Raw genomic sequence first — 54,218 nt, forward strand, 5'->3', positions numbered from 1 at the left:
CATGACCGCCCCCGCCCGGATCGCCCCTCCCGCCCCCGCTGAGCAGTCGAACGTCAGCTACCTCGGGATCGGCGCGTACCGTCCGCGGCGCGTGGTGCCCAACTCCGAGATCGTCGACAAGATCGACTCGAGCGACGAGTGGATCAAGACCCGTTCGGGCATCGAGTCGCGGCACTTCGCCGAGGACGACGAGACGATCCTGTCGATGTCGGTCAAGGCCGCCGAGCGTGCGATCACGGCCGCGGGCATCGATCCCCAGCTGGTCGACTGCGTCATCTCCGCGACGAACACCCGCCTGGAGCTGGGCCCCTCGCTCGCCCCGCAGATCGCCAAGGAGCTGGGCCGCGTCGGCATCCCCGCGTTCGACATCACCGCCGGCTGCTCCGGCTTCACCACCGCCGCCGCCGTCGGCACCGACCTGATCCGCGCCGGCACCGCCAAGTACGTGGTGGTCGTGGGCGTCGAGCGCCTCTCCGACCTCATCTCGCCCGAGGACCGCACCTGCGCGTTCATCTTCGCCGACGGTGCCGGTGCGGCCGTGCTCGGACCGTCCGAGGAGGTGGGCGTCTCCCAGGTGTCGTGGGGCGCCGACGGCGACTTCACCACCGCGATCTTCCAGGACAAGGACTTCGGCACGTACTTCGACGAGGTCCACGCGTTCCGGGACGACACCACGACCGAGGCGCCCGTCCGCCCGTTCCTGCGCATGGAGGGCCGCAAGGTCTTCCGCTGGGCCGCGACCGCGCTGCTCCCCGCGTGCCAGGAGGCGCTCAAGCTCGCCGGCCTCACCTCGAAGGACATCGACGTCTTCGTGCCGCACCAGGCCAACCTGCGGATCACCCAGGTGCTCATCAAGGCGCTCGAGCTGCGCGACGACTGCGTGGTCGCCGAGGACATCGTGACCACCGGCAACACCTCCGCGGCGTCGATCCCGCTCGCCGTCGAGGAGCTCCTGCGCACCGGCAAGGCGAAGCCCGGCCAGACCGCGCTCGTCATGGCCTTCGGCTCCGGCCTGGCCTACGCCGGCCACGTCATCACCCTGCCGCCGGTCCACTTCGAGGACTGATCGCACTGCAGCCGAAGCAGCCCGACTCCTGCCCGGGTGTCCTGCGACCGCACGCCGCGGCCGACGGTGCCCTGGTTCGGGTCCGGCTGCCCGGCGGAGCGCTCGAACCCGAGCAGCTCGTCGCCCTCGCCGAGCTCTCCGGTGACGAGCCGCTCGAGCTGACGTCGCGCGGCAACGTCCAGCTGCGCGGCGTCGCCGACCTCGACGCCGCCCGCGCGCGCCTCGCCGACGCGGGGCTGCTGCCCTCGCCGACGCACGAGCGGGTGCGCAACATCGTCGCCTCGCCGCACTCCGGCGAGCTCCGGGAGACCGCCGCGGCGCTCGACCGAGCGCTCGTGGCGCGACCGGCCCTCGCTGAGCTGCCGGGGCGGTTCCTCTTCGCCCTCGACGACGGTGTCGGCGACGTCGCGGCGCTCGGCGCGGACGCCGAATCGCGCGGCGGCGTTCTCCATCTCGCCGGGTGCCCGACCGACCTGCCCGGCACCGTCGACGCGCTGCTCGATGCCGCGCAGGCGTTCCTGGACCTGCGCGGCGACGAATGGCGCGTGCAGGACCTGCCCGACGGTGCCGACCGCATCGTCGTGGCGCTCGGCGGGCAGATCACCGGGCCGCGTTCCGTACCCGCGCCCCCCACTCCGCCGCCCGTCGGCTGGTTCGAACGGTCCGACGGCTCGGTGGCGCTCGGGATGGGCGTTCCGCTCGGCCGGCTCGACCCGCGCACCGCGCAGTTCGTCGCCGCCGTGGACCACCCGATCACGATCACCCCGTGGCGGACGGTGCACCTGCACGGACTCGACGAGGGCGCCGCGGAGACCGTGGTGCGCTTCCTCGCGCCGATGGGCCTGATCTTCGACGCGAACGCGCCGCTCCTGCGGGTGAGCGCCTGCGTCGGCGACCACGGATGCGCCCGCGCGCACGGGGATTCGCTCGCGCACGCGGCAGACCTCGCCGACGGCATCGCCGACGACGAGCGGGTCCACGTGGTCGCGTGCGAGCGCGGCTGCGGCGCACCGTCGGGCGAACACCGACGGGTGGTCGTGACGGGCGAGCCCGGCGAATAGACTTCCCGGGTGCACGACTACCTCACCGACGGCGCCGAGATCTACCGGCGATCCTTCGCCACGATCCGCGCCGAGGCGGACCTCGCCGCCCTCGCCGCCGACGCGGAGACGGTGGCGGTCCGCATGATCCACGCCGCCGGCCAGGTCGATCTGGATCGCGACATCCGCATCTCCGCCGGCGCCGTCGCGGCCGGACGCGCCGCGCTGCGCGCCGGGGCGCCGATCCTCGCGGACGCGAACATGGTGGTGCACGGCGTCACCCGCGCCCGCCTGCCCGAGGACAACGAGGTGCTGTGCCTGCTGCGCGATCCGCGCGTGCCCGCGCTGGCCGCCGAGATCCGGAACACGCGCAGCGCCGCGGCCCTGCAGCTGTGGGGCGAACGGATGGCGGGCGCGGTCGTCGCGATCGGCAACGCGCCGACGGCTCTGTTCCACCTGCTCGACCTGCTCGCGGCGGGCGCGCCGAAACCCGCGGTCGTCGTGGGGATCCCGGTCGGCTTCATCGGCGCCGCGGAGTCGAAGGACGCGCTGGTCGCGGAGGCGGCGGGGCTGGGCGTCGAGTACATCACCGTGCTGGGCCGCCGCGGCGGCAGCGCGATCACGGCGGCGGCGCTCAACGCGCTGGCGCGGGAGGAGGAGCTGTGACGGGGATCCTGTACGGCGTGGGCGTGGGTCCGGGTGATCCGGAGTTGGTCACCGTCAAGGCCGCGCGCCTCATCGCCGAGGCGGACGTGGTGGCGTATCACAGTGCGCGGCACGGCCGCTCGAACGCGCGCGCGTGCGCGGCGCCGTACCTGCGCGAGGGCCAGACGGAGATCCGGTTGATGTACCCGGTGACCACCGAGACCACCGATCACCCCGGCGGCTACCGCGGCGCTCTCGACGACTTCTACGCCGGTGCCGCGGAGGAGCTCGCCGAGCACCTCACGGCGGGGCGCGACGTCGTGCTGCTCGCCGAGGGCGATCCGATGTTCTACAGCTCCTACATGCACATGCACAAACGGCTGCGCGATCGGTTCGAGTGCGTCGTGGTCCCGGGCGTCACGTCCGTGAGCGCCGCGGCCGCCGCCACCGGCGTCCCGCTGGTCGAGGCCGACGAGGTGCTCACCGTGCTCCCCGGCACGCTCCCCGAGCCCGAGCTGCGCCGCCGCCTCGCCGACACCGACGCCGCCGCGATCATGAAGCTGGGCAGGACCTTCCCGACCGTTCGCGGCGCCTTGCAGGACGCCGACCGGGACGGCGCGGCCTGGTACGTCGAGCGCGCCAGCCGCGCGGACGAGCGGGTGCTGTCGGTGGGCGACGTGAGCGCCGAGGACGTCCCGTACTTCGCGACGGTGCTGGTACCCGGCCGGATCAACGCGCCCACGGCACCGTCGGGCGGGGAGGTCGTGGTCGTCGGCCTCGGCCCCGGCGACGATGCGTGGACGACACCGGAGGTCCGGCACGAGCTTGCGGAGGCGACCGACATCGTCGGGTACCAGACCTACACCGACCGCGTGCGCCCCCGGCCCGGGCAGCGCGTGCACGCCTCGGACAACCGCGTGGAGGCCGACCGCGCCCGGCACGCCCTGGAGCTCGCGGCCGGCGGTGCCCGCGTCGCCGTGGTCAGTTCCGGCGATCCCGGCGTGTTCGCGATGGCCTCCGCCGTCGCCGAGGTGGCGGCCGACCCGGCCTTCCACGCCGTCCCCGTCCGCGTGCTTCCGGGTATGACCGCGGCGAACGCCGTCGCGAGCCGCGCGGGAGCGCCTCTCGGCCACGACTACGCGGTGCTTTCGCTCTCGGACTACCTCAAGCCCTGGGAGGTCATCGAGCAGCGGCTGCGCGCCGTCGCCGCGGCGGACCTCGCGCTGGCCGTGTACAACCCGGCGTCGAAGACGCGCCGCGAGCAGCTCGTGCGGATGCGCGAGGTGCTGCTCGACGTGCGCTCCCCCGAGACCGTCGTCATCGTCGGACGCGCCGTCGGCTCGCCCGAGGAAACGCTGACGGTGACGACCCTCGGCGCCTTCGATCCCGAGCAGGTGGACATGCGCTGCCTGCTCATCGTCGGGTCCTCGCGCACCGAGGTCACCGAACGCTCCGGCGGCCGCATCGTGCACACTCCCCGTAGGTACTGACAGAAGGAGAAGAATGATGGCGAAGGCGTACTGGATCGCGTTCTACCAGGAGATCAAGGACCCCGAGAAGATGGCGGCCTACGCGGCCATCGGCGGGCCGGCGATCACCGAGGGCGGCGGGCGCTTCATCGTCCGCGGCCAGGCCGCCGTCGCCTACGAAGCAGGGAAGGTCGAGCGCACCACGGTCATCGAGTTCGACAGCCTCGAGCAGGCCGTCGCGACGCACGACTCCCCCGCCTACCAGGCGGCCCTCGCCGCCCTCGGCGACGGTGCCGTCCGCGAGATCCGGATCTGCGAAGGCTCCTGAACTGCGCTGACCCGCCGCCGCGGAGCCTGCCCCTCGCAGGGGCAGGCAACCGCCCGCGCAGTGGACCAGACTCGGGGACATGATCGATGAGACCGCCCCGACCCTGGCGTCCTTCCTCCGCTCCCGGCGCGCCGCGGTGGACGCCGACGCCCTCGGCCTCCCCAGCTACGGCCGCCGGCGGGTCCCGGGCCTGCGCCGCGAGGAACTCGCCGAGCTCGCCGGGGTATCGGTCAACTACCTGACCCGCCTCGAACAGGGTGCCGCCGGAAATCCCTCCGACGAGGTCCTGAGCGCACTCGCCCGCGCCCTGCAGCTGAGCGAGGTCGAGCGCCTGCACCTCCTCGAGCTGGCCCATCCGTCGGGCGAGGGGGCGGCGCCGATCGATCGGCACGGCGCCGGATTCACCGGCGTGCGCCAACTCGTCGACGCGATGGAGACGCCCGCCGTGGTGCTCTCCCGCAACCAGGACATCCTAGCGTGGAATCGCCTCGGCAACGCCGTTCTGGCCCCGCACGTCCCGTACGAGGACCTGCACGCCGATCCGCCGCCGAACAAGGTGCGGCAGACCTTCCTCGATCCGGAGGTCAGGTCGCTCTTCGTCGATTGGGAACTGGAGGCCGAGCTGGCCGTCGCGTCGCTCCGCTGGGTCGCCGCCCAGTTCCCCGACGACGCGGCGCTCCGCGGCCTCCTCGGCGAGCTGGTGCTCGATCGCGACTTCGCCCGGCTGTGGGCACTGCAGGCCGTCGAGCTGTGCACCAGCGGCGTCAAACGGTTCCACCATCCGTGGGTGGGCCGGCTCGACCTCTGCTACCAGATGCTCCACCTCCCCGAGTCCGACGGTGCGCGCATGATCGCGTTCAGCGCCGCGCCCGGCAGCCCGGACGACGACGCCCTGACGCTGCTGCGGCACCGCGTGGCCGACTGAGCCGCACCCCCAGCCCCAACCCTCCCTCCACCAGGGTCGCCGAACCGCGGCGACCGCTGGCGATCCCCACTGCCCGAAGAACGGATCCGTCATGCCCCTGCACCCCCAGGCCGCCGCCCACCTCGCCGCCATCGCCGGCGCCGCGCCCGTCCACGCCGGCTCCGTCGCGGAGGCCCGCCGGGCGGGACGCGGCTACCTCGACCTGCAACGCCGCGCACCCGACGTCGACCACGTCCGGCACACCTACGTGATCGGCCCGGGATCGTCTCTGCCCGTGCGCGTGTACCGCGACGGCCCGCCCGGCGGCCCTGTGATCCTCATGCTGCACGGCAGCGGCTTCGTGATCGCCGACATCGAGGTCAGCGACGAACCCGCGCGGCTCCTGGCGCTCGCCACGGGCTTCACCGTCGTCACCGTCGACTACCGGAAGGCGCCCGAGAACCCCTATCCTGCGGCGATAGACGACGCCGCGGCCGTGCTCGAGTGGATCGCCTCCGGCGCGCTCGACGTGGATCCGGAGCGGATCGCAGTCGTCGGCGACAGCGCGGGAGGGACTCTCGCCGCCGCCCTGGTACAGCGCGTCCGCGACCGCGGCGGACCCGCCGTCGCCGCGCACGCGCTCCTGTATCCGTCCCTCCGGCGGCACTCCCCCGCTTCGAATCTGGCCGATGACGAGGTGAGCCTGTCCGCCCGCGACGTCACCTGGTTCTGGGATCACTACCTCGGCGCCGGCTCGACCCCCGAAGGCGCGCAGCCGCTCGACGCGACCGACTTCTCGGGCCTACCGGCCGCCTTCGTCGCGACCGCCGAGTACGACGTGCTCCGCGGCGACGGCGAGGAGTACGCCGCCGCCCTCCGAGCTGCGGGCGCCGCCGTCGAGTACCGCGACTATCCCGGCACCCTGCACGGCTTCTACTGGATGGACGCCGTCCTCGACGCCGCCACCGACCTCCAGCGCGACCTGGCCTTCTGGCTGCGCGCGACCCTGAACGGAGCCCGATGATGACCGCCCTCTCGCACCGTCGCCTACACCCCGGACTACTGGCACTCGCCATGGGCGGCTTCGGGATCGGGCTCACGGAGTTCTCCATCACCGGCCTGCTCTCCGACGTCGCGAGCGACCTGGGAGTGAGCATCCCCGTCGCCGGCGGACTGGTCACCGGCTATGCGCTCGGCGTCGTGTTCGGCGCCTTCACCGTGACGCTCGCCCTGGTGTCGCGGCCGCCGAAGACCGCGCTGCTGATCCTGCTGGCCCTCTTCGTCGCGGGGAACGCCCTCTCCGCGGCCGGCCCCACCTACGAGTCGGTGATGGCGGGCCGGATCCTCGCGGCGTTGTGCCATGGCGGCTTCTTCGGGATCGGTGCCGTGCTCGCGGCGCGGCTGGTCACACCCGACCGCCAGGCGTCGGCCATCGCGCTGATGTTCGCCGGGCTGACCGTCGCGAACGTGCTCGGCGTCCCCTCCGGCACCGCGCTCGGTCACCGGTTCGGGTGGCGGGCCACGTTCGTCGCGGTCGCCGTGATCGGGCTCGTGGCCATGGCGGCGATCGCCTCGCTGGTGCCGAGCGTGCCCGCCGAGACGACCTCGGTGCGCGCTCAGCTGTCGGTGCTGTCGCGTCCCACCGTCTGGATCGCCTGCGCCGTCACGGCTCTCGTCTTCGGCGGGCTGTTCGGCGCCTTCACCTACATCGAGCCGCTGCTGCGGTCCGTCACCGGCTTCGGCGCCGCCGCGATCCCCTGGCTCCTGGTGCTGTTCGGACTGGGCCTGTTCGCCGGCAACCTCGTCGGTGGCCGTGCCGCCGACCGGGACGCGGACCGCGCGTTGCTCACGTTCGCCGCGCTCCTGCCCCTCGCCATCGCGGCGGTCGCGGTGCTCGCGGGCTCGAAGCCGCTCGTCGCGGTCGCGCTCGCCGTCATGGGCCTCATCGGCTTCGCGACGGTGCCCGCCCTGCAACTGCGCGTGCTGCGGAACGCCGGCACCGCGACGCTCATCGCCTCATCGGCCAACATCGCGGCGTTCAACCTGGGCAACGCCGTGGGTGCACACCTCGGCGGCACGGGGATCAGCCTCGGAGGCGGCCCGACGTCGCCGGTGTGGATCGGCGTCGCCCTGAGCGGTGCGGGCGCCCTGCTGGCCGCCGCGAGCATCGCCGCCGAGCGACGGCGCCGCGCTCCCCGTCCCGGCGTGCGGGTCGACGGAGCGGCGGTCTGAGCCCCGCTCGCCGGTCCCCGGAACAGCGGGGGCCGGCGAGGCGTTGGACCGTGCATGGCCTCGACCGAGTTCGACCCCCGCACCCTGATCGCCGCCAGCCGGATCGGCGTCCTCGCCACGCTCCGGGCCAGTGGCATGCCGCAGCTCTCCCCCGTCACCACGGTGTACGACGCGGACGCCGACCGGATCCTCGTGTCCATGACCGCCGGCCGCGCGAAAGAGGCGAACCTGCGCCGCGATCCGCGGGCCGCGATCGAGTTCACGAGCGCCGACGGCTACACCTGGGCCACGGCTGAAGGCACCGCGACGCTCATCGGCCCGTCGACGGATCCCGACGGTGCCGAGGTGGACGCGCTCGTCGACTACTACCGCGCCGGTGCTGGCGAGCATCCCGACTGGCGTGAGTACCGCGAGGTCATGGTCGCGGACCGCCGTGTGCTGCTCGTCCTGCAGATCACGCACGCGTACGGCGCCAAACTGCGCTGAGCGTCCCCGTCGGGCCTCTCAGGCGGCGCCGAAGCGGGCTATGGCCTCCACTGCCGTCACGCGGCCGGCGGTCGCGAGGTCGAGGTTCGCCAATGACGCCGCATGCACGTCCGGATCCGCCGCGGCGACGCAGTCCTCGACGACGTGCACGACCAGGCCGAGATCGGTGCCGTGCCGCGCGGTCTGCTCGACAGTGAGGTTGGTCGCGACGCCGGTGAGGTAGAGGGTGTCGATCCCGTGCTCCGCGAGCCACTCCGTGGCCGGCCCCGCGAGCCCGGAGAGGCGCTGGTTGTCGTACACCGCGGTCGGCTGGTCGGCCATCGCGGCGATGATGCCCGCGCCGCCGGCGTCCGGGCGGAAGGATTCCTGCGCGTCACCGACCGCCTGCATGAACGCGGTGTTCCGCACGAGATCGCCCTCGCCCTCGGGCACGGTGAACCGGGTGAAGATCACCGGCACGCCCGCTGCGAGCGCCGCGTCGTGGAAGGCCGCCGCCCGGTCCACGACGCCGGACTCTTCGACCGGTCCCGCCAGCATCGGCCCGAAGAAGCCCTCCGGCTCGATCACGTTCACCTGCCAGTGCAGGGCCAGGACAGCAGCTGTCATCCCCCGATCATGCCGCGCTCAGTCCACCGCCCGCAGGAACTCGGCGACCTCGACGGCCCATTCCTCGGCCTCGGACGGCGTGAAGATGTGCCCGGCCCCGGCGTACTCGACGACGCGCGACCCGGGGATCGCGCTGAACTCCCGTGCGATGTCGGCGGGCACCAACCGATCGCCGCCCGCGACGACGACCAGGGTGGGAACCGCGATGCCGGGCAGGAGATCCGTGACGTCCACGCGCCCGGCCAGATCGATCTGCGCGGACATCCCCTCCGGCATCGTGTCGCGGACCGCGATCCGCGTCTCATCGAGAGCCGCCGGCGGCAGCACACGCAGCGTCGCGTCCGAGGACGCGACGGACAGCACGTACGCCGCGAGCGCGTCGTGGGCGCCGGCCGCGGCGAGCGCACTGATCGTGTCCGTGACCGTCCGTACCCGGAAGTCGGATCGGGCGACGCCGACCGTCAGCACCAGGGCCGAGACGTGTTCGGGGTGGCGGTGCGCGGCCGTGATCGCCACGGCCGCCCCGAGGGAGAGCCCGACGACCGGGAAGCGCTCGGCGCCGCGGCTCACGGCGGCCGCCACGACGCGATCGGCGAGGTCCTCGAGGGCGAGCGGCGCTGCGCCGAGCGGGGTACCGCCCGATCCGGGCCACGACGGTCCGACGAACCGCAGGTCGGGCGCGCGGTCGACCAGCGCGGCGAAGTTCTCCAGAACCCCGCCGCCCGCGCCGTGGGCGAGCGCGACGACGGGGCCGGCGCCGCGGTCGATGACGGCGGAGCGGGCGGTGGACAGGATCTGGGTGGCACGATCGGAATACATGCGTGCAGTGTGCGGGTTGACGCCGGTGTGAAGGTCAAGGGCGGGATGCTGATCGGCGAGTTGTCCGAGGTCACAGGCGCGAGCACGCGGTCGCTGCGGTACTACGAGGAGAAGGGCCTTCTGGCAGCGGAGCGCACCCCCGCCGGCTACCGCGTCTACGACGGCGACGCCGCCGGGCAGGTGCGCCGGATCCGCGGCCTCCTCGACGCGGGCTTCGACACCGACGCCATCCGGGTGATCCTCCCGTGCGCCCGGGACGAGCGGACCGTCGACCTGTGCCCCGCGATCGAGGCCGCGATGCGCGCCACCCTGTCCCGCATCGACGCGGATCTCGGCGAGTTGACGCGGAGACGGTCCGCCGTCAGCGCGCTTCTCGGGTGAGCAGGCGCGCCCCCACCAGGGCCACGACGGCGCCGGGCAGGACGTTGAGCAGCAGGATCGGGAACTCCTCGGCCACTGTGTAGCCGTGCGAGACGCCGACGGCCAGGTTCGCGATCATCGCCAGCGTCCACAGCACGACGAAGGCGATCGCCGCCCGCTGCGGACCCACGGATCCGACCTTGCGCCCGACGGCGAGGAAGACCAGGGCCAGCACGATCCCGAGGGTGACGATGATGATCGTCCGCACGGTCGTCAGCCCTCGCGGATCGTCATGGACTTGAGGCGATCGCCCTCGACGGCGAAGGTGAACTCGCTCAGGCCGTTGGCGTGGGTGCTGCGCCAATCGCCCACCACCGTCACTGTGTCGCCGTCGACGGTGACCTTCTCCGGCGTCAGCACGCCCTTCGCGCCGATGAACTCGTTCGCGCTCCACCCCTGCATCGCGGCGCGATCGCCGAAGACGCGGCCCCAGTCGTCGATGTAGCCGTCGGCGGTGAAGGCATCGAGGAAGGCCGCTTCGTCACCGGCGTTCACGGAGTCGATGAACTCCTTGACCGGGCTGGGGATCTCGATGTTCGTCATGCGCGTCTCCTCGTCGTAGCGTCCGTGGGCTTGCAGCCCCACAGTCGCCATCGTAGGGGCGCGAGGGCGGCTCTGCCGCACGAATACCGGTCCGATCCACAAGTCCTGCTTGTACGTCGGGGCGAGAGTCACGCGTCTCCGACGAGCCGGGCGTAGGCGGCAGCCGCGGTCGGCACCGCGGGCACCCCTGCGGGTCGCTCGGGCCGGTCGACGACGACCACGTCGATCCCGAGTTCCCGCGCCGCGGCCAGCTTCGCCGAGACGAGATCCCCGCCGCTGTTCTTGGTCACCAGCACGTCGATCCGGTTGTCGCGCAGCAGCGTCCGCTCGGATTCCACGGTGTACGGGCCGCGGTCGCGGAGCAGTTCGTGCCGCGGCGGTAGGGCGCACGACGGCGCGTCGACCACCCGGATCAGGAACCACCAGGCCTCGAGCGCCGCGAACTCGCCGACGTCCTGACGGCCGGTCGTCAGCATCGCGCGCCCACCCTCCCGGCGGGCCAGCACGCGGGCCGCGGCGGGCACCGTCGGCACGCGGGTCCACTGGTCGCCCGCTACCGGAGACCACTCCGGCCGGACCAGCGCGAGCAGCGGCACCCCCGACGCCTCCGCCGCGAGCGCGGCGTTGCGGGAGATGGTCGACGCGAACGGATGCGTCGCGTCCACGAGCACGTCCACGCCGTCCTCCGCGAGGAACGCCGCTAGGCCCGACGGTCCGCCGAACCCGCCGATCCGCGTCTCCCCCACCGGTAGGCGCGGATTCGCCACGCGGCCGGCGAGTGAGCTGAGCACCGTGAACCGCGGGTCCTCGAGGAGGAGGCGGGCCAGTTCGCGGGCCTCGGCGGTCCCGCCGAGGACCAGCACGCGCGGCATCAGTGGCTCGCCCCCGGGGCGCGCAGGCGGCGCGCCGAGTACAGGTAGCTCTCCTCGAAGGCCTCCGCGGCCAGCACCTTGCCGACGAAGATGACCGCGGTCTTCGTGATCCCCTCCGCCGCCAGGCGCTCCGGAAGCTCAGCGAGCCGGCAGCGGACGATCCGCTCGTCCTCCCGGCTGGCGGAGGCCACGACCGCCACGGGGCAGTCGGCGCCGTAGTGCGGCAGTAGATCCTCGGTCAGCGCCTGCGCACGGTGCGCGGCGAGGTGCAGCGCCAGGGTCACCCCGGTCCGGGCGAGCGAGGCCAGATCCTCCCCCGCGGGCATGTCCGTCGACAGCGTGGAGACGCGGGAAATGAGCAACGACTGGCCAACGCCGGGCACCGTCAGCTCCCGGCCGAGCGCGGCGGAGGCGGCGGCGAAGGCGGGCACGCCCGGGACGATCTCGTACGGCACGCCGGCCGCGTCGAGCCGGCGAGCCTGCTCCGTGAACGCGGAGTACAGGGAGATGTCGCCCGAGTGCAGGCGCGCCACGTCCAGACCCGCCGCGTGCGCGGAAACCAACTGGTCGACGATGTCGGGCAGCGGCATCCGCGCCGTGTCCACGAGCGTCGCCCCCGGCGGGCACCGGTCCAGCATCTGCTGCGGCACCAGCGATCCCGCGTACAGGCAGACGGTGCAGCGCGCGAGCAGCTCCGCGCCGCGCAGCGTCAGCAGGTCCGGGGCGCCTGGACCGGCGCCGATGAAGTAGACGGTCACGCATCACCTTTCACGAACACCCATTGCACGATCGGCCGGCGCGGCTGCCACGCGGTGCCCCCACCCAGGGGTGCGAGGTCTGCGATCGTGCAGCTGCGCAGCTCGCCGCCGTACCGGGCCCGCAGCGCTGCGGCCAGGGCCTGGCCCTCGACGGTGACGGTGTTCGCGACGAGCCGCCCGCCCGCGGGCAGCACCCCGACGCACGCCGCGGCGAGGGGCTCGGTGAGGCCGCCGCCGACGAAGATCGCGTCGGGCATCGGCAGGTCCGCCGTGAGGTCCGCCGTGTCGCCGACGACCACCTCGACGGTCACGCCGGCCCGGGCCGCGTTGCGCGCCACCCGCTCGGACCGGTCCGCACGCCGTTCGACGGCGACGACGGAGCCGCCGCCCTGCAGCGCCCAGGTGATCCCGACGGAGCCCGAGCCCGCGCCGAAGTCCCAGATCCAGCCGGGCGTCGGGCGCAAGGCCGCCACCGTCATGGCGCGGACATCGGCCTTGGTGATCTGGCCGTCGTGCTCGAAGGCGAACTCCCCCGCCGGACCGGCCGGATCGATCGCCACCACGTTCAGGTCGTCGACGCGCAGGTTCCTCCGGAACGTGCGGACCTTCTCGCGGGGGCCGCCGAGCTGCTCCAGGACCGTCATCGTCGCGGCGAGGCCGGCGTCGCGCAGCAGGTCCGCGAGGAGCGCGGGCGTGGCACCGGACTCGCTGAGCACCAGGGTCCGCCGACCGTCGCGGACCGCTCGGACCACCGGCGACGGGTCCCGCGCCACCGCGGAGACGACGGTGACCTCCTCGGCGGGCCAGCCCAGCCGGGCGCAGGCCAGAGCGAACGACGACAGGTGCGGGATCACGTGCAGGTCCAGGTCGGGCCGGCGGCGCGCGATCGTCGCTCCCACGCCGTAGAACATCGGGTCCCCGCTGGCCAGCACGTGCACCCCGTCGGCGAGCTCGTCGATCGCCGGCAGCAGCGGCGAGGGCCACGGGCGCGCGGCCTCGTCGGCGAGCTCCTCCGGCAGGAGCTTGAGCTGCCGGGGTGCACCGTGGATGACGGTCGCGTCGAGCAGGGCACGCCGCGCAGCGTCGGTCAGCCCCGGCCAGCCGTCGGCGCCGATGCCGACCACCGTCACCGTCATCGCGGCATCCACCGCCAGACGGCCTGCGGGACGAACCGCAGCCCGGCGTACAGGGGCCGTAGCACCGGCGGGATCCACACGACCCGGCGGCCGCGGCGCAGCGCGTGTACCGTCGCCTCCGCGACCTGGGGTGCCGTGCGGCTGAACGGCGCGGGCTTCACCCCGGACGCCATCAGCTCGCGGGTCATCGCGCCCACGATGAAGCCTGGCCGAGCGAGTAGCACCTGGATACCGCTGCCGTGCAACGAATCCGTGAAGCCCTGCACGAATCCGTCGAGTCCCGCCTTGGTGCTGCCGTAGACGTAGTTGGCCTTGCGGACGCGGACCCCGGCGACCGACGAGAAGGCGACGATCGCGCCCCGGCCGCCCGGGCGCTCGTCCTGGGCGCGCAACAGTTTCGCCAGCCCCAGCAGGATGGACACCTGCGCCACGTAGTCGGTCTGCGCGATCTGCACGGCGTGCGACGGATCCGCCTCGGCCCGGGCCTGGTCGCCGAGGATCCCGAACGCCACCACCGCCACACCGATGCGGCCGAACCGGTCGGCCACCTCGTCGAGGAAGGCCGCGTGCCGGTCGGTGCGGTCGGCGTCGAACTCGACCGGGAAGACGCCGGTGGCGCCGACCTCGCGCAGCATCGCGATCTGAGCGTCCAGGTGCTCCGAGCGGCGGGCCGCGAGGACCACGTCGCGGCCCGGCGCGATCCGCCGGACCACCTCCAGACCGACCTCGCTCCGGCCGCCCAGGAGGAGCACCGCGCCGTCGGGAATCCTGTCCGCACTCACCGGACCAGACTAGACGCGCGGCACCCCGCTACCGTGACGGTGTGCCGAACGACCGCCCCGTCCTCAATCCCGACGCCCTCGCCTTCGTGACCGACCGTCACCTCGCGACGCTGAGCACCCTGCGCGCCGACGGGACGCCGCACACCGTGGCGATCGCGTTCACCTACGACCCCGCGACCGGCATCGCCCGCGTCATCACTTCCGGCGACAGCCAGAAGGCCCGCAACGCGGGCCGCGGCGGATACGCCGCGCTGACCCAGGTCGACGGCGCCCGCTGGCTCACCCTGGAGGGGCCGGCCCGGGTCCTGACCGACCCGGAGTCGGTGCGCGACGCCGAGGCCCGCTACGCGGTGCGCTACAAGCCGCCGCGGGAGAACCCGAAGCGCGTGGTGATCGAGATCGACGTGACCCGAGTGCTGGGATCGAGCACGCTCCGCGGTTGACGGACGAGAGCGGCTAGCGCGCGGGGATGTTCCCGTCCATGTCCTCCAGCGTCTTGCCCTTGGTCTCGGGCACGAACCGGTAGACGAAGAACAGCGACAGCAGCGCGAACGTCGCGTACAACCCGTAGGCCAGCGTGAGGTTGCCCTCCATCTTCGGGAAGGTCACGGTGATGGCCCAGTTGGCGGCCCACTGCGCGGCCGCAGCGAGGGAGAGCGCCGCGCCGCGGATGCGGTTCGGGAACATCTCGCCGAGCAGCACCCACACCACCGGGCCCCAGCTCACGCCGAAGAAGATCACGAACAGGTTCGCCGCGACGAGGGCGAGGACGCCGACCACCCCGGTCAGCGAGGGCTTCCCGTCGACGATCTCCGCCGTGCTGAAGCAGACCGCCATCGTGGCGAGCGAGACCGTCATGCCGATCGAGCCGATGAGCAGCAGCGGCCGGCGGCCGATCCGGTCGACCAGCATGATGGCGACGATGGTCACGATGACGTTGACGATCGAGGTGAAGACGCTGATCAGGTTCGACTGCGACTCCTCGAAACCGACGGCCTGCCACAGCATGTTCGAGTAGTAGAAGATCACGTTGATGCCCACGGCCTGCTGGAAGATCGACAGCAGCAGGCCCACCCAGACGATCGGGTAGATGCCGCCGCCGGGCCGGACCAGGTCGCGCCAGGAGTGCTTCTCCTCGCCCGCGAGGCTCTCCTCGATCCGCGTGACGGTGATGTCCATGTTCTTCTCGCCCAGGAGCATGGTGAGGACCTTCCGGGCCTCGGGGATCCGGTGCCGGGAGACCAGGTACCGCGGCGACTCGGGGATCATCGTGGACGCCACGCCGTACACGATGGCGGGGATCGCCATCACCAGGAACATCCAGCGCCAGGCCTCCATGCCCAGCCACAGGTCGTTCGACGCGCCGCCCGCCAGGGACGCCAGGAGCCAGTCGACCAGCAGCGAGAGGAAGATGCCGAGCACGATCGCCATCTGCTGCAGCGATCCCAGCCGGCCGCGGATCCGGGCCGGCGAGACCTCCGCGATGTAGGCCGGGGCGATCACCGAAGCCACGCCGACGCCGACGCCGCCGACCACGCGGAAGACGATGAGCATCCAGGTGTGAGTCGCGAACGCGCAGCCGAGCGCGCTGAGCAGGAACAGCACCGCCGCGATCTGCATGACGCGCAGGCGGCCGATCCGGTCCGCTATGCGGCCCGCCGTCATCGCGCCGGCGGCGGCGCCCAGCAGCGCGGACGCGACGGCGAAGCCGAGCGTGTAGCCGTGGATGTCGAACCGGCCCTCGATGGCCTTCGTCGCGCCGTTGATGACCGCGCTGTCGTAGCCGAAGAGGAGGCCGCCCATCGCGGCGACGACCGCGATCTGGACGACGCGGCTGCTGTTTCCGTCGCCCTCCTCGAAGATCGAGGGCCCTTCGGGCGTCCCGCCGCCGTGCGTCATGGTGCCTCCGCTGTGTCGCTCCTAGAGGATCGTCAAGCTGTGGGGCCGGGTGTTCACGCTCTCGCAGCCGTCCTCGGTGACGATGACGATATCCTCGATCCGCGCTCCCCACCGGCCACTGAAGTAGATTCCCGGCTCGATCGAGAAGGCCATGCCGGGTTCGACCGGAATGTCGTTGCCCGCAACGATGTAGGGCTCCTCGTGCACGGACAGACCGATGCCGTGCCCGGTGCGGTGTAGGAAGAACTCCCCCAGGCCGGCGCCCACGAGCAACTCGCGGCCGGCGGCGTCGATCGCCTCGGCGCTCACGCCCGGCCGCACGGCGTCGACGGAGGCCCGCTGTGCCCGCTCGAGCAGCGCGTACTGCTCCAGGACCTCCGGCGCCGGCTCGCCCATCGCATAGGTTCGCGTGCAGTCCGAGTTGTAGCCCGAGGCCAGCGGACCGCCGATGTCGACCACCACGACGTCGCCCGCCTCGACCACCCGGTCCGACACCTCGTGGTGCGGGTCGGCGCCGTGCGGTCCCGAGCCGACGATGATGAACGCGGCCTCGGTGTGCCCCTCCTCGACGATGGCGGCCGCGATGTCGTCGGCCACCTCGCGCTCCGTGCGCCCGACCTTGAGGAAGTCGCCGACCCGGGCGTGCACCCGATCGATCGCGGCGCCCGCGGCCCGCAGCTCGTCGAGCTCCGCCGGATCCTTGATCATCCGCAGTCGGCGCAGCACGCCGGTCGCCAGGCGCACGCTCAGGCCCCGGTCCAGCAGCGGTACCAGGTGCAGCGCGGGCACGGCGTCGGCGACGGCCACCGTCGACGCCCCGGAGAGGAGGCCGAGGACCAGTGCGTACGGGTCGTCACCGTCGACCCAGTCGAGGATCGAGAGCTCGACGCCGGCCGCGCGCAGCCCGGGCACCGAGGAGTCCTTGAGGATCGCCAGTTCGAGCCGCGGGACGACCAGTCCGAAGCCGGTGTCGGTGATCACCAGGGCCGTCAGCCGCTCGAAGGACTCGCTGACGATGCCCGTGAGGTAGGCGAGGTCGGGGCCGGGGGTGATGACCAGCGGGGTGCCCGCCGAGGTCGCGAGCTGCTGGGCCCGGGTGAGACGGGTCGCGTACACCGAGGCGGGAAAGGACTGGGGGTTACTCATGATCCGATTGTGACACGATGATTCCCGTGACGAACGACGCGCGCCCACTGATGCTGCTCGACTCCGCCGGGCTCTGGTTCCGGGCCTACTACGCGATCCCCGACAAGGTCACGTCGGCCGACGGTCGCTCGGTCAACGCGCTGCGCGGCTTCCTCGACATGACCTCGCAGCTCATCGCCACACATCGGCCGGGGCGCCTCGTGGCGTGCCTCGACCTGGACTGGCGCCCCGCGTTCCGGGTGGAGTTGCTGCCCACGTACAAGACCCACCGGGTCGCCGAGGACGGCGACGGCAGCGCCGAGGAGGTGCCCGACACCCTCTCGCCGCAGGTGGACATGATCCTCGAGGTGCTCGACGCCGTCGGGATCGCGACCGGCGGCGCCGTCGGCCTGGAGGCGGACGACGTGCTCGGTACCCTGGCCGCGCGCGAGCAGAACGACCCGGTCATCGTGGTCTCGGGCGACCGCGACCTGCTGCAGGTGGCCGACGACGCCGCGCCCGGCGTGCGGTGCCTGTACATCGGTCGCGGCATCGCCAAGGCCGAGATGTTCGGGCCGGCCGAGGTGGCCGAGAAGTACGGACTGCCCCTGGACCGGGCCGGCGAGGCCTACGCGGAGCTCGCCCTGCTGCGCGGCGACCCGTCCGACGGGCTGCCCGGCGTGCCCGGCATCGGCGAGAAGACGGCCTCCAAGCTGCTGCTGGAGTACGGCTCGCTCGCGGCGATCCGCGAGGCCGCGGCGCGGACCCCGTCGCCGCTGCCCGCACGCGCGGCGACGTCGATCGCGGCGTCGGCCGACTACCTCGACGCCGCCTGGGACGTCGTCTGGGTGCAGCGGGACGCGGACGTCGCCCTGTCGGGCTCCGACGCCCTGCCCCGGGAAGCACGAGATCCGCAGCGCCTGGCCGAACTGGCCGAGGAACTGCGGATCGGAGCGCAGGTGGAGCGCCTGCTCGCCGCCCTCGCGGGCTGACGGAACCGGCCCGCGGGACACCCCGCGGGCCGCCGGTATCAGGAGGGCGCGCCCACCTGGTACTTGCCGTTGTCGTCGAGCACCTTGACCTGGACGGTCTTCTCCTTGCCGCCGACGGTGGCGGTGCACGTGAAGGTCTCGCCGGACTTGACCTTGACACCGTCCGTCTTGCAGTCGACGTCCTTGGTGTCGGTCTCGTTGTAGCTGTCGGTGAGGACCCTCGTGACGCCCTCGTTGACCTTCGCGTTGTCGAACTTCTTGCCGAAGAAGGCGCCGGTGAGCCAGCCCACCAGCACGACGATCGCCACGATGAAAATGATCGCCGCGGCGGCGATGCCGACGATGAGGCCGGTCTTCGACTTCTTGGGACCGCCCAGGCCGGGCTGCCCCGGTTGGCCGAACTGCTGCCCGAACTGCTGGCCCGCGAACTGCGCCGGCTGACCCGGCTGCTGGCCGAACTGGTCCTGACCGAACTGCGGGGGCTGCTGCTGGTAGCCGCCGAACTGCTGGCCCTGCGGCTGCGGCTGCTGGCCCCACTGGCCCTGGTACTGCGGCGAGATCTGGGTCTGATCACCCGACGGAGCGCCGAAGCCCTGCTGGCCGTACTGCGGTGCGACATGGGTCTGATCCTGCGGGGGCTGCTGCTGGCCCGGCTGCTGCCACCCCTGCTGCGCCCACTGGTTCGGATCCTGCGGGTTGCTCATGTGTCCACTCCTCCCCTGTCGCCGGCCGACGGCCCGCGACGTACGCCTCTTCGGTCAAGATACCCGATCATCAGCCCGATTCCGCGACGACGCCGCGCCGGACGGCCGCGATCGCCGCGGTCGCGACGGTCGCCAATCCGGGGCGGGTGTCGAACGAGGTCTGCTTGATCTGATCGAGCAGGTCGATCACCTGTCGGCACCAGCGGACGAAGTCGCCCGCGGGAAGCGGCCGGCCCCGCTCGCCGGCCGCGAGCAGTACCGCGGCGAGCGTCCCGCCCGCGGCCCACTGGTGCATCGGGGCGACGAATCCGATGTCCGGCTCGCGGCTGGGCTCGAGGCGGTGCGCGGCCTCGGCGGCGACGATGTCGGTCCACCGGTCCGCGATGTCCCGCACGGCCGAGCGCACGGCGCCCGGAACCTTCTCGCCGGTCAGGAGCATCCCGCCGCGCTCGCCGCGCGACTCGAAGACGAGTGCGCTCACCACCGCGGCGAGGCCGGCCGGGTCGAGGCCGTCGAAGACGCCGTCCTCGATGCACTCGCACACCAGCAGGTCGGACTCGCTGTAGACGCGGGCCAGACGGTGCCCGGACTCCGTGAGCTCGGACTCGCCGTCGACGGTCTCGATGTACCCGCGGTCGCCGAGCAGCGCCACGATGCGCTCGAAGGTGACGGCCAGCGACGACGTCGTCGCGCGGACGGTCGCGGCCGATCCGGTGACCTCCCGCTCCAGCCGGGCGTAACGCTCGGCGAGCCGATCCAGCTCGGGCGCCCGCTGTCCGGTGTGCGCGGGGTGGGCCCGCATGCGCGCCCGCAGGTCGGCGAGCTGGGTGTCGGACGCGGCGGGGCGCTGCGCCTTCGCCTGCTGGCGCGGCGCGGAGATCGCGCTGTTGCGCAGGGTGGACGCAAGATCGCGCTTGCCGCGGCCCGAGCGGTAGTCCGCGTTCTTCGGCACCCGGAGCGTCCCGAGCACGGCGATGTCGCCCACGAAATCGGCGGCGCCGACGCGGCCCGACCAGCTGCTCTCGGTCACCACGACGGGCTTGGGGTCGCGGCGGTCGCCCGAGGGCTCGACGACGAGGGCGAGGCCCCGGCGCCGGCCACCGGTCACGGCGATGACGTCGCCGCGGCGGAGTTCGGCGAGCGCGGTGGCGGCCCCGTCGCGGCGGTCCGCGAGGTGTTCGCGACGCAGGGAGCGTTCCCGGGCGCGGACGGCCTCGCGCAGCCGCACGTACTCCAGGTAGTCGGCGCCGCCCGCGGCCTCGGTGATCTGGGCTCCGAGCGTCGCCAGTTCCTTCTCTCCCCGCTCGACGCGTTTCGCCAACCCGACGACGGACCGGTCGGCCTGGAATTGCGCGAAGCTGGCCTCGAGCAGGCGCTCCGCGCCGGTGCGGCCCAGGCGGTCCAGCAGGTTGATCGACATGTTGTAGCCGGGCGAGAACGAGCTGATCAGCGGGAACGTGCGCGCCCCCGCGAGCCCGGCCACCTCCTGCGGGCGCACGCCGGTCTGCCACAGCACCACCGCGTGGCCCTCGATGTCGATGCCGCGGCGGCCGGCCCGGCCCGTCAGCTGGGTGTACTCGCCCGGGGTGAGCTCGACATGCGACTCGCCGTTGTACTTGACCAGGCGCTCCAGCACGACGGTGCGCGCGGGCATGTTGATGCCCAGCGCGAGGGTCTCCGTGGCGAAGACCGCGCGCACGAGCCCTCGCACGAAGAGCTCCTCGACCGCGTGCCGGAACGCGGGCAGCATACCGGCGTGGTGTGCTGCGAAGCCGCGGAGCAGGGCCGCGCGCCACTCCTCGTAGCCGAGCAGGTCGAGGTCGGCGGGCGAGAACTCCGCGACGTGCTTGTCGACGATCCGGCCGATCTCCTCGGCCTGCTCCTGGTCCGTGAGGACCACCGGCGACCGCAGGCACTGCGTGAGCGCCTGCTCGCAGCCGGAGCGCGAGAAGACGAAGGTGATCGCCGGCAGCAGGCCCTCGGCGTCGAGCAGCGCGATGACGTCGGGCCGCGGGATGGGGCGGCGCGTCGCCTGCGGGCGGCCCCGGCCGCCGGCGCGACGCCCGGTGCGGCTGTTGATGCCCGGCTCGAAACTGCGGTCGAGCGATTCGCGCTGTTTGACGTAGCGCACCAGGTCGGCGTCGAGGACCAGGTTCTTCTGCCCGGACTCCTGCGCGGTGCGCAGGGCCTTCGTGTCGAAGAGGTCGAACAGCCTGCGCCCCACGAGCATGTGCTGCCAGAGCGGCACGGGGCGGTGCTCGTCGACGATCACCTCGGTGCTGCCCCGGACCTCGGTGATCCACGCGCCGAACTCCTCGGCATTGGAGACAGTGGCGGAGAGGCTGACCAGCCGGACGTCCTGCGGGAGGTGCAGGATCACCTCCTCCCACACCGCGCCGCGGAAGCGGTCCGCGAGGTAGTGCACCTCGTCCATCACCACGTGGCTCAGACCGTCGAGGGTGGTGGAGTTCGCGTAGAGCATGTTCCGCAGTACCTCGGTGGTCATCACGACCACGGGCGCGGAGGAGTTGATCGCGGTGTCGCCCGTCAGCAGCCCGACGTTCTGCGCGCCGTAGCGGGCGGTCAGCTCGGCGTGCTTCTGGTTGGACAGCGCCTTGATCGGTGTCGTGTAGAAGCACTTGGTGCCGGCGGCCAGGGCGAGGTGGACGGCGAACTCGCCGACCACGGTCTTGCCCGCGCCCGTCGGGGCGCACACGAGCACGCCGCGGCCCTGTTCGAGTGCGCGGCAGCCCTGGACCTGGAACGGGTCGAGGGTGAACTCGAGGGCTGCGGTGAAGCTGTCGAACTCAGAGGACGTCATCGAACCCCGAACGCGGGATCGACGTGCGCGTCAGCTTGTCGGGCCGCCCGACCGGGGCCGGGGCGGCGAGCGCGCTGCCCGACGGGCCCGCGGACGCGCCGATCGGTTGCGGGGCCGACGGTGCCGGCGACGCCGCCTCGTCGTCGAGCTCGCCCGTCCAGGCGTCTCCGCCGACGGCGCGCTTGGCCTTGCGGCGGTCGTGGAAGCGGGCGAACTGGATCGACAGCTCGAGCAGCACGGCGAGTGCCGCGCCCAGCGCGAGCATCGTGAACGGATCCCCCGACGGCGTGATCACGGCGGAGAAGATGAACATCGACAGGAGCAGGCCGCGGCGCCACTTCACCAGCTTGGCGTAGGGCAGCACGCCGACCAGGTTCAGCGCCACGATGAACAGCGGGAGCTCGAAGCTCACGCCGAAGATCGCCATCACCGTGAGCACGAAACTGAAGTACTCAGGCCCCTGCAGAGCCGTCACCTGCGTCTCGTTGCCGACCGTCAGGAAGAACCGGAAGGCGCTGGTGATCATGAAGTAGCCGAGCACCGCGCCGCTCACGAAGAGCGTGCCCGCCAGGCTGACGAAGGTCGCGGTGTAGCGCTTCTCGTTGCGGTGCAGCGCGGGGACGATGAACGCCCAGATCTGGTAGAGCCACACCGGGCACGCCAGCAGAACGCCCGTGGCGACGGCGACCTTCAGCCGCAGGTTGAACTGGTCGAAGACGCCGGTCGCGAGGAGCCTGCACTCACCGTCGCGCGTGATCTCGGCGCGCGACGTGGCGGGGAGGTCGCAGTACGGGCCGACGAGCAGGTGGCCGGTCGACGGCAGCCCGAAGGGCCCGTGGCTGTACCACCAGAAGCCGACGATCGACGTGAGGACGATCGCGGCGAGCGACCACAGCAGCCGGGCCCGGAGCTCGTAGAGGTGCTCCACGATCGACATCGTGCCGTCGGGATTGACGACGGCACGACGACGACGCGGATCGAACGGGATCTTCAAAGGGGCAGGCGGCTACGCCGACTTGTGATCGGCCTCGGACGGCTGCACCGTCTGGACGTCGATCGGCTGGTCGGTGACCTGAGCCTGCGGCTTCGGGGCGGCGGCCTTGCTGTCACCCTCGGTCTTCATCTCGTCCATCTCGCTCTTGAAGATGCGGAGCGACCGGCCGAGCCCGCGCGCCGCGTCGGGAAGCTTCTTGCCACCGAACAGGATCAGCAGGACGACGGCGATGACGATCCATGCCCAAGGAGAATGGGTGAGCCCCATGATGCTGCCTCACTAACTTCGCGAATATCTCTACTGAGACTACCGGACCGCGTCCACCCCGACCGACCGCTGACCGCCCGCCGGACATGTCCACTTCATGAATAGTTGGCGAGACCGGCGGCCGCGCGCTCGGCCACGGCGTCGGCCAGCGACTGCGGGCCGCGCACCGTCAGCTCGCCGCCGAAGCTGAGCACGAACCGCACCATCCACGCTTCCGTCGCGTACTGCATCGTCGCGGTGACCGGGCCGCCCGGTTCGTCGGTGAGCACCGTGAACGGGTGGTACTCCAGCGCCCACGCGGCCCCCGGCCCCACCTCGAGCGTCGCGGTGGTCAGCTCGTCCGCGGCGGCACCGTCGAACAGGCCGGACGCGGGCTCGACGTGCTGCGGCACCGACGCGGCCTCGTCGAGGACGACGGCCTCGTCGATGCGGTCGAGCCGGAACATCCGCAGGCCCTCACTGCTGCGGCACCAGGCCTGGAGGTAGCTGTGGCCGTCGAACGTGTCGAGGGCGATGGGGTCCACGTCGCGCTCGGTCGCGGCGTCCCGGGTGGCGGAGTAGTAGCGCAGGTGCAGCGCGCGGCCGTCGCGCAGGGCACCGCGGACGGTGCTCGCGATGGCTGCGACGGGGCCGGCGTCCTGCGCGCCGTCGATCGAGGCGACGGTGTCACGGCCGGCGCCGGCGACCGCGGCTTCCAGCTTGGCGATGGCCCGCAGTACGGCCGCGGGGTCCGCGACGCCGGGCGAGTCGGCCAGGGCCCGCAGCGCGAGCAGCAGCGACGCCGCCTCGGGGCCGGTGAGCTTGAGGGGGCGGTCCAGGTTGGCGCTGAACTCGATGTCGACGCCGGCCTCGTCGTAGTCGATCTCGATGAGGTCCCCCGGGAACATGCCGGGCAGCCCGCACATCGTGAGGCCGGTGATGTCCTTGCGCAGCTGCGCGACGGTCACGCCGAGGTCGGCCGCCGCCCGCTCGAGGTCGGCGTCCGGGTGGGTGCGGAAGTACGGGATCACGTTGAGCCAGCGCGCGAGGCGCTGCATCTGCCGGCTCGGCTGCTTCGACTGCGTGCTCATCGCTCCCCCGCCAGTGCCGTGAGCCGCTCGACCACGGCGTCGCGCAGCTGCTCCGGCTCGAAGACCACCGCGTCGGGTCCGAGGCCGCTGACCTCGCGGGCCACGGCGTCCACCGACCGCATCTCCACCGTCAGCTCCGTGCCGGGCCGGCCCCGGAAGTCACCGTCGGCCTGGGCGGACGCGAGCCGGCGCAGGCCGTCGCCCTTGCCCTGCGCGACCCACAGCCGGGCCGTGCCGACCGGGTCGCGCTCGGCGACGGTGGCCACGACGTGCGCGTGGAGGTCGAAACCCTCCGGCGGCCGGACGGTGGCGGGACTGCCGGTGACGGAGCCGCCCCGGACGCGGCTGAGCTTGAAGGTGCGCACCGCGTCACGCGCGACGTCGTGCCCGACGGCGTAGGCGCTGCCGCGGAAGGTGACCACGCCCCACGGGTGCAGCGTGCGGTCGACGTAGGGCTGCGCCGGGTTGGCGCGGTGCTCGAAGGTGACCTGGCGGCGCCGGTCCACGCCCTCGAGCATGGCGAGCAGCGCCCCCTCGGCCCCGCGGTCGGGGGCGATGCCGGGGCTCACGCCCGCGCCGGGACCGTCGACGTCCATGCCGCCGGCGCGCAGCTTCTGCACCGCGGACTGGGCCGCGGCGGACAGCTCCGGCGACTGCCACAGGGCCGAGGCCACCGCGACCGCGGTCGCCTCCTCGGGATCGAGATCGATGTCGCCGAGGGCGTACTCGTCGAGCGCGATGCGGTAGCCGACGGCGGAGTTGATCCGGGACACGGGGGCGACCTCGATGGGGACGCCGAGTTCGCGCAGGTCCGCCTTGTCGCGCTCGAACATCCGCTCGAAGGCCTCGTCGTCCGAGTCCGGGTCGTACCCGAAGACGTTCGCCCGGATGTAGTCCCGATCGAGCGGTCGTTGCGTGTACAGAAGGCATATCACCAGGTTGGTGAGACGCTCGATCCGCGAAGTTGCCACGTGTCGATCTTACGTTCTATGCGCGCGCTCGGCCCGGATCGACGCGATGTCGCGTCACATCGACGCGATCAGCCGCTCGACGCGCTCGTCGACGTTCCGGAACGGGTCCTTGCACAGCACCGTGCGCTGCGCCTGGTCGTTGAGCTTGAGGTGCACCCAGTCGACGGTGAAGTCGCGGCCCGCCGCCTGCGCGGCGGTGATGAAGTCGCCGCGCAGCTTCGCGCGGGTGGTCTCCGGCGGGTTCTTCACCGCGGCGTCGACGGCCTCGTCGGTGGTGACCCGCGCGGCCAGCCCGCGGCGCTGGAGCACGTCGAAGACGCCGCGCCCGCGCTTGATGTCGTGGTACGCGAGGTCCAGCTGCGCGATCTTCGGATCGGACAGGTCCATCGAGTACTTGTCCAGGTAGCGCTGGAAGAGCTTGCGCTTGATCACCCAGTCGATCTCGGTGTCGATGCCCGAGAAGTCCTGCGTCTCGACGGCGTCGAGGGTGCGGCCCCACAGGTCGACGACGCGGCTGAGCTGCTCATCGGGCTCGCGGGTGGCGAGGTACTCGACCGCCTTGGCGTAGTACTCGCGCTGGATGTCCAGCGCGCCCGCCTGCCGACCGCCCGCGAGCCGCACCTCGTGCCGGCCCGTGGTGTCGTGGCTGACCTCACGGATGGCCCGGATCGGGTTGTCGAGCGAGAAGTCGCGGAACTGGACGCCGGCCTCGATCATCTCGAGCACGAGGTGGGCGGTTCCCACCTTGAGCATCGTCGTGGTCTCGGACATGTTCGAGTCGCCCACGATCACGTGCAGGCGGCGGTACTTCTCGGCGTCGGCGTGCGGCTCGTCGCGGGTGTTGATGATGGGCCGGCTGCGGGTGGTGGCGCTCGAGACGCCCTCCCAGATGTGCTCGGCGCGCTGACTCAGGCAGTAGGTCGCGTTCTTGGGCGTGAGCAGCACCTTCCCGGCGCCGCAGATGAGCTGCCGGGTCACCAGGAAGGGCAGCAGCACGTCGGCGATGCGGGAGAACTCCCCGACGCGACTCACGAGGTAGTTCTCGTGGCACCCGTACGAGTTGCCCGCCGAATCGGTGTTGTTCTTGAACAGGTAGATGTCACCGCCGATGCCCTCGTCCTGCAGCCGCTGCTCCGCGTCGAGCAGGAGGTCCTCCAGGACCCGCTCGCCGGCCTTGTCGTGCGTGACCAGCTGGAGCACCGAATCGCACTCCGCGGTGGCGTACTCGGGGTGGCTGCCCACGTCGAGGTAGAGGCGCGAGCCGTTCTGGAGGAAGACGTTCGAGCTGCGGCCCCAGGAGACCACGCGCCGGAACAGGTACCGGGCGATCTCGTCGGGGCTCAGTCGACGGTGCCCGTGAAAAGTACACGTGACACCGAACTCGGTCTCGATTCCCATGATTCGGCGCTGCACGTCACGAACATACCCCGCGGTCCGGCTCAGGCGTCGGAGCCCCGTCGTGCCCGGACGCCGTCGAGTTGGAAACCGAGGTGCCGGCGCCAGCGTCGGTCGTCGCCGGGGGTCGCGTGGATCACCGCGGCGACCGCCACCATGAGTGCCCCGAGGTCCTCGTGATCGAAGTCGAGGCGGACCACCCCGGCCGCGTGTGCGCGGTCCAGGACCGACCGGACGGCGCTGCCGGAGCGGCCGCACTCGGCCATCAGGTCCACGTCGCCGAGTGGTCCGCGGGCCATCGCCTCGTTGGCGGCGCGATCCGTCGCCTGGCCGGCGAACATCGCCTCCAAGAAGCCGGTGAAGCCGGTCCACGGATCGCTCTCGGCGGCGCTCTCTCCCGCGAGGCGCTCGAGCTCGGCGAGGCGCTCGGGTAGCAGTTCGTCGAGCAGGGCGCCCCGGTCCGGGAAGTTGTTGTAGAGCGTGCCGATGCTGACCCCGGCCTCCTTGGCGATCCGGTCGAGCGGCACGTCGATACCGTGCGCCGCGAACAGTCGCATCGCGGCGTCGAGCAGCTTCTGCCGGTTGCGGACCGCGTCCGCGCGGGGTGCCATGCTCCGAGGATAGCGATATTGAGAGAGGCCTCAACTTCTGGTACTAAGTTGAGTATGACCTCAACTACGGAGCAACCCGTTCTTCTCGTCGTCGGCGCCGGCCCCGGGCTCGGCATGGCGGTCGCCCGTGCCTTCGGGCGGCGCGGCTACCGCGTGGCGCTCGCGTCCCGGTCCGCGGACCGTCATCCCGGGTACGTCGAGGAACTGCAGGGCCTCGGCGTCGACGCGGCCGCGTTCCGGGTCGACGTCTCCGTGCCCGGTGCGGTCGCCGACCTCGTGGCGCGGGTGCGCGAGCGCTTCGGGCGCATCGACGTCGCGTACTACGGCGCCGCCGCGCCGGTCGGGATGGGACCGATCACCGAGCTCCGGCCCGACGGTGCCGCCGCCGCGCTCGCGACCGTCGCACCCGCCGTCGAATTCGCCGGCGCCGTGCTGCCCGAGCTGCGCGTCCACGGCGGGGCCGTCGTCTTCGTCGGCGGCCTCAGCGCGACGGTCCCCATGCCCGACGTCGGCGCCCTCGCGCTGGTGGCGGCCGCCTACCGGGCCTACGCGCTCAACCTGCACGCGGCACTGCGGCCGGAGGGCGTCTACGCGGGAACGCTCACCGTCGGCGGAATGATCGACGGCGGTGACCTCGCCGCCGCGACGCGTGCGAACGCGCCCGATGCGGACCTTGCGGCGATCACCCTCCGGCCCGACGAGCTGGCCGAGCGGGTGTGGCGGATGACGGACGACCGCGCGAACGGCGAGGTCGTCGTCGACGTGATCAGCTGACCGCCGCGGCGACCGGCACCGTCGTGGGGAGCGTCCCGGTGCGCCGGCGGTGATCGACGCGGTACGCCACGATCGCGAGCGGCACGAGCGCCGCGCTGGGCACGAGGAAGGCGGCGACGAGGGCCTCGGGCGGCAGGAACTCCCCCATCGTCGCGGAGAAGACCAGGTTGAACCCGGCGTGCGCGATCGACGTCGGCCAGATGCTCCCGGAGCCGTACCACAGTGTGCTCCACACGATCTCGAGCAACACCGACATCAGGATCCAGAGCGGGATGAGCAGCAGGACGTCGCGCAGGGGCGGCTGGAAGCTGAAGTAGCCCACCGAGGCCAGCGGCCAGTGCCACGCGCCCCAGATCGCGCCCGTCAGCGCGGACGCCGCCGTGGGGCGCTCCCGCAGCGCGGGGACATCGGCGATCGCGCCGCGCAGGTAGGCGGTCCACCCGAACTCCTCGCCGAAGAAGACCGGCGCCAGCACCACCATGATCAGTGGGCCGAAGGCCACGGCCTGCAGGTGCGCGGGGATCCCGTCCGCGGGCATCGTCATCACGCCGGTCGCGAAGCCCAGCGGCAGCGCGATCGCCAGCAACACCAGCGGGATTGCGAGGGCGGCCAGGTACCACCGCCACTGCGCCCGGAGCTGCGGCCGCAGACCGGCGCCCGCCATGCCCTGCCGGGTGATCCACAGGCGCACGACGAGGGCGGCGACGGCGGGGAGGAACGCCGCGGTGATCAGTTGGATAGCCGGATCGTCCAGCGGATGCCCCAACCCGTACGCGGCGAGCCACATCCCCCAGGACGGCACGAAGGTGAGCGCGAGGAACCAGGCGATGCCCCGCCGGTGCACAGAGGTGTCGGTCATGCCTCCAGCACACCGGATCGACGGTCCCCGGTCACGGGCGCGGACGCCCGATTCCGGGGTGGTGCCAGCGCTACCGCGTCAACCGAGCAGCTCCGCCACCCGTGCGTCCGAGAGCCGCTTGAAGGCGCGACGCGGGCGGGTGTGGTCCAGGATCGCGACCTCGAGCTCGCCCGCGGCGAAGGTCTTCGGCTCTGCCGTCGTGGCCGACCCGTTCGACGGTGCCGGCGCGCTCAGCGCCTTCACCGCGAGCGCCACGGCGCCGGACAGATCGAGATCGTCGGCGTAGCCCTCGCTGAGCACCGGCGTGATCGACTCCGTCTGCCCGCCCATGACCACGAACTGCTTCTCGTCGCCCACGGAGCCGTCGTAGCCCACGCGGTACAGCCGCGAGCCGGTGTTGTCGGGCGTCCCGACCTCGGCGACGCACAGCTCCACCTCGTAGGGCTTGGCCTGCTCGGTGAAGACCGTGCCCAGCGTGGAGGCGTACGCGTTGGTCAGCGACCAGCCGGTCACGTCGCGTCGCGAGTACTGGTAGCCGCGGGTGTCGGCGAACTGGATGCCCGCGCGGCGCAGCGACTCGAACTCGTTGTACTTGCCCACGGCGGCGAAGCCGATGCGGTCGTAGATCTCGCTGATCTTGTTCAGCGAGCTCGGATTGTCGGCGACGAAGACCACCCCGTCGACGTACTTGAGCACCACGACGCTGCGCCCGCGGGCGATGCCCTTGCGCGCCAGCTCCGAGCGATCGCGCATGATCTGCTCGGCGGAGGCGTAGTAGGGGAACGTCACTCCTGGCCTCCCCTCGCCGCGATCACCCGGTCCGTGGCGGCGGCCACGTCCTCCTCGGCGACCTCCACGGCACCGTCGGCCGTGATGACGATCGCCGTCGGGTAGAGCTTGCGGAGGACGTCCGGCCCGCCCGTGGCGGTGTCGTCGTCCGCGGCGTCGAACAGGGCCTCCGCCGCGACGTCGAGCGCACCGTCGGCGTCGAGGCCGGGGCGGAAGCGCTTCTTGATCGACGACTTCGCCCACGCGGAGCCCGAGCCGATCGAGTGGTAGCCCACCTCGTCGTGCCAGTCCCCGGTGACGTCGTAGGAGACGATCCGGCCGCGGGACTCGGCCTCGTCGAAACCGACCAGCAGCGGCACCGCGGCGAGGCCCTGCAGGGCGGCGCCGAAGTTGCTGCGCACCATCCCGGCCAGGCGGTTCGCCTTGCCGTCGAAGGTCAGGGGCACGCCCTCGATCTTCTCGTAGTGCTCCAGCTCCACCGTGAAGAGCTTGACGATCTGCTTGGCGATCCCCGCCGTGCCGGCGATGCCCACCGCGGTCAGCTCGTCGGTGACGAAGGTCTTGACGATGTCGCGCTGCGCGATGAGATTGCCCATGGTGGCCCGGCGGTCACCGGCGAGCAGCACGCCGCCGTCGAAGGCCACGGCGACGATCGTGGTGCCGTGCGGGACGTCCGGCGCACCGTCGGGCCCGTTACCCCGGCCGGGCAGCGCCTCGGGCGCCACTGCGGCGAGGTGCTCGACGAACGACGACCCGCCGTGCAGCGGCGTCACTGGCCGCCCTTCTGCACGTACGCGCGCACGAAGTCCTCGGCGTTCTCCTCGAGCACGTCGTCGATCTCGTCGAGCAGATCGTCCGTCTCGTCGGTCAGCTTCTCGATGCGCTCCTGGCCGGCACCCGACGGTGCACCCGTGGCATCCTCGTCGTCTCCGCCGCCGCCACGCTTGACCTGCTCCTGCGCCATCTCGCTGCCTCCTTAGCGACCGAATCCGGGCCGCACGACCCGATGTGCCAACACTACCGGCCTACACTGCTCCCGTGGATCCGTACACGCCGCCCGGCATGCCCGAACCGGTGCTCGTGAGCATCGGCGACATCCATTGCACCCGAACCGACGTGATCACCCCTGTGGGTACGTTCCCGGTGCAGGGGTCGCAGTGGACGGTCACCGATCACAGTGTCACGACCTCCACGATCCCCGGCTGGGCGATCGCCGTCGCGATCCTCGGCATCCCCGTCATGTGTATCTTCTCGCTGTTCTTCCTCCTGGTGAAGGAAACGACGACGCAGGGTTTCACGCAGGTCACCGTCTTCGGTCCGGAGGGGCGCTCCTTCACGACCACTGTGCCGGTGCACTCCTACGCGGCCGTGCAGGACGCCTTCAACCGCGTCGGCTACGCCCGGAACCTCGCCACCGGCATGTAGCCCGACGGTCCGCCGTTCCTCCCGCGGGGGTTCTTCGCCGAGTAGGGGGTTGCAACCCGATGATCAGCGAGAAACACCCGCGTGAGCGAGCCGTGATCGCGGAACGTGGCGCGCCTCCTCAGGCGGGGCGGAGGCGGACCACCGGGATCGGGCGCGACGTCGTGCGCTGGTAGGCGGCGTAGCGGCCACCGTTGTTCGCGTCGGCGAGATCCCAGAGCCGCTGGTAGTCGGTGTCGCCGGGCTTGAGCGCCTCGACGGTGGCCGGGAAGCGGTCGGTACCGACCTGCACGTCGACGGTGCCGGCCGCCACCATGTTGTGGAACCACGCCGGGTTCCGCGGGGCACCGCCCTTCGAGGCGACGACGATGTAGTCGTCACCGTCGCGCACGTAGGTCAAGACCGTGGTGCGCGGCTCGCCGGACTTCGCCCCGACGGTGCGCACGATGAGGCTGGGGACCCCGAAGAGCAGCTTGTGCCCGACGCGGCCGCCGGAGCGCACGTACAGCTCGCCGTGCGCCTTGAGCACCTCCGGGAAGGCCTTGGCGTAGAGCTTCCCCACCGCGCGACCGATGTCCATGGCCCTAGCCTCGCAGAGAATCGACGAGCTCGCGCGCGGAGGCGGCGTCGTCGAGCAGCGCGCCGACGTGCTCCTTCGTGCCGCGCAACGGTTCCAGGGTGGGGATGCGCACCAGCGACTCGGCGCCGACGTCGAAGATCACGGAATCCCAGCTGGCGGCGGCGATCTCCGTGCCGAAGCGGCGCATGCACTCGCCGCGGAAGTAGGCGCGGGTGGATTCGGGCGGCGTGCTGACGGCGTCCATCACCTGCTGCTCCGTGACCAGGCGTTTCATCGAGCCGCGGGCCACGAGCCGGTTGTACAGGCCCTTGTCGAGCCGCACGTCGGAGTACTGCAGGTCCACCAGCTGCAGCTTGGACGCCGCCCAGCCCAGGCCCTCGCGCTGCCGGATGCCCTCGAGCAGGCGCAGCTTGGCGGGCCAGTCGAGCTCGTCCGCGAGCCGCAGCGGATCGTCGGCCAGGGTGTCGAGCACGCGCACCCAGGTCGCGTGCACGTCGAGGGCGCGGGCGTCGTCGGAGCCCTCGAGGAAGGCGCCCACCCGGTCGGCGTAGGCCCGTTGGATGTCGAGCGCCGTCATCGTCCGGCCGTCGGCGAGCTCGAGCCGCGCGGTGAGGGAGAGGTCGCGCGAGACCTGGTGCACCGCGGTCACCGGGGTGGCGAGCTGCAGGTCCGAGAGGTCGACGCCCGCCTCGACCAAGTCCAGCACCAGCGCCGACGTTCCCACCTTGAGGTACGTGGAGGTCTCCGCGAGGTTCGCGTCGCCGATGATGACGTGCAGCCGGCGGTACTTGTCCGGGTCGGCGTGCGGCTCGTCGCGGGTGTTGATGATGCCGCGCTTGAGAGTGGTCTCGAGACCGACTTCGACCTCGATGTAGTCGGCGCGCTGCGAGAGCTGGAAGCCCGGCTCGTCGCCGTTGGCGCCGATGCCCACGCGGCCGCTGCCGGTGAACACCTGCCGGGTCACGAAGAAGGGCGTGAGCCCGGTGACGATCGAGGCGAACGGCGTCTCGCGCCGGCACAGGTAGTTCTCGTGCGTGCCGTACGACGCGCCCTTGCCGTCGATGTTGTTCTTGTACAGCTGCAGCGCCGGGGCACCGGGCACCGTCGACGCGTAGCGGGCCGCGGCGTCCATCACCCGCTCCCCTGCCTTGTCCCAGATCACCGCGTCGAGCGGATCGGTGACCTCGGGCGCGGAGTACTCAGGATGCGCGTGGTCGACGTACAGCCGCGCCCCGTTGGTGAGGATCATGTTGGCCGCGCCGATCTCGTCGGCGTCGATGATCGGCGCCGGACCGCCGCGACCGAGATCGAACCCGCGGGCGTCGCGCAGCGGCGATTCCAGATCGTAATCCCAGCGGGTGCGCTTGGCGCGCGGCACCGCCGCGGCGGCGGCGTAGGCGAGCACGGCTTGGGTGGAGGTGAGGATCGGATTGGCGGAGGGATCCTTCGGCGCGGAGATCCCGTATTCCACCTCGGTCCCGATGATGCGCTGCATACCGCCCAGCCTATCGGTGCTGATCCCGCCCGCTTCGCCCCGCTCCCGGCGGCGGCGGCCGTCACCCCTCTGTCAGGCCGACTGCCGCCCGATGCGCCACCGCGTCGCGGTCCACAGCACCACCGCCATCAGCGCGAGCACACCGATCGAGATGCCCCATTGCAGGGGCGTCGAGTCCCACAGCGGGTCGATCGCCTGCATCGTCGGCCGCCCGGAGACCGCGTCGATCTGCTTCTGCAGCTCGACGGTGGACGCGCTCGCCGCGAAGCCCCAGCGCGACGGGAACAGCCACGAGATCTGCTCCAGACCCACGCGGTCGTGCAGCGTGAACAGCCCGCCGCTCATCACCAGCTGCACCATGACGACCACCACGAGCATGGGCATCACCTGCTCGCTGGACCTGGCCAGCGCGGAGATCAGCAGGCCCACCAGCGTGGACACGCACGCGAGCACCGCGATGTCGATGACCAGCTCGACGGGCGCGCTGGCCAGCACCGACCCCTGCGCCGTCGACTGCTTCACGCCGAGGATCACGATCGCCATCATCATGGCCGCCTGGATGGTGGCCGCGACGAAGTAGACCAGCGTCTTCGCGGACAGGTACGCGCCCGGTCCGAGTCCGACGGCGCGTTCGCGCTGGTAGATCGCGCGCTCGCCGACCAGGTCGCGCGAGGTCAGCGCGGCACCCATGAAGCAGGCGCCCACGACCAGGAGCACGAGGATCATCTTCGCGCCGCTGTAGCCGTCCGGGAGCGAGTACGGCGAGGCCAGGCCGTCGTCCGCCGGCACGAGCAACGTGATCCCGCCCAGCACCAGCGGCAGCAGCAGCAGGAAGATCAGGTAGGCACGGTCGGCGAGGATCAGCCGGACCTGGCGGCGCGCGATCACCGAGAGCTGCTTGCGCACGGAGGTCTTCCGCGCCTTCGTCGGGGACGGCGGCGCACCCGTGGGCGCGGGCGGCGGGGGGGCGGGGTGCGCGGAACGGTACCGCTGCCAGGCCACGTCGGGCTGCTTGGCCGCGAAGTCGAAGATCTCCGCCCAGTCGCTCGTGCCCATCGCGGCCTTCACGCCCTTCGGCGAGCCGCAGTACGCGGTCTTGCCGCCGGGCGCGAGCAGGAGCACCTGGTCGCACATGTCGATGTGGGTCAGCGAGTGGGTCACGACGATCACCACGCGGCCCGCGTCGGCCAGGCGGCGCAGGGTCTGCATGACCTGCCGGTCCAGCGCCGGGTCCAGACCCGAGGTGGGCTCGTCGAGGATGAGCAGCGACGGGCCGGTGAGCAGCTCCATGGCGACGGACGCGCGCTTGCGCTGGCCGCCGGAGAGCTTGTCCACGCGGGTCTGCTTGTGCTCGGTGAGCTGCAGCTCGGCCAGCACGCCGTCGATCACCTGGTCCCGGTCGGCCTTCGACATGTCCGGCGGCAGGCGCAGCTCGGCGGCGAACCGCAGGGCCTGCAGCACGGTGAGCTGGCGGTGCAGCACGTCGTCCTGCGGCACCATGCCGATGCGGGAGCGGAGCGCGTCGAAGTCGCGGTGCACGTCGCGTCCCTCGAACTCGACCCGGCCGGCGGTGGGCGTCACGGCGCCCGAGACGACCCGCGACACCGTCGACTTGCCGGCACCCGACGGACCGATCACCGCGGTCAGCGTGCCCGGGGCGGCGCGGAAGTCGACGCCGTGCAGCAGGGTCTTGTTGCCGTCGACCGTGAGGGTGATGCCCTGCACCGCGAGGCCGGCGCCCGCGAACTCCTGGGCCTTGGGGCGCTCGAGCCGCCCCTGCTCGACGATGAGGTCGGAGTTGCCGACCGTGACCAGGTCGCCGTCGCGCAGGGGCGTCGGGCCGGCGATCCGGCGACCGTTGACCTGCGTGCCGTTCGCCGAGCCCAGGTCCTCGATGACGAGGCCCTGCGGTCCCGTGAGCAGGCGGGCGTGTCGCCGCGACACCAGCATGTCGCCGATCGCGATGTCGTTGTCCGGCGTGCGGCCGATGGTCATCTGGCCGGTGCCGACGGGCCGCGCGGGCATCTTCGCGACCTGGTACAGGCCGGTGTTGCCGGCCATGGCGCGCAGGTGCGGCGCGACGTCGCCCGCCGGGCGGGGCGGGACGGGTGCCTGCTGCGCGGGGATCGGGGCCGACGGTGCCTGCTGGCGCGGCGGCAGCGGCAGCGGGCGCGACGGGGGCGCGGGTGTGGCCTGCGGTGCCGGACCCGCCTGCGGTCCCGAGTTGGGCGGCATGCCCCCGGTCTCGGGCGGCGGCGACGTCCGAGGTACCGGATTCGACGGTGCGCCGCACGCCCTCGGGAGCTGCTGTACCGGCTGCTGCGCAGCGGCGGGCGGCGGGGTCCGGGGTGGCGGCGGGGGCGGCGTGTTCGAGCGGGCCGCCGCCGAGAAGGTGACCGGGGCACCGGTCCGCGGATCGCCGAACATCAACTGCTGCGAGCCGTTCAGCGCGATCGTGGGCCGGCGCACGCCGCCCACGAAGACGCCGTTGGTGCTGCGATCCGTGAGGATCCACCCCGTCGGCCCCGCGGACGCGACGGCGTGCGTCCGCGAGACCAACGGGTGGTTGATCGTCACGTCCGATTCGAGCGTGCGCCCGAAGGTCACCGTCTTACCGGGGGCGAAGGTCAGCGTCTGCCCGTCCACAGTGACGGTGAGAACCGCGGTATCCGTACTCATCACGGAGCATTCTATTCAGATGCCGCTTGCCCTGGGCTTATGCCGCGCTTGTTGTGCGAACCCAGCGCCCTACAGGTACTGACCGGTGTTGTTCTCGGTGTCGATCGCCCGGGAGGCGCTCGAGTTCTTGCCCGTCACCAGCGTGCGGATGTAGACGATGCGCTCGCCCTTCTTGCCCGAGATCCGGGCCCAGTCGTCCGGGTTCGTGGTGTTGGGCAGGTCCTCGTTCTCGGCGAACTCGTCGACGATGGACTCCAGCAGGTGCGTGATCCGCAAGCCGGGCTGCCCGGTGTCGAGGAAGCCCTTGATCGCATGCTTCTTCGCGCGGTCCACGACGTTCTGGATCATCGCACCCGAGTTGAAGTCCTTGAAGTACATGACCTCCTTGTCGCCGTTGGCGTAGGTCACCTCCAGGAACCGGTTGTCGTCGGTCTCCGCGTACATCCGCTCGACGACCCGCTCGATCATCGCCTTCACGCAGGCCTCGCGATCGCCGCCGAACTCCGCCAGGTCCTCCTCGTGGATCGGCAGCGCCGGCGTCAGGTACTTGGAGAAGATGTCGATCGCGCCCTCGGCGTCGGGCCGCTCGATCTTGATCTTCACGTCCAGGCGGCCGGGCCGCAGAATCGCGGGGTCGATCATGTCCTCGCGGTTCGACGCGCCGATCACGATCACGTTCTCGAGGCCCTCGACACCGTCGATCTCCGACAGCAGCTGTGGCACCACGGTGGTCTCCACGTCCGAGCTGACACCCGAGCCTCGGGTGCGGAAGATCGAGTCCATCTCGTCGAAGAAGACGATGACGGGCGTGCCCTCGGAGGCCTTCTCGCGCGCCCGCTGGAAGATCAGGCGGATGTGCCGCTCGGTCTCGCCGACGAACTTGTTGAGCAGCTCGGGGCCCTTGATGTTGAGGAAGTACGACTTCACCTCGCGCGAGTCGTCGCCGCGGACCTCGGCGATCTTCTTGGCGAGCGAGTTCGCCACGGCCTTCGCGATGAGCGTCTTGCCGTTGCCGGGCGGGCCGTAGAGCAGCACGCCCTTGGGCGGGCGGAGCGAGTAGTCCTTGAACAGGTCCTTGTGCAGGAAGGGCAGCTCGACGGCGTCGCGGATGAGTTCGATCTGCCGGCCGAGGCCGCCGATGTCCGAGTAGTCGACGTCCGGCACCTCCTCCAGGACCAGATCCTCGACCTCGGCCTTGGGGATGCGCTCGAAGGCGTAGCCGGCCTTGGTGTCGACCAGCAGGGAGTCGCCGATGCGCAGCTTGCGGTTCGGCAGCCCGAACTCGTCGAGCCCGGGATCCTCGGAGGCCTGCAGCGCCAGCGGCGCGGCCAGGCGTACCACGCGCTCCTCGTCGGCGTGCCCGACGACCAGGGCGCGAGCCCCGTCGTCGAGGATCTCGCGCAGCGTGGAGATCTCGCCCACTGTCTCGTAGTCCGTGGCCTCCACCACGGTCAGCGCCTCGTTGAGGCGCACCGTCTGGCCCATGCGGAAGGTCGCGACGTCCAGGTTCGGGGAGCACGTGAGCCGCATCTTGCGTCCGGAGGTGAAGACGTCCACGGTGTCGTCCTCGAAGGTGCCCAGGAGCACGCCGTAGCCCGACGGGGGTTGCCCCAGCCGCTCGACCTCCTCGCGGAGCGTGAGCAGCTGATTACGGGCGTCGCGCAGCGTCTCGAGCAGCTTCGCGTTGCGGGTGGTGAGCGCGTCGACGCGCTCGCGCAGCACGGCCGCGGACGTGGCCTGCGGGGCGGACGAGTCCGCCGGCGCGGCCGAGGGACGGGTCGGATCCGGTTCCGTCACGAGTGAACTCCCTTTCCGTGGGGACTTCTCACGCTACCCCTTGTTGGACCGCCGCTGCGGACGCGGCGCGACCGTGCCGTCGGCCAGGCGCCGGCACGTGATGAGGAAGGCGGTGTGCCCCTGCATCCGGTGCGAGGGCCGCACCGCGAGGCCGACGACGTGCCACTCGCGCACCAGCGCCTCCCAGGATCGGGGCTCCGTCCACATCGCCTGGTCGCGGATCGCTTCGACCACCTTGGACAGCTGCGTGGTGGTGGCGACGTAGACCGTGAGCACGCCGCCCGGCACCAGGGCCTTGCCGACCGCGTCGAGGACGTCCCACGGGGCGAGCATGTCGAGCACCACGCGGTCCACCTGCGGACCGTCGTACTCGGCGAGGTCGCCGAGCTGCAGGTTCCAGTTCTCGGGGCGGCCGCCGAAGAACTCCTCGACGTTCTTCGCCGCGTACTCGGCGTGGTCCTCGCGGACCTCCCAGGAGGTCACGGAGCCCTCGGGGCCGACGGCGCGCAGCAGCGAGCAGGTCAGCGCGCCCGAACCCGCACCGGCCTCGAGCACCCGTGCGCCGGGGAAGATGTCGCCCTCGGCCACGATCTGCGCGGCGTCCTTGGGATAGATGACCTGAGCGCCGCGGGGCATCGAGAGCACGTAGTCGGTGAGCAGGGGGCGCAGCGCGAGGTACGGCGTGCCGTTGACGGCCTTGACGACGGTGCCCTCGGGCGCGCCGATCAGCTCGTCGTGCCGGATGCCGCCCTTGTGCGTGTGGAACTCCTTGCCGGCCTCCAGGTGGACGGTGAACTTCCGGCCCTTCGCGTCCGTCAGCTGTACTCGGTCGCCCACCACGAAGGGCCCACTGTTCGCCATGGTGACAGATTCTCCCAGGTCGCCGCGGAAGGTCGGGCAACCGGTCCGGCGGGCCCGGCCCGCGATCACTGCATGGTCATCAGGACGAGCTGGTGCGACGCATTTGCAGCGGTGTAGAGCGCGGCGAGGGAGCGGTATGCGGTCCGCAGGTAGTCGAGCCCTTCGGCGGAGGCCCAGTCGTCGACGGGGCCGATGCCGGCTGTGCCGGACACGGAGTCCGCGGTGATCGCCGTCTCCGCTTCTCGGGAGGCGAGCGCCGACGCAGCTGCCGCGACCTCGTCGGGCGCGACGAGAACGACCGGGCCGTATCCGATCACGGTATCCGGAACGGGCCGGCCGGCGTAGACGACCGGAACGGCGATCCCGTGGGCGCGCAGTACCGCGTCGAGCGCCTCATGTGCCTGGTCGATGTCGGCGGTGCGTCCCTCGCCGTCGAAGCGATCGAACTCCTCGTCCCAGGTATCCGGATCGAAGCCCTGGTCGTTCAGCGCGGCGAACTCGGACGGTGCGACGCGGGCGTAGCAGGCGATGACCGACATCGCTCGATGATAGGTCCGCTAATCCGACCCCGCCGAGATCCTGAATCCGGCGTATCGGTAGGACTGGTACATGGCTGATGACGCGTTCTTCCATCCCGCCGGGACCCTTGATGCAGACGGCGTCGACTACGAGGTCTTCGATCCCACCCCGTCGACCGCGAGCGTGTGGGCGGACACCATGCAGCACGGCGCGCCGCCCGCCGCGATCATGGTGCGCGCCATGGAGAAGCTGGCCGGCGACGGCGCGCGGATCTCCCGCGTGACGATCGACCTGCTCGGCGTCGTGCCGATCACCCGGACCCGGGTGCGGGCGTGGGTCGCGCGGCCCGGCCGCACGATCTCGCTGATCGCCGCGGAGATGGATTGCGTCGACGGCGCCGGGGAGTACCGCACCGTGGCCCGGGCGCAGGCGTGGGCGCTCGCCGCATCGGACACCACCGCGATCGCCCGCGACCTCTCCCCCGCCCTGCCACCGGCCGGCGCCTCGCAGGGCCTCATGCCCGACTTCTTCAAGCACCTGAAGGACCAGGGTTTCCTCGCCGCGTGCGACTGGAAGTTCGTCGACGGCCCCGACGGGCCCGACGGCGTCAAGCAGTGCTGGATCCGGGCGAAGATGCCGCTCGTCGCCGGCGAGGAGCCCTCGCCCCTGGTGCAGGTCTTCTCGGTGGTCGACGCCGCGAACGGCATCTCCGCCTACCTCGATCCCACCGCCGTGACCTGGATGAACATGGACATGACGGTGCACTTCCACCGGTCGCCGAATCCGGTCGACGGCTGGGTCGGCCTGCTCGGCGACCAACTCGTCGGGAACGAGGGCATCGGCACCACGGTCTCGCGCCTCTACGACGGCGACGGCGCCTTCGCCGTGGGCGCGCAGACGCTCCTCGTCGCCGCCCGCTGACGACCGTGGCGTGCTCCGCATCGGAGCGCGCCGTGCGACCTCAGAACCGGCAGCTGCGGATGTCCGTCATGAGGATCGCCTTGGCGCCGAGCTCGGCGAGGTCGTCCATCACGTCGTTGGCCTCCTTGCGAAGCACCATGGCGCGCACCGCGACCCAGTCGTCGTCGGCCATGGGCGCCACCGTCGGCGACTCCAGGCCGGGTGTGACGGCGATGGCACCGTCGAGCAGGGTGCGCGGGCAGTCGTAGTCGAGCATCACGTACTGGCGGCCGAAGACGACGCCCTTGAGCCGCGCGGTGAGCTGGTCGCGGGCGCGGTCTGCGTCGAGGCCGACGCGCTCGATGAGCACGCCCTCGGAATCGCAGAGGGAGTCGCCGAAGGCGACCAGGTTGTTCTGCCGCAGGGAACGGCCGGACTCCACGACGTCGGCGATGAGGTCGGCCACGCCGAGCTGGATGGAGATCTCGACGGCGCCGTCGAGGCGGATCACCTCGGCGTCGAGACCCCGGGTGGCGAGGTCGCGGCGCACCAGGTTGGGGTACGACGTGGCCACCCGCTTGCCGCCCAGATCGGCGACGGTCCACTCCCGGCCGGCGGGGCCGGCGTAGCGGAAGGTGGAGCGCCCGAAGCCCAGCGCGAGGCGCTCGGTGAACTCGGCGCCCGAGTCCAGCGCGAGATCGCGGCCGGTGATGCCCATGTCGAGCTCGCCCGAGCCGACGTAGAGGGCGATGTCCTTGGGACGGAGGAAGAAGAACTCCACCTCGTTGGCGTTGTCGAGGACCGTGAGGTCCTTCGCATCGGAGCGGCGGCGGTATCCCGCCTCGCTGAGGATGGCGGCGGCGGCCTCGGAGAGCGCGCCCTTGTTCGGTACGGCGACCCGCAACATGTGAGTGGTTCCTTCGGGAAAAGTCAGAGGTAGGAGTAGACGTCGTCGAGCGTCAGGCCGCGCTTGACCAGCAGCACCTGCAGCCAGTACAGCAGCTGCGAGGCCTCCTCGGCGAGGTCCTCGTCGCTCTGATGCTCGGCGGCGATCCACACCTCGCCCGCCTCCTCGAGCACCTTCTTGCCCAGGAAATGGATACCGCGGTCCAGCGCCTCGACGGTCCCGCTCCCGGCGGGCCGCTCCTCGGCCTTGGTGGCCAACTCCGCGAACAGCGTCTCCATGGTCTTCACGGAGGTCATTGTCCCACGCGAACTAGAGTGGTCCGTGTGGAGGGCAGTGTGACCGAGGCGACGGCATCGTCGGCCCCGGATACGGACGGGCCCGGCACCCCGCCCGCCAAGGGCGCCACCCAGTACCGGTACACCCGCGCCCTGATCCGGGCGCGACTGCGATTCGTGCGCGCCGCGCGGGACCCCGACCGCTTCCTGCGCGAGAACTACGACGAGTTCGCGGCCCGGCATCCCCTGTTCGCGTGGGCGTGGAGCCTGCTGCACCTCGACTTCGCGGGGCTGTTCGTCGGCGGCCTGTTCCTGATGAGCAGCCTGACGGTGTCGCTGCTCCCCCGGTCGTGGTTCTTCCAGGGCATCGTCTCCGGGATCAACGCGGTGATCGGCTACGCGATCGGCGTGTTCCTCAAATGGGTGATCGTCGACCTGCTGGTGCGGGCGCACCCGATCCGCGACGATCCGCGGCGGGCCCGCTTCGTGCCGGTGTGGCGGGCGCTGATCGTGCTCGGCGTCCTCGTCGGCGGGCTGGCGATGATGGTCGCCGCGAAGCGCTGGCAGGACGATGTGCGTGCGCTCATGGACATGCCGCCCGGATCGAACCTCTGGTACGTCCTCACGCCGGTGGTCGCGTTCCTCGTGTCCGCCGCCCTCATCTCGACCTTCCGAGTGCTGCGCGACCTGAGCCTGTTCCTGGCCCGCCGCGCGAACACCTACCTCCGGGTGCCGCAGCCCGCGGCCAAGGTGCTGGGCGCCGGCCTGGTCGTGATCCTCGTGGTCTTCACCGTCAACGACGTCGGCTTCCGCGCCTTCACCGCGACCGCGAACACCCTCGCCTCGGCGACGAACGACCAGGAGCTGCCCGAGTTCCCGCAGCCGGCCGAGGCGTGGCGCTCGGGATCCGAGGCCTCCGCCGCGCGATGGTCCGGGCTGGGGAACGAGGGCCGCAAGTTCGTCTCCGGCGGCCTCCGGGCGGCGGAGATCGCCCGGTTCACCACGCGGCCCGTCACCGAGCCCGTCCGGGTCTACGTGGGCCTCGAGAACGCCGACACGCCCGAGGACCGGATCGCGCTGCTGCACCGCGAGCTCGCCCGCACCGGCGCCCTCGATCGCCGCCACGTCGTGGTGGTGCCGACCACCGGATCCGGGTGGGTGAACCCGACCGCCGCGCGCGCCGTCGAGCTCATGTACGACGGGGACGTCGCCCTGGTCGCGATGCAGTACTCGTACCTGCCCAGCTGGATCTCCTTCCTCACCGACGGCGAGGCCTCGCTCGCCTCCGGGAAGCGGCTCATCGACGCGGTCGTCGCCGACGTGCGCGCGAGGCCCGTCCCGGCGCGACCCAAGCTCCTCGTGATGGGCGAGAGCCTCGGCTCTCGGGCCGGCGAGGGCGCCTTCGCCGGGCTGCCCGACATCCGCGACAAGGTCGACGGTGTGGTCTGGCTCGGTCCGCCCCGCGCGAATCCGATCCACTCGGCGATCACCGACCGCCGCGACCTGGGCACGCCCGAGGTGCTGCCCACCTACACCGACGGGCTCATCGTTCGCTTCACCGACGGGCAGCGGCCGCTGACCGGGGACGGCAGCGGCTCGGGGGCCCAGTGGCTGGGCCCGCACATCGTCTACGTCCAGCACCCGTCGGACCCCGTCGTGTGGTGGTCGCCGGAACTGATACTGCGCCAGCCGGACTGGCTCCGCGAGCCGCCCGGTCGCGACCGCAGTCCGGCGATGGCCTGGTATCCGTTCGTCACGTTCTGGCAGGTCTCCGCGGATCTCGCGAACGCCGCCGGGGTGCCCGATGGGCACGGGCACAACTACGGGACCGCGATGGTCGACGCCTTCGCCGCCGTCCTGCCGCCCGCGGACTGGACCCCCGCCGACACCGAACGGGTCCGCATGGCCGTCATGGCCAGCGCCGCCATCGACGGCGCGGAGAAGTAGCTGGGAACGGGCCGTCGCGCGCGGCAATGGAGCGAAGGCCGTGACGCGCAACACTTTCGGGGGCTCTCGCCGAGCGGGTCGCGGTACTCGACGCTAGCGTCGCGGAAATGAACCCTCGTTGGTCTGCAGTGTGTGGCCTCCTGCTGCTCCCTCTCGCGGGATGCGCGGCGGCGAACGACGATCCGGCGGCGAGCGAGGTGAGCTTCTCCGCAGTCGCCGGCACGTCCGCACCGGCACCGGCCGCACCGGCCGACGCCGTCGAACTGGCCGCCACCGGAACGGTCTGCGGTTCGGTGGCCGGCGCGCAGGACGACGCGCTCGTCGTGATCCGCAGCGGCTCGGCGAACTGCGTGCGGGTGCTCCGGGCCGCGCGCGCCTACACCGCGGCGGCCGCGCACGCTGACGGGCAGGCGGTCACCCTGGAGACGGGAGGGTGGCGGTGCACCGCGACGGACGCGCGCGGTCCGGCAACCTGCCGGGCCGGCGACGCCTCGTTCAGCGTCGGCTGAGCGGCGCGAAGTCCACCAGCGCCGCACCGGAGAGCGTGCCGAGGTGGCGGGCACCGTCGAGCACCGGCTCGGGACCGACGGTGAGCACCGTGCACCCGGCCCCGAGGGCGGAGCGCGAACCGGTCGGCGAGTCCTCCACCGCGACGCAGTCCGCCGCGGGGAAGCCCGCGAGCTCGGCGCCGCGCAGGTACGGGTCCGGGGCCGGCTTGGGGCTGGGCACCTCGTCGCCGCAGACGGTGGCGACGAACCGGTCGCGCCCGAGGGTGCCGAGCGCGTGCTCGGTCACCTCGCGGATCGTGTTGGTGACCAGCACGAGCGGGACGTCCGCGGCCGCCAACAGGTCCAGGGTCTCGCGGGCGCCGGGCTGCCACGGGATGCCACCGTCGAACAGCTCGACCACGCGGTTCGACACCCACCGCTCCGCGCCGGCGTAGTCGCGGTCCGCTTCCGGGACCTGCGCGAAGTCGAACAGCTTGCGCAGCGCGTCGGCGGTGGCGTTGCCCAGCGTCGACTCCCGCGCCTCCGGCGTGATCTCCATGCCCAGGTCGCGGGTGAACTCGGCGACGGCGATGTCCCAGAGCTTCTCGGAGTCGAGGAGGGTGCCGTCCATGTCGAACAGAACCGCGGCGGGCAGCGACGAGGTGGTCATGCCGCCCACCCTAGGTCGGCGCGCGCACGGGGTGTTAATTCATTCGTCACCCGAACGATGACTGCCTGTGTTCGAATTCCTGACATGCGCAATCGCAGGCTGCACACCGCCCTGGCCCTGACCGCGACCGCTGCGCTCCTCGCGAGCTGCGGCACCTCCGGGAACGACGCGGCGCCGTCGTCCTCCGGCGCGGCGTCGTCGACGGCGAAGGCGAGCTTCACCGTGCCCGGTGTCGACGATCTGCCGGCCGCGAACCCGGACCAGGTGCACCTGCTGGCGTTCAACGACTTCCACGGCAACCTGCAGCCGCCGACCGGCTCGACCGGGAAGATCGGCGGCAAGGAGGCCGGCGGCGCCGCGTACTTCGCCACCGCCCTGCAGCGGCTCAAGAAGCACTACCCGAACACCCTCACGGTCGCGGCGGGCGACCTGGTGAGCGCCAGCCCGCTGGTCTCGGCGCTGTTCCGCGACGAGCCGACGATCAAGTTCCTGAACTCGGTGGGCCTGCAGGCGAGCTCGGTGGGCAACCACGAGTTCGACCACGGCACCATCGAACTGGAGCGGCTGCAGAAGGGCGGCTGCGCGCCCCAGGGCTGCGAGCCCGGCGAGCCCTTCCCCGGCGCCGCCTACCAGTACCTCGCCGCGAATGTCACCAACGAGCAGGGGCAGCTGCCGCCTGGCACCGTCCCGTGGAAGATGTTCGAGGTCGGCGGGAAGAAGATCGCCGTGATCGGCACCGTCACCCCCGAGACGGCGACCATCGTCGCGCCGGAGGGCGTGCGCGGCTACAGCTTCGGCGACGAGGCCGACGCCATCAACAAGTACGTGCCCGAGATCAAGGCCGCGGGCGCGCAGGCCATCGTCGCGACCATGCACGACGGTGGCGCGCAGAAGGGCTCCGGCGAGCAGGACCCGAACGCCTGCCAGGACGTCTCCGCGCCCGTGCCCGACCTCGCCAAGCGGATCGATCCGGCGGTGACCTCCCTGGTCACCGCGCACTCGCACCAGGCCTACAACTGCTCCATCGACGGGCGCACCGTCACCCAGGCGGCGTCGTACGGCCGCCTCATCACCGACATCACGCTCGACTTCAGCGGCCCCGCGGCCAAGGCGACGGCCGTGAACCGCGTCGTGAGCCGGGACCTCCCCGCCGACGCCGCGACGCAGCGCCTCGTCGAGTTCTACGAGAAGGAGGCCAAGCCGCGCGCCGACCGGGTGATCGGCAGGATCCCCACCGAGCTCAAGCGGGAGGCCTTCCCCGGCGGCGACTCGCCGCTCGGCGACGTCATCGCCGACGCGATGCTCTTCACCACCCGCCCGCCGAACGAGGCGGCCGGGCAGATCGCGCTCATGAACCCGGGCGGCGTCCGCGCCGACCTCAAGGGCGGCGACGTGACCTACGGTGCGGCGTACACGGTGCAGCCCTTCGGCAATCAGGTGGTCACCGTCTCGCTCACCGGCCAGCAGATCATCGACCTTCTCGAGCAGCAGTGGCAGAACCCCGCGAAGACGACGATCCTGGCACCGTCGGGCATCACTTACAGCTACGACCCGAACGGCGCGCCCAACCGGAAGGTGGTGCGCGACAGCGTCAAGGTCGGCGACCAGCCGCTGAACCCCGTCGCGAAGTACCGGGTGACCACGAACAACTTCCTCGCCGCGGGCGGTGACGGCTTCAGCGTGTTCACCCAGTCGACCGAGCTCGCCGTCGGCGGCATCGACCTCGACGCGCTGGAGAAGTACCTGCAGGCCACCCCGGACCTGCAGGTGCCCACCAGCCGGGTCACCAAGCTGTATCGATGATCTCGCGCGCGTCCGCGTGCACGGCCTCGCTCGCGGTGCGACCCGTCGCAGCCAGGTAGGCGTCGACGAGGCGGTTGCCCACCGCGTAGCCCGCGCCCGTCGGCACGCCGATCGGGGGCGCTCCGAACCGGCCGGCGATGGCGTCGCCGAGCACCCACGAGGCGAAGTTCTGCATGCCGGTGACGCCGAGGTTGTCGACGACGGTGGCGTAGAGCGCGTCGTCGTGGCGGTGCGGGACCCCGATCCGCGCGGGGCCCAGCTCCTCGCCGTACAGCTCACGGGCGAGGGCGTCCGCCAGGCCCTCCGAAACGATCTGCTCCCCGACGGTGACCGTCGCCGGGTCCCAGACGACGCCGCCGGGGGCGTACCGCACGTTGTGGTCGAACTCGTGGACCGCCATGGCCTCCAGCCGGTCCAGGTTCTCGGGCGACGGCCAGACGTTGAGGTAGAGGTAGCCGGTGACGCCGCCGTTCGCGGTGAGGCCGAGCGCCTCGTCGAGGTAGATCCGGTCTCCCGGATCGCCGACGACGAGCAGGACGGTGAGCTCCGGCAGGTCGACGCGGCGCAGGGCGTCCGCGAGCCGGTCGGCGGCATGGCCGAGCGCCCGCTCGATCCGGCCCCACGCGTCCGCGGCGCGGAGCCGCTCGACCGCGGCGAGGCAGGCGTCGGTATCGCGGTCGAGCGGGAATCCGGACGACGCGGCGTGCATCGCCACCAGGTCGACGGGGCCCGGGAAGTACCGGTACATGCCCGCGACCGGCCGCCACATCTCCTCCAGCAGCGCCGCGCGCTTCTCCTCGGGCGCGCACAGGATCGCGCGCATCGCGGCGTACGTGTCCAGGACGGTGATCTTCATGTCCGCGACGCTAGGACCTCCCGTGACGGGAGGGTCAAGCCGTTCCCAAGCCGTTCCGCGTGTCGGTCGTTCGCAGTAGCATCGGGCCATGACCGCCGCATCCGATCCCGCGTTGCTCACGCTGGAGGAATGGTTCGCCTTGGGGGAGGACGAATCGCTGCGGCGCGCCGAACTGTGCCGGGGGGTACTGGAGGTGTCACCGAGTCCGAGAAGAGAGCATTCGGGAGCGATCCTCAGCATCGCGGGGCAGTTGCGCACACAACTGCCAGCTGAGTATCAGGTCTTCCACGAATTGGATGTGATCCTCGAACGGCGCCCGGCGACGGTCCGCCAGCCCGACGTGGTGGTGATCAGAGCCGACGCACCCGAACCGCTGACGGCCGAGGGTGTGATCGTGGCGGTCGAGATCATGTCGCCCGGTTCCCGGCGACGGGACGGCGTGGTCAAGCGCGCCGAGTACGCAGCCGCCGGGATCCGGCACTACTGGATCGTCGACCTCGACGGCCCGTCCGCCGAGGTACTCACGCTGGTGGACGGCGCGTACGAGGGCCCGACCGTGGCCGACCGCATCGCTGTCGACGGACTCCTCCGCCTCGTCGTCGATCTGTCCGCGCTGCGCTGACGCAGATCCCCTGGCCGTCAGACGTCGTCCAGGCCGAGGTCGGCGGACACCTTCTTCACGGCGTCGAGGGCGTCCGCGAGCGATACCGCCCAGGACGCCGCGATCTGCAGGCCGGCGGCGTCGTCGAGTCGCCAGAACCAGGCGCCCTCGTCGCCGGGCTCGCCGGCCTGCAGGTGCAGGCGGTAGTCGTCCATCGCGGCCTACGTGTTGAAGTACTTCGCCTCGGGATGGGTGAGGACGAAGGCGTCGGTGGACTGCTCCGGGTGCAGCTGCAGCTCCTCGGAGAGCTGCACGCCGATGCGCTCGGGCTGCAGCAGGTCGACCATCTTCGCGCGGTCCTCGAGGTCCGGGCAGGCGCCGTAGCCGAAGCTGTAGCGCGCGCCGAGGTACTTGAGGTCGAAGAAGTCGGTGACCGCCGTCGGGTCGGTGTCCGCGACCTTGCGGCCGCCGGGCAGGATCAGCTCCTGCCGCACCCGCTGGTGCCAGCGCTCCGCGAGCGCCTCGGTGAGCTGTACGCCGATGCCGTGCAGCTCGAGGTAGTCGCGGTAGCTGTTGGCGGCGAACAGCTCGTTCGCGGCGTCCGCGATGGGCTGCCCCATGGTGACCAGCTGGAAGGGCAGCACGTCGACCTCGCCGCGGGCGATCGCCGTCTCGCGGTCGCGGATGAAGTCCGAGATCGCGAGGAACCGGCCCCGCTGCTGCCGCGGGAACTCGAACGAGTACCGCACGGGCGCATCGGGTTCCGGCGACTCGAGCACGTCGATGACGTTGCCGTGGCTCACCGCCGGGAAGTAGCCGTAGACCACGGCGGCGTGGTCGAGGATCTTCTCCGACTTGAGCTTGTCGAGCCAGTACCGCAGCCGGGGCCGGCCCTCGGTCTCGACCAGTTCCTCGTACGACGGTCCTTCGCCCTTGCGGGCGCCGCGGAGGCCCCACTGGCCGAAGAACAGCGCGCGCTCGTCGAGTAGAGAGGCGTACTCGCTGATCGCGATGCCCTTGACGACGCGGGTGCCCCAGAACGGCGGGGTGGCGACCTCGAAGTCCAGCGCCACGTCGGACCGGTCCGGCACGACGACCGGCGCGGCCTCGGCCTTGCGCTTCTCGGCGATGCGGCGGCTGCGGGCGTGCCGCTCCTTGCGTTCGCGGGCCTTCTCCGCGGCCGCGAGGGCCTCGGGGCTGTCGGGATCGGGACCGTCGCCCCGCTTGAGGGCCATGATGTCGTCCATGAGGCGCAGGCCCTCGAAGGCGTCGCGGGCGTAGCTGACCTCGCCCGCGTAGACCTCGGCGAGGTCGTTCTCGACGTAGGCGCGGGTCAGGGCCGCGCCGCCGAGCAGCACGGGGTACTTCTCCCCCAGCCCGCGGGTGTTGAGTTCCTCGAGGTTCTCCTTCATCACCACGGTGGACTTCACCAGCAGGCCGGACATGCCGATGACGTCGGCGTGCTTGTCCTCGGCGGCCTCGACGATGGCGGCGATCGGCTGCTTGATGCCGATGTTGACCACTTCGTAGCCGTTGTTGGACAGGATGATGTCCACGAGGTTCTTGCCGATGTCGTGCACGTCGCCCTTGACGGTCGCCAGCACGATGCGGCCCTTGCCGGCGTCGTCCTCGGACTTCTCCATGTGCGGCTCGAGGTACGCGACGGCCGCCTTCATCACCTCGGCGGACTGCAGCACGAAGGGCAGCTGCATCTGGCCGGAGCCGAACAGCTCGCCGACCGTCTTCATGCCGGAGAGCAGCGTGTCGTTGATGATCTTCAGCGGCGGCACCGTCGCCATGGCCTCGTCGAGGTCGGCGTCCAGGCCCTCGCGCTCACCGTCGACGATGCGCCGCTCCAGCCGCTCGAACAGCGGCAGCTTCGCGAGCTCCTGCGCGCGGGACTCGCGCGCGCCTGCCGCCGAGACGCCCTCGAACAGCTCCATCAGCTTCGAGAGCGGGTTGTAGTCGGCGTCGCCGCCCGACTGCAGCCCGTCGAGGCCTCGGCGGTCGTAGACCAGGTCGAGCGCGGTCTCGCGCTGCACGTCCTCGATCTTGCTCATCGGCAGGATCTTGGACGCGTGCAGGATGGCGGAGTCGAGCCCCGCCTCGGTCAGCTCGTGCAGGAACACCGAGTTCAGCACCTGCCGCGCGGCGGGGTTGAGGCCGAAGCTCACGTTCGACAGGCCGACGGTGAAGTGCAGGCTCGGGTACTTCGCGTGCAGGACCTTCACCGCCTCGATGGTCTCGAGCGCGTCGCGCCGGACCTCCTCCTGGCCGGTCGAGATCGGGAACACCAGCGGGTCGATGATGATGTCGTCGAGGCTCAGGCCCCAGTTCTCGGTGAGGTCGGCGATGAGCCGCTCCGCGATCCGCACCTTCCACTCGGCGGTGCGGGCCTGGCCCTCCTCATCGATGGTCAGCGCCACGACGGCCGCTCCGTGCGCCTTGACCTGCTCCATGATCTTCACGAAGCGCGACTCCGGGCCGTCGCCGTCCTCGTAGTTCACCGAGTTCACGGCGCACCGTCCGCCGAGGTGCTCCAGGCCGGCCTTGATGACCTCCGGCTCGGTGGAGTCGATCATCACAGGCAGGGTCGACGCGGTCGCCAGGCGAGCGGCCAGCGCCGCCATGTCCAGCGCACCGTCGCGCCCCACGTAGTCCACGTTGAGGTCGAGCATGTGTGCGCCGTCGCGGATCTGGTCCTTGGCGATGTCGACGCACTTGTCGTGGTCGCCCGCGAGCATGGCGTCGCGGAAGGCCTTGGAGCCGTTCGAGTTCGTGCGCTCGGCGATCATCAGGATCGAGGCGTCCTGCGCGAAGGGCACGGACGTGTACAGCGAGCTGATCGCGCTCTCGGTCTCCGGGACGCGCTGCAGGCGCTCGGTGGCCCGCACCGCCTCGGCGACCTGGCGGATGTGCTCGGGGGTGGTGCCGCAGCAGCCGCCCACGAAGCTCAGCCCGAACTCGGCGACGAAGCCCGACAGGGCCCCCGCAAGCTCCTCCGGCGTGAGCGGGTACTCGGCGCCGTTCTTGCCCAGCACCGGCAGGCCGGCGTTCGGCATCACCGACACGGGGATCGTCGAATGCCGCGACAGGTGCCGCAGGTGCTCGCTCATCTCCGCCGGCCCGGTGGCGCAGTTCAGGCCGATCATGTCGATGCCCAGGGGTTCCAGCGCCGTCAGCGCGGCGCCGATCTCCGAGCCGAGCAGCATCGTGCCCGTGGTCTCCACCGTGACGTGCACGATGACCGGGATGCGCCGGCCGAGCTCGTCCATCGCGTCCTGGCAGCCCAGGACCGCGGCCTTGGACTGCAGGATGTCCTGGCAGGTCTCGATGAGGAAGGCGTCCGCGCCGCCGTCGAGCATGCCGCGCGCGGCCTCGGCGTAGGCGTCGCGGATCACGGCGAACGACGTGTGGCCCAGCGTCGGCAGCTTGGTGCCGGGGCCCATGGAGGCCAGGACGAACCGGGGCGTGCCGTCCGCGGCGAACTCATCGGCCACCTTGCGGGCGATCGCGGTGCCCTTCTCCGACAGCTCCCGGATGCGGTCGGCGATGTCGTAGTCGCCGAGGTTGCTCAGGTTGCAGCCGAAGGTATTGGTCTCCACCGCGTCGGCACCGGCGGCGAAATAGGCGCGGTGGATCTCCTCCAGCACGTCCGGCCGGGTGTCGTTGAGGATCTCGTTGCAGCCCTCCAGGCCCAGGAAATCATCCAGGGTCAGGTCCGCTGCCTGCAACATCGTGCCCATCGCACCGTCGCCTATGAGAACACGGCTCGAGGCCGCCTCCAGGAAACTCGACTGCAGCGGCTGCTGATGCGTACGGGTCATAGTCCCAGGGTAGTGGGTGCGGGCAAATCGAATCTTCACGACCGGCGCGTACTCTGATCGAAGTGACGTCCTTCCCCGAGCTCGACCGCCCGGTCCTCATCGCGGCGTTCGAGGGCTGGAACGACGCGGGTGACGCCGCGTCCGGCGCCGTCGAGCACCTCGAACTGATCTGGGACGCGAAGCTCCTCACCGAGGTCGACTCCGACGACTTCTACGACTTCCAGGTCAATCGCCCCATCATCAAGCAGGTCGACGGGGTGACGCGCGCCGTCGAGTGGCCGTCGACCACGCTCTCGGTGTGCCGCCCGCCCAAGGCCGATCGCGACGTGGTGCTGCTCCGCGGCACGGAGCCGAACTTCCGCTGGCGCGCGTTCTGCGACCAGTTGCTCACGATCTTCGCCGAGTTGCGCATCGACAGTGTCGTGATCCTGGGGTCGCTGCTCGCGGACACCCCGCACACCCGTCCGGTCCCCGTCACGGGCGCCGGCTACGACGCGGACTCCGCGAAGCGCTTCGGCCTCGAGCAGAACCGGTACGAGGGACCGACGGGGATCACCGGTGTGCTGCAGGACGCCTGCGTGCGCTCGGGCTTCCCCGCAGTCTCCTTCTGGGCCGCGGTGCCGCACTACGTCTCGCAGCCCCCGAACCCGAAGGCCACCGTCGCGTTGCTGCAGCGTGTCGAGCAGGCGCTCGACCTCGCGGTACCGCTGGGCGACCTGCCGACCCGCGCGGAGGCGTGGGAATCGTCGGTGACGGAGATGACCGAGGACGACGAGGACGTCGCCGACTACGTGCGCGGGCTCGAGGAGCGCGGCGACGCGGAGGCGAAGGACGTCGAACAGCACATCGACGCCGACGCGATCGCGGAGGAGTTCGAGAAGTACTTGCGGCGCCGGGACCCGGGCACCGGCCCGTAGGCCGGCCCGAGCGTCAGCCGATCCGCTCGATCGAGACGACCGGCGTGGTGATGCGCCAGGTGCGCACGTCCGGGTCGTCCGCGGCGCGCACCCAGAACTGGGCCGATTCGCCGACGCGGCAGCTCTTGATACCCAGCAGCGGGATGTCCTCCGAGTCGCGGCGCAGGGAGCTGATGCTCCACTGTTCGTCCTCGGAATCACCGCCGATCCCGGGCGCGCGCATCAGGGTCATCTCCCCCAGATCGACCACGTACGTGGACGTGCGGGTCTGTACGGTCCACACGCCCTCGGTCAGATCCGGGGCCAACTCGCTGACGGTCCTCACAGGCGCAATATAGCGTGTCGGGCTGTCAGGCCGCGGCAGGTACGCCGAGCAGCGCGTCGACCGCCGCCGCCACCGCGGCCGGTGCGCCGGCGTCGGGTCCGCCGACGGTGACGGCCTTCTCGGCCCAGGCGTCGATCGCGGCAAGGGCGTGCGGAGTGTCGAGATCGTCCGCCAGGTACCGGCGCACGCGGGCGATCAGCTCATCGCCGTCCGGGGCCGACGACGCGCGAAAGGCGCGCCGCCACAGGTCCAATCGCGCGAGCGCGCGCTGCAGCACCTCGTCGGACCACGGGCGGTCCTGGCGGTAGTGCCCCTCGAACAGGCCGAGGCGGATCGCGGCCGGGTCGACGCCCGAGCGCCGCAGCTTCGACACGAAGACGAGGTTGCCGCGGCTCTTGGACATCTTCTCGCCGTCGAGGCCGATCATGGCGGCGTGCACGTAGTGCCGGGCGAACCGCCGCTCGCCGGTCGCGGCCTCGACGTGCGCCGCGGAGTACTCGTGGTGCGGGAAGATCAGATCGCTGCCGCCGCCCTGGATGTCGAACGTCGCGCCCAGGCGGTTCGCCGCGATGGCGGCGCACTCGATGTGCCAACCGGGGCGGCCGGGGCCCTGCGGCGAGGGCCACGACGGCTCACCGGGACGCTCGGCGCGCCACAGGATCGGGTCGATGGGGTCCCGCTTACCCGGGCGGTCGGGGTCGCCGCCGCGTTCGGCGAAGAACTTCTCCATGGTCGCGCGGTCGTAGCCCGACTCGTACCCGAACTGCTCCGTGGCATCGGAGCGGTAGTAGACGTCGGGGAACTCGGCGTCGTCGACGATGTACGCCGAGCCGTTCTCCAGGAGCTTTCCGACGTACTCGACGACCTCGTCGACCGACTCGACGGCCCCGATGTAGTCGCGCGGCGGGATCACCCGCAGGGCCTCCATGTCCTCGCGGAACAGGTCCGTCTCCCGGGCCCCGAGGTCTCGCCAGTCGATCCCGTCGCGCTCAGCCCGCTCGAACAGCGGGTCGTCGACATCGGTCACGTTCTGCACGTAGTGCACCTCGTGGCCGTTGTCCCGCAGCACGCGATTGACCAGGTCGAACGCGAGGTAGGTGGCGGCGTGGCCGAGGTGCGTGGCGTCGTAGGGCGTGATGCCGCAGACGTACATGCCGGCCACCGCGCCGGGGTTGACGGGGCGCACGGCCGCGTCCGACGTGTCGTAGAGGCGCAGCGGGACCGACGGTCCGGGCACGGTGGGGACGGTGGGGGTCGGCCAGGAACGCATGCCCCCACCCTATGCGCACTCGTCCGGACGTGGATTCCGGGCCGGATCGGCGGGCGGAGGCCTGCTCGCCGGGCCACGACGCGGGCCGCGGAAGGCGGAAGGTGAACGAACCGCCGGCCAACGAGGGACGATCCTGTGCCACACGAACTCTCAGCAAACTCTTGCCCCCGGTTACTAGCGGGTAGCCCGATCTGCCGCCATGCTTTACCCAACGTTGAAGGTCCGCCCGTCACAGGAGGTGAATGTCATGTCCCGCAATCCATTCGAGAACGTCCTCGACCACATGTTCCCCACCGAGTCCCGGTGGTTCCTGTACTGCCTGCTCGGCGGCATCGCCTTCGCCCTGACCTGGCGCTTCCTGACCGCGGTCCGCCGCCCGGTCGTCGAGCACCCACCGCTCACCGTGGCGGAGATCGCCTGCCTGCGGTCGTGGCAGGCTCCGCTCGTCGCGACGATGGGCCTGCTCAGGGCGGGTGGGCACCTCGACGCCGACGGCCGCGCCGATCCCGCGCAGCCCCTCCCTCCCGCCACGGACGAGTTCACCCGCCGGATGCTGCACCGGCTCGACGGCTCGCAGTTCTCGGTGAATCTGCTGCTCCACGACCAGCTGGTCCCGCTGCGGGACCTGGAAGACGGTCTCGCGCGGCGCGGCTACCTGCGCACGAGCGGCGAGCGCTGGCGCACCCGGTTCGGTGCGGTGCC

At 71.5% G+C, this 54,218-nt stretch carries 57 protein-coding genes and 1 pseudogene (1 of these 58 running past the window's edge); 22 read left to right on the forward strand and 36 right to left on the reverse strand.

Annotated elements, in window-relative coordinates:
• Position 1: 1 nt before the first annotated feature.
• The 10 genes and pseudogenes from ACM9LD_RS21070 to ACM9LD_RS21110 all read left to right on the forward strand — a co-directional run bounded on the left by ACM9LD_RS21070 (position 2) and on the right by ACM9LD_RS21110 (position 8,170).
• Entirely contained in the window at positions 2-1,066 is a 1,065-nt protein-coding gene (locus tag ACM9LD_RS21070; RefSeq protein WP_102101933.1) for a beta-ketoacyl-ACP synthase 3, read from the forward strand.
• 86 nt (positions 1,067-1,152) lie between these two features.
• Positions 1,153-1,233, forward strand: a pseudogene (locus ACM9LD_RS25055) (hypothetical protein); the annotation flags it as partial.
• Positions 1,234-1,329: 96 nt separating this feature from the next.
• The gene (locus tag ACM9LD_RS21075; protein ID WP_462933956.1) at positions 1,330-2,127 is read left to right on the forward strand and encodes a hypothetical protein; all 798 of its coding nucleotides are present in this window, start codon (positions 1,330-1,332) and stop codon (positions 2,125-2,127) included.
• Positions 2,128-2,136: 9 nt separating this feature from the next.
• A complete protein-coding gene (locus tag ACM9LD_RS21080) occupies positions 2,137-2,772 on the forward strand; it encodes a precorrin-8X methylmutase (RefSeq protein WP_415678493.1) in 636 nt (211 codons plus the stop codon).
• Positions 2,769-4,241 (forward strand): precorrin-2 C(20)-methyltransferase, encoded by a 1,473-nt coding sequence (locus tag ACM9LD_RS21085; protein ID WP_415678494.1) that lies wholly within the window; start codon positions 2,769-2,771, stop codon positions 4,239-4,241. Before ACM9LD_RS21080 ends, ACM9LD_RS21085 begins: the two co-directional genes overlap by 4 nt.
• A 16-nt stretch (positions 4,242-4,257) precedes the next feature.
• On the forward strand, positions 4,258-4,548 hold the full coding sequence (locus ACM9LD_RS21090; protein ID WP_415678495.1) for a DUF1330 domain-containing protein: 291 nt from the start codon (positions 4,258-4,260) through the stop codon (positions 4,546-4,548).
• 79 nt (positions 4,549-4,627) lie between these two features.
• Complete coding sequence (locus tag ACM9LD_RS21095; RefSeq protein WP_415678496.1) at positions 4,628-5,473, forward strand: helix-turn-helix domain-containing protein; 846 nt, start codon at positions 4,628-4,630, stop codon at positions 5,471-5,473.
• 91 nt (positions 5,474-5,564) lie between these two features.
• On the forward strand, positions 5,565-6,476 hold the full coding sequence (locus ACM9LD_RS21100; RefSeq protein ID WP_415678497.1) for an alpha/beta hydrolase: 912 nt from the start codon (positions 5,565-5,567) through the stop codon (positions 6,474-6,476).
• Complete coding sequence (locus ACM9LD_RS21105; RefSeq protein ID WP_415678498.1) at positions 6,476-7,684, forward strand: MFS transporter; 1,209 nt, start codon at positions 6,476-6,478, stop codon at positions 7,682-7,684. Before ACM9LD_RS21100 ends, ACM9LD_RS21105 begins: the two co-directional genes overlap by 1 nt.
• 54 nt (positions 7,685-7,738) lie before the next feature.
• Complete coding sequence (locus ACM9LD_RS21110) at positions 7,739-8,170, forward strand: PPOX class F420-dependent oxidoreductase (protein WP_415678499.1); 432 nt, start codon at positions 7,739-7,741, stop codon at positions 8,168-8,170.
• Positions 8,171-8,188: 18 nt separating this feature from the next.
• Here the strand turns inward: ACM9LD_RS21110 and ACM9LD_RS21115 are convergent, their stop codons facing one another.
• Entirely contained in the window at positions 8,189-8,776 is a 588-nt protein-coding gene (locus tag ACM9LD_RS21115; protein ID WP_415678500.1) for a cysteine hydrolase family protein, read from the reverse strand.
• Between the two features lie 18 nt (positions 8,777-8,794).
• Positions 8,795-9,595: an alpha/beta fold hydrolase gene (locus tag ACM9LD_RS21120; RefSeq protein ID WP_415678501.1), complete on the reverse strand. Its 801-nt coding sequence runs from the start codon at positions 9,593-9,595 to the stop codon at positions 8,795-8,797.
• A 9-nt stretch (positions 9,596-9,604) separates the two neighbouring features.
• Here ACM9LD_RS21120 and ACM9LD_RS21125 point away from each other — a divergent pair, with 9 nt between their 5' ends.
• Positions 9,605-9,976, forward strand: a complete 372-nt coding sequence (locus ACM9LD_RS21125; RefSeq protein ID WP_415678502.1) for a MerR family transcriptional regulator — start codon at positions 9,605-9,607, stop codon at positions 9,974-9,976.
• Here the strand turns inward: ACM9LD_RS21125 and ACM9LD_RS21130 are convergent.
• The 6 genes from ACM9LD_RS21130 to ACM9LD_RS21155 all read right to left on the reverse strand — a co-directional run bounded on the left by ACM9LD_RS21130 (position 9,957) and on the right by ACM9LD_RS21155 (position 14,106).
• Positions 9,957-10,223: a hypothetical protein gene (locus ACM9LD_RS21130; protein WP_415678503.1), complete on the reverse strand. Its 267-nt coding sequence runs from the start codon at positions 10,221-10,223 to the stop codon at positions 9,957-9,959. The two genes, ACM9LD_RS21125 and ACM9LD_RS21130, sit on opposite strands and share 20 nt — an antisense overlap.
• A gap of 5 nt (positions 10,224-10,228) precedes the next feature.
• Positions 10,229-10,558: a nuclear transport factor 2 family protein gene (locus ACM9LD_RS21135; RefSeq protein WP_415678504.1), complete on the reverse strand. Its 330-nt coding sequence runs from the start codon at positions 10,556-10,558 to the stop codon at positions 10,229-10,231.
• Positions 10,559-10,686: 128 nt separating this feature from the next.
• Positions 10,687-11,430: a cobalt-precorrin-6A reductase gene (locus tag ACM9LD_RS21140; RefSeq protein ID WP_415678505.1), complete on the reverse strand. Its 744-nt coding sequence runs from the start codon at positions 11,428-11,430 to the stop codon at positions 10,687-10,689.
• Positions 11,430-12,188, reverse strand: a complete 759-nt coding sequence (gene cobM, locus ACM9LD_RS21145) for a precorrin-4 C(11)-methyltransferase (protein WP_415678506.1) — start codon at positions 12,186-12,188, stop codon at positions 11,430-11,432. Before cobM ends, ACM9LD_RS21140 begins: the two co-directional genes overlap by 1 nt.
• Entirely contained in the window at positions 12,185-13,324 is a 1,140-nt protein-coding gene (gene cbiE, locus ACM9LD_RS21150) for a precorrin-6y C5,15-methyltransferase (decarboxylating) subunit CbiE (protein ID WP_415678507.1), read from the reverse strand. Before cbiE ends, cobM begins: the two co-directional genes overlap by 4 nt.
• The gene (locus ACM9LD_RS21155; protein ID WP_415678508.1) at positions 13,321-14,106 is read right to left on the reverse strand and encodes an SDR family NAD(P)-dependent oxidoreductase; all 786 of its coding nucleotides are present in this window, start codon (positions 14,104-14,106) and stop codon (positions 13,321-13,323) included. Before ACM9LD_RS21155 ends, cbiE begins: the two co-directional genes overlap by 4 nt.
• 41 nt (positions 14,107-14,147) lie before the next feature.
• On the opposite strand from ACM9LD_RS21155, the gene ACM9LD_RS21160 reads away from it, so the two are divergent.
• Entirely contained in the window at positions 14,148-14,549 is a 402-nt protein-coding gene (locus ACM9LD_RS21160; protein ID WP_415678509.1) for a PPOX class F420-dependent oxidoreductase, read from the forward strand.
• A 13-nt stretch (positions 14,550-14,562) separates the two neighbouring features.
• On the opposite strand, the gene ACM9LD_RS21165 is transcribed toward ACM9LD_RS21160, so the two are convergent.
• Entirely contained in the window at positions 14,563-16,005 is a 1,443-nt protein-coding gene (locus ACM9LD_RS21165) for a sugar porter family MFS transporter (RefSeq protein ID WP_415678510.1), read from the reverse strand.
• Positions 16,006-16,026: 21 nt separating this feature from the next.
• Positions 16,027-17,151, reverse strand: a complete 1,125-nt coding sequence (locus tag ACM9LD_RS21170; RefSeq protein WP_415678511.1) for a M24 family metallopeptidase — start codon at positions 17,149-17,151, stop codon at positions 16,027-16,029.
• Between the two features lie 17 nt (positions 17,152-17,168).
• On the opposite strand from ACM9LD_RS21170, the gene ACM9LD_RS21175 reads away from it, so the two are divergent.
• Positions 17,169-18,122 (forward strand): 5'-3' exonuclease, encoded by a 954-nt coding sequence (locus tag ACM9LD_RS21175; protein ID WP_415678512.1) that lies wholly within the window; start codon positions 17,169-17,171, stop codon positions 18,120-18,122.
• 38 nt (positions 18,123-18,160) lie between these two features.
• Here the strand turns inward: ACM9LD_RS21175 and ACM9LD_RS21180 are convergent, their stop codons facing one another.
• From ACM9LD_RS21180 to ACM9LD_RS21215, 8 genes are all read right to left on the reverse strand, one after another.
• A complete protein-coding gene (locus tag ACM9LD_RS21180) occupies positions 18,161-18,826 on the reverse strand; it encodes a DUF4333 domain-containing protein (protein WP_415678513.1) in 666 nt (221 codons plus the stop codon).
• 70 nt (positions 18,827-18,896) lie between these two features.
• On the reverse strand, positions 18,897-21,647 hold the full coding sequence (locus ACM9LD_RS21185) for a DEAD/DEAH box helicase (RefSeq protein ID WP_415678514.1): 2,751 nt from the start codon (positions 21,645-21,647) through the stop codon (positions 18,897-18,899).
• Entirely contained in the window at positions 21,634-22,641 is a 1,008-nt protein-coding gene (gene tatC, locus ACM9LD_RS21190) for a twin-arginine translocase subunit TatC (RefSeq protein WP_415678515.1), read from the reverse strand. Before tatC ends, ACM9LD_RS21185 begins: the two co-directional genes overlap by 14 nt.
• 12 nt (positions 22,642-22,653) lie before the next feature.
• Positions 22,654-22,908 (reverse strand): Sec-independent protein translocase subunit TatA, encoded by a 255-nt coding sequence (gene tatA, locus ACM9LD_RS21195; RefSeq protein WP_224647164.1) that lies wholly within the window; start codon positions 22,906-22,908, stop codon positions 22,654-22,656.
• A 95-nt stretch (positions 22,909-23,003) separates the two neighbouring features.
• Complete coding sequence (locus ACM9LD_RS21200) at positions 23,004-23,978, reverse strand: helix-turn-helix transcriptional regulator (protein WP_415678516.1); 975 nt, start codon at positions 23,976-23,978, stop codon at positions 23,004-23,006.
• Complete coding sequence (locus tag ACM9LD_RS21205; protein ID WP_415678517.1) at positions 23,975-24,949, reverse strand: helix-turn-helix transcriptional regulator; 975 nt, start codon at positions 24,947-24,949, stop codon at positions 23,975-23,977. Before ACM9LD_RS21205 ends, ACM9LD_RS21200 begins: the two co-directional genes overlap by 4 nt.
• 54 nt (positions 24,950-25,003) lie before the next feature.
• Positions 25,004-26,362 carry a Pup--protein ligase gene (gene pafA / locus ACM9LD_RS21210; RefSeq protein ID WP_415678518.1) on the reverse strand — a complete coding sequence of 453 codons (1,359 nt, stop codon included), beginning with the start codon at positions 26,360-26,362 and terminating at the stop codon, positions 25,004-25,006.
• Positions 26,363-26,388: 26 nt separating this feature from the next.
• Entirely contained in the window at positions 26,389-26,955 is a 567-nt protein-coding gene (locus ACM9LD_RS21215; RefSeq protein ID WP_415678519.1) for a TetR/AcrR family transcriptional regulator, read from the reverse strand.
• 54 nt (positions 26,956-27,009) lie between these two features.
• Between ACM9LD_RS21215 and ACM9LD_RS21220 the strand changes: the two genes are divergently transcribed.
• Positions 27,010-27,729 carry an SDR family NAD(P)-dependent oxidoreductase gene (locus ACM9LD_RS21220; RefSeq protein WP_415678520.1) on the forward strand — a complete coding sequence of 240 codons (720 nt, stop codon included), beginning with the start codon at positions 27,010-27,012 and terminating at the stop codon, positions 27,727-27,729.
• Here the strand turns inward: ACM9LD_RS21220 and ACM9LD_RS21225 are convergent.
• The 4 genes from ACM9LD_RS21225 to ACM9LD_RS21240 form a co-directional block, all read right to left on the reverse strand.
• On the reverse strand, positions 27,722-28,588 hold the full coding sequence (locus ACM9LD_RS21225; protein ID WP_415678521.1) for a CPBP family intramembrane glutamic endopeptidase: 867 nt from the start codon (positions 28,586-28,588) through the stop codon (positions 27,722-27,724). The two genes, ACM9LD_RS21220 and ACM9LD_RS21225, sit on opposite strands and share 8 nt — an antisense overlap.
• Positions 28,589-28,666: 78 nt before the next feature.
• Positions 28,667-29,377 (reverse strand): proteasome subunit alpha, encoded by a 711-nt coding sequence (gene prcA / locus ACM9LD_RS21230; protein WP_415678522.1) that lies wholly within the window; start codon positions 29,375-29,377, stop codon positions 28,667-28,669.
• The gene (gene prcB / locus ACM9LD_RS21235; RefSeq protein ID WP_415678523.1) at positions 29,374-30,150 is read right to left on the reverse strand and encodes a proteasome subunit beta; all 777 of its coding nucleotides are present in this window, start codon (positions 30,148-30,150) and stop codon (positions 29,374-29,376) included. The genes prcA and prcB overlap by 4 nt, the downstream gene beginning before the upstream one ends.
• The gene (locus tag ACM9LD_RS21240; protein ID WP_224647175.1) at positions 30,147-30,341 is read right to left on the reverse strand and encodes a ubiquitin-like protein Pup; all 195 of its coding nucleotides are present in this window, start codon (positions 30,339-30,341) and stop codon (positions 30,147-30,149) included. The genes prcB and ACM9LD_RS21240 overlap by 4 nt, the downstream gene beginning before the upstream one ends.
• A 74-nt stretch (positions 30,342-30,415) precedes the next feature.
• Here ACM9LD_RS21240 and ACM9LD_RS21245 point away from each other — a divergent pair, with 74 nt between their 5' ends.
• The gene (locus tag ACM9LD_RS21245) at positions 30,416-30,802 is read left to right on the forward strand and encodes a hypothetical protein (RefSeq protein WP_415678524.1); all 387 of its coding nucleotides are present in this window, start codon (positions 30,416-30,418) and stop codon (positions 30,800-30,802) included.
• Positions 30,803-30,920: 118 nt separating this feature from the next.
• Here the strand turns inward: ACM9LD_RS21245 and ACM9LD_RS21250 are convergent, their stop codons facing one another.
• The 6 genes from ACM9LD_RS21250 to ACM9LD_RS21275 all read right to left on the reverse strand — a co-directional run bounded on the left by ACM9LD_RS21250 (position 30,921) and on the right by ACM9LD_RS21275 (position 38,750).
• The gene (locus ACM9LD_RS21250) at positions 30,921-31,379 is read right to left on the reverse strand and encodes a nitroreductase family deazaflavin-dependent oxidoreductase (protein WP_415678525.1); all 459 of its coding nucleotides are present in this window, start codon (positions 31,377-31,379) and stop codon (positions 30,921-30,923) included.
• 4 nt (positions 31,380-31,383) lie between these two features.
• Positions 31,384-32,874 carry a depupylase/deamidase Dop gene (gene dop, locus ACM9LD_RS21255; protein ID WP_415678526.1) on the reverse strand — a complete coding sequence of 497 codons (1,491 nt, stop codon included), beginning with the start codon at positions 32,872-32,874 and terminating at the stop codon, positions 31,384-31,386.
• Positions 32,875-32,946: 72 nt separating this feature from the next.
• Entirely contained in the window at positions 32,947-35,553 is a 2,607-nt protein-coding gene (locus ACM9LD_RS21260; RefSeq protein ID WP_415678527.1) for an ATP-binding cassette domain-containing protein, read from the reverse strand.
• Positions 35,554-35,622: 69 nt separating this feature from the next.
• Positions 35,623-37,350: a proteasome ATPase gene (gene arc / locus ACM9LD_RS21265; protein WP_415678528.1), complete on the reverse strand. Its 1,728-nt coding sequence runs from the start codon at positions 37,348-37,350 to the stop codon at positions 35,623-35,625.
• Positions 37,351-37,383: 33 nt separating this feature from the next.
• A complete protein-coding gene (locus tag ACM9LD_RS21270) occupies positions 37,384-38,211 on the reverse strand; it encodes a tRNA (adenine-N1)-methyltransferase (protein ID WP_415678529.1) in 828 nt (275 codons plus the stop codon).
• Positions 38,212-38,276: 65 nt separating this feature from the next.
• Complete coding sequence (locus tag ACM9LD_RS21275; protein WP_415678530.1) at positions 38,277-38,750, reverse strand: DUF1877 family protein; 474 nt, start codon at positions 38,748-38,750, stop codon at positions 38,277-38,279.
• Between the two features lie 70 nt (positions 38,751-38,820).
• On the opposite strand from ACM9LD_RS21275, the gene ACM9LD_RS21280 reads away from it, so the two are divergent.
• On the forward strand, positions 38,821-39,651 hold the full coding sequence (locus ACM9LD_RS21280; RefSeq protein WP_415678531.1) for a thioesterase family protein: 831 nt from the start codon (positions 38,821-38,823) through the stop codon (positions 39,649-39,651).
• Positions 39,652-39,691: 40 nt separating this feature from the next.
• Here the strand turns inward: ACM9LD_RS21280 and hisG are convergent, their stop codons facing one another.
• Positions 39,692-40,537 carry an ATP phosphoribosyltransferase gene (gene hisG, locus ACM9LD_RS21285; RefSeq protein ID WP_415678532.1) on the reverse strand — a complete coding sequence of 282 codons (846 nt, stop codon included), beginning with the start codon at positions 40,535-40,537 and terminating at the stop codon, positions 39,692-39,694.
• Between the two features lie 23 nt (positions 40,538-40,560).
• A complete protein-coding gene (locus ACM9LD_RS21290; RefSeq protein WP_068525912.1) occupies positions 40,561-40,824 on the reverse strand; it encodes a phosphoribosyl-ATP diphosphatase in 264 nt (87 codons plus the stop codon).
• Between the two features lie 36 nt (positions 40,825-40,860).
• Here ACM9LD_RS21290 and ACM9LD_RS21295 point away from each other — a divergent pair, with 36 nt between their 5' ends.
• Together ACM9LD_RS21295 and ACM9LD_RS21300 are read left to right on the forward strand one after the other, a co-directional pair.
• Positions 40,861-42,759, forward strand: a complete 1,899-nt coding sequence (locus ACM9LD_RS21295; protein ID WP_415678533.1) for an alpha/beta hydrolase — start codon at positions 40,861-40,863, stop codon at positions 42,757-42,759.
• Positions 42,760-42,866: 107 nt separating this feature from the next.
• A complete protein-coding gene (locus ACM9LD_RS21300) occupies positions 42,867-43,268 on the forward strand; it encodes a hypothetical protein (protein WP_415678534.1) in 402 nt (133 codons plus the stop codon).
• Here the strand turns inward: ACM9LD_RS21300 and ACM9LD_RS21305 are convergent.
• Entirely contained in the window at positions 43,255-43,917 is a 663-nt protein-coding gene (locus ACM9LD_RS21305) for an HAD family hydrolase (RefSeq protein WP_415678535.1), read from the reverse strand. The genes ACM9LD_RS21300 and ACM9LD_RS21305 overlap by 14 nt on opposite strands.
• Positions 43,918-44,001: 84 nt before the next feature.
• Here ACM9LD_RS21305 and ACM9LD_RS21310 point away from each other — a divergent pair, with 84 nt between their 5' ends.
• Positions 44,002-45,720, forward strand: coding sequence for a bifunctional metallophosphatase/5'-nucleotidase (locus ACM9LD_RS21310; protein ID WP_415678536.1), 1,719 nt, complete (start codon positions 44,002-44,004; stop codon positions 45,718-45,720).
• On the opposite strand, the gene ACM9LD_RS21315 is transcribed toward ACM9LD_RS21310, so the two are convergent.
• On the reverse strand, positions 45,701-46,576 hold the full coding sequence (locus ACM9LD_RS21315) for a DUF2268 domain-containing putative Zn-dependent protease (protein WP_415678537.1): 876 nt from the start codon (positions 46,574-46,576) through the stop codon (positions 45,701-45,703). The two genes, ACM9LD_RS21310 and ACM9LD_RS21315, sit on opposite strands and share 20 nt — an antisense overlap.
• 88 nt (positions 46,577-46,664) lie before the next feature.
• On the opposite strand from ACM9LD_RS21315, the gene ACM9LD_RS21320 reads away from it, so the two are divergent.
• Complete coding sequence (locus ACM9LD_RS21320; RefSeq protein ID WP_415678538.1) at positions 46,665-47,198, forward strand: Uma2 family endonuclease; 534 nt, start codon at positions 46,665-46,667, stop codon at positions 47,196-47,198.
• 17 nt (positions 47,199-47,215) lie between these two features.
• On the opposite strand, the gene ACM9LD_RS21325 is transcribed toward ACM9LD_RS21320, so the two are convergent.
• Together ACM9LD_RS21325 and metH are read right to left on the reverse strand one after the other, a co-directional pair.
• Complete coding sequence (locus ACM9LD_RS21325) at positions 47,216-47,392, reverse strand: hypothetical protein (protein WP_415678539.1); 177 nt, start codon at positions 47,390-47,392, stop codon at positions 47,216-47,218.
• A 6-nt stretch (positions 47,393-47,398) separates the two neighbouring features.
• Complete coding sequence (gene metH / locus ACM9LD_RS21330; RefSeq protein ID WP_415678540.1) at positions 47,399-51,004, reverse strand: methionine synthase; 3,606 nt, start codon at positions 51,002-51,004, stop codon at positions 47,399-47,401.
• A gap of 53 nt (positions 51,005-51,057) precedes the next feature.
• On the opposite strand from metH, the gene ACM9LD_RS21335 reads away from it, so the two are divergent.
• Positions 51,058-51,921: a PAC2 family protein gene (locus ACM9LD_RS21335; RefSeq protein ID WP_415678549.1), complete on the forward strand. Its 864-nt coding sequence runs from the start codon at positions 51,058-51,060 to the stop codon at positions 51,919-51,921.
• 13 nt (positions 51,922-51,934) lie between these two features.
• On the opposite strand, the gene ACM9LD_RS21340 is transcribed toward ACM9LD_RS21335, so the two are convergent.
• Both ACM9LD_RS21340 and mshC read right to left on the reverse strand, forming a co-directional pair.
• Positions 51,935-52,246, reverse strand: coding sequence for a hypothetical protein (locus ACM9LD_RS21340; RefSeq protein ID WP_068525617.1), 312 nt, complete (start codon positions 52,244-52,246; stop codon positions 51,935-51,937).
• 25 nt (positions 52,247-52,271) lie between these two features.
• The gene (gene mshC, locus ACM9LD_RS21345) at positions 52,272-53,516 is read right to left on the reverse strand and encodes a cysteine--1-D-myo-inosityl 2-amino-2-deoxy-alpha-D-glucopyranoside ligase (protein ID WP_415678541.1); all 1,245 of its coding nucleotides are present in this window, start codon (positions 53,514-53,516) and stop codon (positions 52,272-52,274) included.
• Positions 53,517-53,763: 247 nt separating this feature from the next.
• On the opposite strand from mshC, the gene ACM9LD_RS21350 reads away from it, so the two are divergent.
• On the forward strand, positions 53,764-54,218 hold the 5' portion of the coding sequence (locus ACM9LD_RS21350) for a TIGR04222 domain-containing membrane protein (protein ID WP_415678542.1). It continues 415 nt past the right edge of the window; only the first 455 of its 870 coding nucleotides appear in the window; it begins with the start codon at positions 53,764-53,766; the stop codon falls past the right edge of the window.

The organism is Tsukamurella hominis (genome assembly GCF_965137015.1).
In the GTDB taxonomy this organism is placed as follows: Bacteria; Actinomycetota; Actinomycetes; order Mycobacteriales; family Mycobacteriaceae; genus Tsukamurella; species Tsukamurella hominis.

What these genes read in the sequence shown, in the direction of transcription:
- ACM9LD_RS21320 (WP_415678538.1), top strand. Translation starts at nt 46,665, where the DNA reads ATGACCGCCGCATCCGATCCCGCGTTGCTCACGCTGGAGGAATGGTTC.
- ACM9LD_RS21120 (WP_415678501.1), bottom strand. Translation starts at nt 9,595, where the DNA reads ATGTATTCCGATCGTGCCACCCAGATCCTGTCCACCGCCCGCTCCGCC.
- ACM9LD_RS21095 (WP_415678496.1), top strand. Translation starts at nt 4,628, where the DNA reads ATGATCGATGAGACCGCCCCGACCCTGGCGTCCTTCCTCCGCTCCCGG.
- hisG (WP_415678532.1), bottom strand. Translation starts at nt 40,537, where the DNA reads ATGTTGCGGGTCGCCGTACCGAACAAGGGCGCGCTCTCCGAGGCCGCC.
- mshC (WP_415678541.1), bottom strand. Translation starts at nt 53,516, where the DNA reads ATGCGTTCCTGGCCGACCCCCACCGTCCCCACCGTGCCCGGACCGTCG.
- ACM9LD_RS21250 (WP_415678525.1), bottom strand. Translation starts at nt 31,379, where the DNA reads ATGGACATCGGTCGCGCGGTGGGGAAGCTCTACGCCAAGGCCTTCCCG.
- ACM9LD_RS21100 (WP_415678497.1), top strand. Translation starts at nt 5,565, where the DNA reads ATGCCCCTGCACCCCCAGGCCGCCGCCCACCTCGCCGCCATCGCCGGC.
- ACM9LD_RS21260 (WP_415678527.1), bottom strand. Translation starts at nt 35,553, where the DNA reads ATGAGTACGGATACCGCGGTTCTCACCGTCACTGTGGACGGGCAGACG.
- dop (WP_415678526.1), bottom strand. Translation starts at nt 32,874, where the DNA reads ATGCAGCGCATCATCGGGACCGAGGTGGAATACGGGATCTCCGCGCCG.
- ACM9LD_RS21180 (WP_415678513.1), bottom strand. Translation starts at nt 18,826, where the DNA reads ATGAGCAACCCGCAGGATCCGAACCAGTGGGCGCAGCAGGGGTGGCAG.
- ACM9LD_RS21220 (WP_415678520.1), top strand. Translation starts at nt 27,010, where the DNA reads ATGACCTCAACTACGGAGCAACCCGTTCTTCTCGTCGTCGGCGCCGGC.
- ACM9LD_RS21305 (WP_415678535.1), bottom strand. Translation starts at nt 43,917, where the DNA reads ATGACCACCTCGTCGCTGCCCGCCGCGGTTCTGTTCGACATGGACGGC.
- ACM9LD_RS21225 (WP_415678521.1), bottom strand. Translation starts at nt 28,588, where the DNA reads ATGACCGACACCTCTGTGCACCGGCGGGGCATCGCCTGGTTCCTCGCG.
- ACM9LD_RS21240 (WP_224647175.1), bottom strand. Translation starts at nt 30,341, where the DNA reads ATGGCGCAGGAGCAGGTCAAGCGTGGCGGCGGCGGAGACGACGAGGAT.
- ACM9LD_RS21270 (WP_415678529.1), bottom strand. Translation starts at nt 38,211, where the DNA reads ATGGCGAACAGTGGGCCCTTCGTGGTGGGCGACCGAGTACAGCTGACG.
- ACM9LD_RS21135 (WP_415678504.1), bottom strand. Translation starts at nt 10,558, where the DNA reads ATGACGAACATCGAGATCCCCAGCCCGGTCAAGGAGTTCATCGACTCC.
- ACM9LD_RS21165 (WP_415678510.1), bottom strand. Translation starts at nt 16,005, where the DNA reads ATGACGCACGGCGGCGGGACGCCCGAAGGGCCCTCGATCTTCGAGGAG.
- ACM9LD_RS21200 (WP_415678516.1), bottom strand. Translation starts at nt 23,978, where the DNA reads ATGAGCACGCAGTCGAAGCAGCCGAGCCGGCAGATGCAGCGCCTCGCG.
- ACM9LD_RS21175 (WP_415678512.1), top strand. Translation starts at nt 17,169, where the DNA reads ATGATTCCCGTGACGAACGACGCGCGCCCACTGATGCTGCTCGACTCC.
- metH (WP_415678540.1), bottom strand. Translation starts at nt 51,004, where the DNA reads ATGACCCGTACGCATCAGCAGCCGCTGCAGTCGAGTTTCCTGGAGGCG.
- ACM9LD_RS21185 (WP_415678514.1), bottom strand. Translation starts at nt 21,647, where the DNA reads ATGACGTCCTCTGAGTTCGACAGCTTCACCGCAGCCCTCGAGTTCACC.
- ACM9LD_RS21115 (WP_415678500.1), bottom strand. Translation starts at nt 8,776, where the DNA reads ATGACAGCTGCTGTCCTGGCCCTGCACTGGCAGGTGAACGTGATCGAG.
- ACM9LD_RS21090 (WP_415678495.1), top strand. Translation starts at nt 4,258, where the DNA reads ATGGCGAAGGCGTACTGGATCGCGTTCTACCAGGAGATCAAGGACCCC.
- ACM9LD_RS21325 (WP_415678539.1), bottom strand. Translation starts at nt 47,392, where the DNA reads ATGGACGACTACCGCCTGCACCTGCAGGCCGGCGAGCCCGGCGACGAG.
- ACM9LD_RS21275 (WP_415678530.1), bottom strand. Translation starts at nt 38,750, where the DNA reads ATGTCGGTCATCGCCTGCTACGCCCGCGTCGCACCGTCCGAGTTCGCC.
- ACM9LD_RS21070 (WP_102101933.1), top strand. Translation starts at nt 2, where the DNA reads ATGACCGCCCCCGCCCGGATCGCCCCTCCCGCCCCCGCTGAGCAGTCG.
- ACM9LD_RS21110 (WP_415678499.1), top strand. Translation starts at nt 7,739, where the DNA reads ATGGCCTCGACCGAGTTCGACCCCCGCACCCTGATCGCCGCCAGCCGG.
- ACM9LD_RS21280 (WP_415678531.1), top strand. Translation starts at nt 38,821, where the DNA reads ATGGCTGATGACGCGTTCTTCCATCCCGCCGGGACCCTTGATGCAGAC.
- ACM9LD_RS21105 (WP_415678498.1), top strand. Translation starts at nt 6,476, where the DNA reads ATGACCGCCCTCTCGCACCGTCGCCTACACCCCGGACTACTGGCACTC.
- cbiE (WP_415678507.1), bottom strand. Translation starts at nt 13,324, where the DNA reads ATGACGGTGACGGTGGTCGGCATCGGCGCCGACGGCTGGCCGGGGCTG.
- tatA (WP_224647164.1), bottom strand. Translation starts at nt 22,908, where the DNA reads ATGGGGCTCACCCATTCTCCTTGGGCATGGATCGTCATCGCCGTCGTC.
- ACM9LD_RS21300 (WP_415678534.1), top strand. Translation starts at nt 42,867, where the DNA reads ATGAACCCTCGTTGGTCTGCAGTGTGTGGCCTCCTGCTGCTCCCTCTC.
- ACM9LD_RS21170 (WP_415678511.1), bottom strand. Translation starts at nt 17,151, where the DNA reads ATGAGTAACCCCCAGTCCTTTCCCGCCTCGGTGTACGCGACCCGTCTC.
- ACM9LD_RS21310 (WP_415678536.1), top strand. Translation starts at nt 44,002, where the DNA reads ATGCGCAATCGCAGGCTGCACACCGCCCTGGCCCTGACCGCGACCGCT.
- ACM9LD_RS21140 (WP_415678505.1), bottom strand. Translation starts at nt 11,430, where the DNA reads ATGCCGCGCGTGCTGGTCCTCGGCGGGACCGCCGAGGCCCGCGAACTG.
- ACM9LD_RS21315 (WP_415678537.1), bottom strand. Translation starts at nt 46,576, where the DNA reads ATGAAGATCACCGTCCTGGACACGTACGCCGCGATGCGCGCGATCCTG.
- ACM9LD_RS21215 (WP_415678519.1), bottom strand. Translation starts at nt 26,955, where the DNA reads ATGGCACCCCGCGCGGACGCGGTCCGCAACCGGCAGAAGCTGCTCGAC.